The 57,671-nt window shown below is 37.5% G+C and carries 51 protein-coding genes and 2 pseudogenes (1 of these 53 running past the window's edge); 40 read left to right on the forward strand and 13 right to left on the reverse strand.

The genetic code is table 11. The features are described from left to right. The first annotated feature begins 399 nt into the window (after positions 1-399). The 5 genes from N3F66_02880 to N3F66_02900 are packed head-to-tail and all read left to right on the forward strand — an operon-like array spanning position 400 to position 6,338. Positions 400-1,560, forward strand: coding sequence for a 3-hydroxyacyl-CoA dehydrogenase family protein (locus N3F66_02880; GenBank protein ID MCX8123090.1), 1,161 nt, complete (start codon positions 400-402; stop codon positions 1,558-1,560). A gap of 49 nt (positions 1,561-1,609) precedes the next feature. Next, positions 1,610-2,383 (forward strand): enoyl-CoA hydratase-related protein, encoded by a 774-nt coding sequence (locus N3F66_02885; protein ID MCX8123091.1) that lies wholly within the window; start codon positions 1,610-1,612, stop codon positions 2,381-2,383. Positions 2,384-2,398: 15 nt separating this feature from the next. Further along, positions 2,399-3,583 (forward strand): thiolase family protein, encoded by a 1,185-nt coding sequence (locus N3F66_02890; protein MCX8123092.1) that lies wholly within the window; start codon positions 2,399-2,401, stop codon positions 3,581-3,583. Between the two features lie 18 nt (positions 3,584-3,601). Continuing rightward, complete coding sequence (locus tag N3F66_02895) at positions 3,602-5,443, forward strand: acyl-CoA dehydrogenase (GenBank protein ID MCX8123093.1); 1,842 nt, start codon at positions 3,602-3,604, stop codon at positions 5,441-5,443. Positions 5,444-5,447: 4 nt separating this feature from the next. Next, a complete protein-coding gene (locus N3F66_02900) occupies positions 5,448-6,338 on the forward strand; it encodes a patatin family protein (GenBank protein ID MCX8123094.1) in 891 nt (296 codons plus the stop codon). 65 nt (positions 6,339-6,403) lie between these two features. Here the strand turns inward: N3F66_02900 and N3F66_02905 are convergent, their stop codons facing one another. After that, positions 6,404-7,012: a lysophospholipid acyltransferase family protein gene (locus N3F66_02905; protein ID MCX8123095.1), complete on the reverse strand. Its 609-nt coding sequence runs from the start codon at positions 7,010-7,012 to the stop codon at positions 6,404-6,406. Between the two features lie 105 nt (positions 7,013-7,117). On the opposite strand from N3F66_02905, the gene nfi reads away from it, so the two are divergent. From nfi to N3F66_02960, 11 genes are all read left to right on the forward strand, one after another. Continuing rightward, positions 7,118-7,804 (forward strand): deoxyribonuclease V, encoded by a 687-nt coding sequence (nfi, locus tag N3F66_02910; protein ID MCX8123096.1) that lies wholly within the window; start codon positions 7,118-7,120, stop codon positions 7,802-7,804. A gap of 170 nt (positions 7,805-7,974) precedes the next feature. After that, complete coding sequence (locus N3F66_02915) at positions 7,975-8,664, forward strand: DUF1003 domain-containing protein (GenBank protein ID MCX8123097.1); 690 nt, start codon at positions 7,975-7,977, stop codon at positions 8,662-8,664. A 198-nt stretch (positions 8,665-8,862) separates the two neighbouring features. Then, complete coding sequence (locus tag N3F66_02920; protein MCX8123098.1) at positions 8,863-10,431, forward strand: methyl-accepting chemotaxis protein; 1,569 nt, start codon at positions 8,863-8,865, stop codon at positions 10,429-10,431. Positions 10,432-10,607: 176 nt separating this feature from the next. Then, entirely contained in the window at positions 10,608-11,933 is a 1,326-nt protein-coding gene (locus N3F66_02925) for an FAD-dependent oxidoreductase (protein MCX8123099.1), read from the forward strand. Continuing rightward, on the forward strand, positions 11,930-13,030 hold the full coding sequence (gcvT, locus tag N3F66_02930; protein ID MCX8123100.1) for a glycine cleavage system aminomethyltransferase GcvT: 1,101 nt from the start codon (positions 11,930-11,932) through the stop codon (positions 13,028-13,030). The genes N3F66_02925 and gcvT overlap by 4 nt, the downstream gene beginning before the upstream one ends. Before the next feature lie 505 nt (positions 13,031-13,535). After that, positions 13,536-13,928 carry a glycine cleavage system protein GcvH gene (gcvH, locus tag N3F66_02935; protein ID MCX8123101.1) on the forward strand — a complete coding sequence of 131 codons (393 nt, stop codon included), beginning with the start codon at positions 13,536-13,538 and terminating at the stop codon, positions 13,926-13,928. A 2-nt stretch (positions 13,929-13,930) separates the two neighbouring features. Next, positions 13,931-15,250: an aminomethyl-transferring glycine dehydrogenase subunit GcvPA gene (gene gcvPA, locus N3F66_02940; GenBank protein MCX8123102.1), complete on the forward strand. Its 1,320-nt coding sequence runs from the start codon at positions 13,931-13,933 to the stop codon at positions 15,248-15,250. Positions 15,251-15,261: 11 nt separating this feature from the next. Further along, positions 15,262-16,686, forward strand: coding sequence for an aminomethyl-transferring glycine dehydrogenase subunit GcvPB (gene gcvPB, locus N3F66_02945; GenBank protein ID MCX8123103.1), 1,425 nt, complete (start codon positions 15,262-15,264; stop codon positions 16,684-16,686). Beyond that, positions 16,674-17,525, forward strand: a complete 852-nt coding sequence (gene lipA / locus N3F66_02950; GenBank protein MCX8123104.1) for a lipoyl synthase — start codon at positions 16,674-16,676, stop codon at positions 17,523-17,525. The genes gcvPB and lipA overlap by 13 nt, the downstream gene beginning before the upstream one ends. Then, complete coding sequence (locus N3F66_02955) at positions 17,522-17,803, forward strand: hypothetical protein (GenBank protein MCX8123105.1); 282 nt, start codon at positions 17,522-17,524, stop codon at positions 17,801-17,803. The genes lipA and N3F66_02955 overlap by 4 nt, the downstream gene beginning before the upstream one ends. Then, on the forward strand, positions 17,800-18,552 hold the full coding sequence (locus tag N3F66_02960) for a lipoate--protein ligase family protein (protein MCX8123106.1): 753 nt from the start codon (positions 17,800-17,802) through the stop codon (positions 18,550-18,552). The genes N3F66_02955 and N3F66_02960 overlap by 4 nt, the downstream gene beginning before the upstream one ends. Positions 18,553-18,558: 6 nt before the next feature. On the opposite strand, the gene N3F66_02965 is transcribed toward N3F66_02960, so the two are convergent. From N3F66_02965 to N3F66_02975, 3 genes are all read right to left on the reverse strand, one after another. Then, complete coding sequence (locus N3F66_02965) at positions 18,559-19,434, reverse strand: VIT1/CCC1 transporter family protein (protein ID MCX8123107.1); 876 nt, start codon at positions 19,432-19,434, stop codon at positions 18,559-18,561. A gap of 9 nt (positions 19,435-19,443) precedes the next feature. After that, positions 19,444-19,647, reverse strand: coding sequence for a hypothetical protein (locus tag N3F66_02970; GenBank protein ID MCX8123108.1), 204 nt, complete (start codon positions 19,645-19,647; stop codon positions 19,444-19,446). 245 nt (positions 19,648-19,892) lie between these two features. Beyond that, the gene (locus tag N3F66_02975) at positions 19,893-21,350 is read right to left on the reverse strand and encodes a HEAT repeat domain-containing protein (GenBank protein MCX8123109.1); all 1,458 of its coding nucleotides are present in this window, start codon (positions 21,348-21,350) and stop codon (positions 19,893-19,895) included. Positions 21,351-21,752: 402 nt separating this feature from the next. On the opposite strand from N3F66_02975, the gene N3F66_02980 reads away from it, so the two are divergent. Genes N3F66_02980 through N3F66_02990 form a run of 3 tightly spaced genes read left to right on the forward strand, consistent with a single transcriptional unit; the run spans position 21,753 to position 23,713 of the window. Beyond that, positions 21,753-22,499: a GerMN domain-containing protein gene (locus N3F66_02980; GenBank protein MCX8123110.1), complete on the forward strand. Its 747-nt coding sequence runs from the start codon at positions 21,753-21,755 to the stop codon at positions 22,497-22,499. Between the two features lie 19 nt (positions 22,500-22,518). Then, a complete protein-coding gene (gene cyaB / locus N3F66_02985; protein ID MCX8123111.1) occupies positions 22,519-23,034 on the forward strand; it encodes a class IV adenylate cyclase in 516 nt (171 codons plus the stop codon). 4 nt (positions 23,035-23,038) lie between these two features. Then, the gene (locus N3F66_02990) at positions 23,039-23,713 is read left to right on the forward strand and encodes a hypothetical protein (GenBank protein ID MCX8123112.1); all 675 of its coding nucleotides are present in this window, start codon (positions 23,039-23,041) and stop codon (positions 23,711-23,713) included. Positions 23,714-23,790: 77 nt separating this feature from the next. Here the strand turns inward: N3F66_02990 and amt are convergent, their stop codons facing one another. The 4 genes from amt to N3F66_03010 are packed head-to-tail and all read right to left on the reverse strand — an operon-like array spanning position 23,791 to position 28,332. Further along, positions 23,791-25,200 (reverse strand): ammonium transporter, encoded by a 1,410-nt coding sequence (gene amt, locus N3F66_02995; protein ID MCX8123113.1) that lies wholly within the window; start codon positions 25,198-25,200, stop codon positions 23,791-23,793. 9 nt (positions 25,201-25,209) lie between these two features. Next, entirely contained in the window at positions 25,210-26,673 is a 1,464-nt protein-coding gene (glnA, locus tag N3F66_03000; GenBank protein MCX8123114.1) for a type I glutamate--ammonia ligase, read from the reverse strand. An 11-nt stretch (positions 26,674-26,684) separates the two neighbouring features. Continuing rightward, positions 26,685-27,968 (reverse strand): SPFH domain-containing protein, encoded by a 1,284-nt coding sequence (locus tag N3F66_03005; GenBank protein ID MCX8123115.1) that lies wholly within the window; start codon positions 27,966-27,968, stop codon positions 26,685-26,687. Between the two features lie 22 nt (positions 27,969-27,990). Beyond that, complete coding sequence (locus N3F66_03010; protein ID MCX8123116.1) at positions 27,991-28,332, reverse strand: P-II family nitrogen regulator; 342 nt, start codon at positions 28,330-28,332, stop codon at positions 27,991-27,993. Positions 28,333-28,648: 316 nt separating this feature from the next. Between N3F66_03010 and mraZ the strand changes: the two genes are divergently transcribed. The 13 genes from mraZ (at position 28,649) to ftsZ (ending at position 42,638) form a co-directional block, all read left to right on the forward strand. Continuing rightward, positions 28,649-29,086, forward strand: a complete 438-nt coding sequence (gene mraZ / locus N3F66_03015; protein MCX8123117.1) for a division/cell wall cluster transcriptional repressor MraZ — start codon at positions 28,649-28,651, stop codon at positions 29,084-29,086. Between the two features lie 29 nt (positions 29,087-29,115). After that, positions 29,116-30,060, forward strand: a complete 945-nt coding sequence (gene rsmH, locus N3F66_03020) for a 16S rRNA (cytosine(1402)-N(4))-methyltransferase RsmH (GenBank protein ID MCX8123118.1) — start codon at positions 29,116-29,118, stop codon at positions 30,058-30,060. 6 nt (positions 30,061-30,066) lie between these two features. Next, positions 30,067-30,363: a hypothetical protein gene (locus N3F66_03025; protein ID MCX8123119.1), complete on the forward strand. Its 297-nt coding sequence runs from the start codon at positions 30,067-30,069 to the stop codon at positions 30,361-30,363. Then, positions 30,363-31,889 (forward strand): UDP-N-acetylmuramoyl-L-alanyl-D-glutamate--2,6-diaminopimelate ligase, encoded by a 1,527-nt coding sequence (locus N3F66_03030; protein ID MCX8123120.1) that lies wholly within the window; start codon positions 30,363-30,365, stop codon positions 31,887-31,889. Before N3F66_03025 ends, N3F66_03030 begins: the two co-directional genes overlap by 1 nt. Further along, positions 31,886-33,262, forward strand: coding sequence for a UDP-N-acetylmuramoyl-tripeptide--D-alanyl-D-alanine ligase (gene murF / locus N3F66_03035; GenBank protein ID MCX8123121.1), 1,377 nt, complete (start codon positions 31,886-31,888; stop codon positions 33,260-33,262). The genes N3F66_03030 and murF overlap by 4 nt, the downstream gene beginning before the upstream one ends. 7 nt (positions 33,263-33,269) lie before the next feature. Further along, on the forward strand, positions 33,270-34,355 hold the full coding sequence (gene mraY / locus N3F66_03040) for a phospho-N-acetylmuramoyl-pentapeptide-transferase (GenBank protein ID MCX8123122.1): 1,086 nt from the start codon (positions 33,270-33,272) through the stop codon (positions 34,353-34,355). Positions 34,356-34,428: 73 nt separating this feature from the next. Then, positions 34,429-35,808: a UDP-N-acetylmuramoyl-L-alanine--D-glutamate ligase gene (murD, locus tag N3F66_03045; protein ID MCX8123123.1), complete on the forward strand. Its 1,380-nt coding sequence runs from the start codon at positions 34,429-34,431 to the stop codon at positions 35,806-35,808. Next, positions 35,799-36,956 (forward strand): putative lipid II flippase FtsW, encoded by a 1,158-nt coding sequence (gene ftsW, locus N3F66_03050; protein MCX8123124.1) that lies wholly within the window; start codon positions 35,799-35,801, stop codon positions 36,954-36,956. The genes murD and ftsW overlap by 10 nt, the downstream gene beginning before the upstream one ends. Beyond that, positions 36,953-38,065: an undecaprenyldiphospho-muramoylpentapeptide beta-N-acetylglucosaminyltransferase gene (gene murG / locus N3F66_03055; GenBank protein MCX8123125.1), complete on the forward strand. Its 1,113-nt coding sequence runs from the start codon at positions 36,953-36,955 to the stop codon at positions 38,063-38,065. Before ftsW ends, murG begins: the two co-directional genes overlap by 4 nt. A gap of 11 nt (positions 38,066-38,076) precedes the next feature. Beyond that, on the forward strand, positions 38,077-39,459 hold the full coding sequence (gene murC / locus N3F66_03060) for a UDP-N-acetylmuramate--L-alanine ligase (GenBank protein ID MCX8123126.1): 1,383 nt from the start codon (positions 38,077-38,079) through the stop codon (positions 39,457-39,459). Beyond that, positions 39,456-40,145 carry a hypothetical protein gene (locus N3F66_03065; protein ID MCX8123127.1) on the forward strand — a complete coding sequence of 230 codons (690 nt, stop codon included), beginning with the start codon at positions 39,456-39,458 and terminating at the stop codon, positions 40,143-40,145. The genes murC and N3F66_03065 overlap by 4 nt, the downstream gene beginning before the upstream one ends. 4 nt (positions 40,146-40,149) lie before the next feature. Continuing rightward, the gene (ftsA, locus tag N3F66_03070; protein ID MCX8123128.1) at positions 40,150-41,391 is read left to right on the forward strand and encodes a cell division protein FtsA; all 1,242 of its coding nucleotides are present in this window, start codon (positions 40,150-40,152) and stop codon (positions 41,389-41,391) included. A 74-nt stretch (positions 41,392-41,465) separates the two neighbouring features. Next, on the forward strand, positions 41,466-42,638 hold the full coding sequence (ftsZ, locus tag N3F66_03075) for a cell division protein FtsZ (GenBank protein ID MCX8123129.1): 1,173 nt from the start codon (positions 41,466-41,468) through the stop codon (positions 42,636-42,638). 3 nt (positions 42,639-42,641) lie between these two features. On the opposite strand, the gene N3F66_03080 is transcribed toward ftsZ, so the two are convergent. Beyond that, on the reverse strand, positions 42,642-43,574 hold the full coding sequence (locus tag N3F66_03080) for a response regulator (protein ID MCX8123130.1): 933 nt from the start codon (positions 43,572-43,574) through the stop codon (positions 42,642-42,644). Positions 43,575-43,751: 177 nt separating this feature from the next. Here N3F66_03080 and N3F66_03085 point away from each other — a divergent pair, with 177 nt between their 5' ends. Both N3F66_03085 and N3F66_03090 read left to right on the forward strand, forming a co-directional pair. Next, on the forward strand, positions 43,752-44,222 hold the full coding sequence (locus N3F66_03085; GenBank protein ID MCX8123131.1) for a HEAT repeat domain-containing protein: 471 nt from the start codon (positions 43,752-43,754) through the stop codon (positions 44,220-44,222). A 400-nt stretch (positions 44,223-44,622) separates the two neighbouring features. Continuing rightward, a complete protein-coding gene (locus N3F66_03090) occupies positions 44,623-45,408 on the forward strand; it encodes a 3'-5' exonuclease (protein MCX8123132.1) in 786 nt (261 codons plus the stop codon). Between the two features lie 3 nt (positions 45,409-45,411). Here the strand turns inward: N3F66_03090 and N3F66_03095 are convergent, their stop codons facing one another. Next, complete coding sequence (locus N3F66_03095) at positions 45,412-47,379, reverse strand: SpoIIE family protein phosphatase (GenBank protein ID MCX8123133.1); 1,968 nt, start codon at positions 47,377-47,379, stop codon at positions 45,412-45,414. Between the two features lie 131 nt (positions 47,380-47,510). Then, positions 47,511-49,173: pseudogene (ilvD, locus tag N3F66_03100) on the reverse strand (dihydroxy-acid dehydratase). 164 nt (positions 49,174-49,337) lie between these two features. Here ilvD and N3F66_03105 point away from each other — a divergent pair. The 5 genes and pseudogenes from N3F66_03105 to N3F66_03125 all read left to right on the forward strand — a co-directional run bounded on the left by N3F66_03105 (position 49,338) and on the right by N3F66_03125 (position 53,534). Then, entirely contained in the window at positions 49,338-50,348 is a 1,011-nt protein-coding gene (locus N3F66_03105) for a patatin-like phospholipase family protein (protein MCX8123134.1), read from the forward strand. Continuing rightward, positions 50,348-50,929, forward strand: a pseudogene (locus tag N3F66_03110) (uracil-DNA glycosylase). The gene N3F66_03105 and the pseudogene N3F66_03110 overlap by 1 nt, the downstream one beginning before the upstream one ends. A 266-nt stretch (positions 50,930-51,195) precedes the next feature. Beyond that, positions 51,196-52,326, forward strand: coding sequence for a GNAT family N-acetyltransferase (locus N3F66_03115; GenBank protein ID MCX8123135.1), 1,131 nt, complete (start codon positions 51,196-51,198; stop codon positions 52,324-52,326). 54 nt (positions 52,327-52,380) lie between these two features. Beyond that, the gene (locus N3F66_03120) at positions 52,381-52,662 is read left to right on the forward strand and encodes a hypothetical protein (GenBank protein ID MCX8123136.1); all 282 of its coding nucleotides are present in this window, start codon (positions 52,381-52,383) and stop codon (positions 52,660-52,662) included. Positions 52,663-52,880: 218 nt separating this feature from the next. After that, positions 52,881-53,534 carry a hemolysin III family protein gene (locus N3F66_03125; protein MCX8123137.1) on the forward strand — a complete coding sequence of 218 codons (654 nt, stop codon included), beginning with the start codon at positions 52,881-52,883 and terminating at the stop codon, positions 53,532-53,534. A gap of 10 nt (positions 53,535-53,544) precedes the next feature. On the opposite strand, the gene N3F66_03130 is transcribed toward N3F66_03125, so the two are convergent. Then, positions 53,545-53,859, reverse strand: coding sequence for a hypothetical protein (locus N3F66_03130; GenBank protein ID MCX8123138.1), 315 nt, complete (start codon positions 53,857-53,859; stop codon positions 53,545-53,547). A 366-nt stretch (positions 53,860-54,225) separates the two neighbouring features. Next, positions 54,226-56,490, reverse strand: a complete 2,265-nt coding sequence (locus N3F66_03135) for an inorganic phosphate transporter (GenBank protein ID MCX8123139.1) — start codon at positions 56,488-56,490, stop codon at positions 54,226-54,228. A 717-nt stretch (positions 56,491-57,207) separates the two neighbouring features. Between N3F66_03135 and recC the strand changes: the two genes are divergently transcribed. Next, a protein-coding gene (gene recC / locus N3F66_03140) for an exodeoxyribonuclease V subunit gamma (GenBank protein MCX8123140.1) crosses the window boundary here: on the forward strand, positions 57,208-57,671 show its 5' end (the start). Its footprint extends 2,890 nt past the window's final position; only the first 464 of its 3,354 coding nucleotides appear in the window; it begins with the start codon at positions 57,208-57,210; the stop codon falls past the right edge of the window.

Below are 57,671 nucleotides of genomic sequence, written 5' to 3' on the forward strand. Positions count from 1 at the left end.
AAAAATTTAAAAAAAAATTGAGGATTTTTTTAAGAAAGTACCTTTTGAATGGGGTCAGAGCAATATAACAATGGTGTCAGAGTAAAAAACTTATGGTGCAGTGTTTCAAGCTTATGATAATAGTTATAATCGCAGGGTATTATTTTAGGGTCAGAGCAAAAGGAGTTTCAGATATTGGGAAATCTTTCAAGTTTATTACTAGTAACTATCGCTCAATTTTAAATATAAACACTGATAAACATTGAAGCACATATCATAATCAAATTAACATATTTGCATTTTTTTACCTCCACCTTATAGATAGAATATAAAAAAATGAATACAAAAAGCTTGACAAATAATGGCACAAAGGTTAATGGTTATTCATTCATTATATATTTATAGTTCAGAGGAGGCATTATGGGTGTCAGAGCAATTAAAAAAGTCACGGTTATAGGTGCAGGTGCCATGGGCAATGGTATAGCAGAAATTCATATTTTGAATGGATTTACCGTAACCATGGTAGATATTAAAGAAGAAGTATTACAAAAGGCTATCGACAAAATAAAAACAAATATTGCTTTTCTTGTTAATAAAGAAAAAATAACTCAGCAGGCCATGGATGAAGCCTTGTCGCGGCTTTCTATATCTACTGATATTGCAGCATCGGTACATAATGCAGATTGTATTATAGAAGCAGTGCCAGAGGTAATGGATTTGAAGAAAAATATATTTAAAACTGTATCAGATGCAGCACCTAAGGATGCAATTATAGCAAGCAATACTTCATCCCTGAGTATCAGTGAACTGGCTGAAGTGGTGTCAGAGCCCTCACGTTTTGCAGGTTTTCACTTTTTTAACCCTGTGAACCGCATGCGTCTAGTTGAAGTAATTTATGGCCAAAAAACCTCTGATGACACTATTGAAGCATTGATGGAGCTGGGAACAAAATTGGGAAAGGTTGCCATCAAAGTATTGCGTGACCGGCCAGGTTTCATTGTGAACAGAATTAATGCTCCGCTCCAACCTTTATGGAGCGCAATTTTGGATGAAGGGAAAATATCACCTGCAAGCATTGATACTGTAATGAAGAATCATGGCGCAAAAATGGGACCTTTTGAACTTATGGATTTTGTGGGACTGGATGTTATTTATAATGTGATGCAGTATTATAAAACCACTCTTTCACCTGAATGGGAACCCGGCAGGTTCATTAAAGATTGTATAAAGAAAAATGAATTGGGCATGAAAACAGGCAAAGGTATATACGTATGGCAGGGTGGCAAAGCAATTATAGATACATCAACTGTTACAGATTATATATTGCCAATTGATCCATTAGCAATCCAGCTTAATGAGTCGGTACGTGTATTAAAAGAAAAAGTGGCTGCCAGTGCTGAAGATATTGATAAAGGTCAGGAAGCAGGTATGAATCAGCCTGGACCTTTTAAAACAGCTATGAATGTTGATCATACGCTCCTAGCACAGCGATTACAATGGCTTAGTGACACATATAATTTGAGTTATATCAAACCCGAACCTGAAATTCTTGATGGAAGTTTTAGATCATTTTTGAAATGAACGCATGTTGAAACAAGTGTACCCAAACACTTTTATCTGGAGGAAGAATATGGACGTGCACAATTTTATTGTAACTGAGGTGAAGAATTCTATAGCGTATGTGTTTATTAACAGAACAGAAGTTATGAATGCACTCAACAGGGCATTATTAAACCAATTAGGAGATAGGATCGATGCTGTATGTAGTGATAGTGGGGTCAGAGCACTCATTATTGCTGGCAAAGGAGATCACTTTGCAGCAGGTGCGGACATTGTTGAAATGTCAAATCAGACGCCACATGAGGCATTAGCCTTTAGTTTTAACGATGTGTATAATCGGATTGAACAATTGCATATACCAACCTGTGCTGCAATAAGGGGATATGCGCTAGGAGGTGGGTTGGAGCTGGCGCTTGCATGTGATTTCAGAGTATGCCACACGTCTGCCCAGTTAGGACTTCCTGAAATAAAATTAGGCATTATTCCCGGTGCAGGTGGCACCCAGCGTTTGCCTCGCCTCATTGGATTGAGCCGCGCAAAAGAAATGATTTATAGCGGAGAGTTTATCACAGCCCAAAAGGCATATCAATGGGGTTTGTGCGATAGAGTAACTGATAATGATCCTATTGAAGAAGCTACAAACTTTTTACAATCTATTATCAAACGTCCTGTATTAGCATTACAGGCAGCTAAAAAAGCAATTATGTTTGGTGCCGATAGCTCCTTGCAAAAGGGCTTAGAGTTTGAGGCATTATCGTTTGGAGTATTGTTTTCAACTTATGACCAGAAAGAAGGCATGAATGCATTCATCGAAAAACGGAAACCTAACTTTAAAGGATATTAGAAGAGGAGGTTGTTTATGGAAAATAATGATGTTGTGATAGTTTCTGCATGCAGGTTAGCAATTGGCAAGTTTGGTGGAATGTATGCCACTATGAGTGCATTGGATTTAACAATTCCAGTAATGAAAGAACTTGTTGCACGTGCAAAAATAGATCCTGAGATAATTGATGATTGTATCTGGGGATGTAATTATCAAAAAACAAATGGCGAGAATAATCTTGCGCGTGTTGCTTTAGTAAAAGCTGGTCTTCCCATTACAGTGCCTGGTATAACTGTTCATAGAAACTGCACGTCATCTATGTCATCGGTACAATTGGGCTATTATCAGATAAAATCGGGTGAAGCAGATTGTATTGTAGCAGGTGGGACAGATAGCATGAGCAATGCACAGTACACAGTTGATAAGATGCGATATGGCACCCGCATAGGCCATACCGAAATTCGTGATTCAATGTGGGATTCACTTACAAACTTGGGTATAGGTCCTGCTATGGGTATAACTGCTGAAAATTTAGCAGCAAAGTACGCAATATCACGTAAAGAGCAGGATGAATTAGCATTGCTATCGCATAGAAGAGCCATTGCAGCAATTGACAGTGGATATTTTAAGGATGAGATAGTTCCTATTGAAGTTAAAATACAAAAAGATACAATCGTTGCACAGACTGATGAGCATCCTCGGCGTGATGTAACAATAGAAAAGCTATCAGCATTAAAACCAGCATTTAAAGAAGACGGTACTGTCACGGCAGGGAATGCATCAGGTATAAATGATGGTGCAGCTGGAGTGATTCTCATGTCAGCAAAGAAAGCAAAAGAATTGAAAGTGCCAATATTGGGTAGAATTATATCAACTGCAACTGCGGGTGTTGACCCGGATATTATGGGTATTGGGCCAGTACCAGCAAGCAGGAAGGCACTGGCAAAAGCAGGGTTATCATTAAAAGATATACACCTGGTTGAACTTAATGAAGCATTTGCTGCACAGTATTTGGCATGTGAAAAAGAATTAGGCCTTAACAGAGATATCACTAATGTAAATGGCAGCGGCATCTCATTGGGGCATCCAGTTGGCGCTACAGGTGTACGGCTTATTGTAACACTGGTACACGAAATGAAGCGAAGAAAAGTAAAATATGGCCTTGCCACATTATGTGCAGGAGGAGGTATGGGTACTGCTGTAATCATTGAGAACATATAACATAAAAGGGGGATCGGAATGCGCCCAAATCTTTTAGTGGATTCACGTGATGTAAGATTTATATTATTTGAAATGTTTGATATTTTACAACTTTCAAAGTTTGATATATATAAAGATTTTGATAGGGATACGTATGAGTCAGTTCTGGATTTAGCTGAAACTATTGCGATGGAAGAGATATATCCCGCAAATACTATTGCAGATAAAGAAGGAATAAAATTTGATCCGGATACTCACACTGTTGTGGTGCCACAAGTTTTTAAAAAAGCGATGCATGCATTTAATGAAGCGGGATTTACAGGTATAGCACAACCAATATCAAGTGGTGGAATGGGGATGCCCGAACTTATGTACCGCATGGCACTGGAGTATTTTTTGGCAGCAAGTATTTCATTTACTATTTATATAACGTTGTCAAATGGTGCCACTAATCTTGTTCGCATTTTTGGCAATGAAGAACAAAAGCGCCTGTATTTGGGAAATATGGTAAGCGGTAAATGGGGCGGCACAATGTGTTTGACTGAACCGCAGGCGGGCTCAGATGTTGGAGCTATAAAAACAAAAGCATATCGACAAAGTGATGGTACCTATTCAATTAAGGGACAAAAGATATTCATATCTTCGGGGGAGAATGACCTGTACGAGAATATTATTCATATGGTATTGGCACGAATTGACGGTGACCCTGATGGTACCAAAGGTTTGTCCTTATTCCTTGTTCCTAAAATACTGGTCAATTCTGATGGAACTTTAGGAAAGCGAAACGATGTCATATGCACAGGTGTTGAACATAAAATGGGTATTAAAGCTTCCGCAACCTGTACATTGAGTTTTGGGGATAATGATTGCTGTGTTGGATACCTGTTGGGGAATGAACGCGATGGCATCAAGAATATGTTTCACATGATGAACGAAGCTCGCCTTGACGTGGGGCTGGAAGGATTGGGTGTTTCAAGTGCAGCGTATATGCATGCTGTGCAGTATGCAAAGTTGCGAGTACAAGGCAAGACTATTTCTAAAAGTGAGCCAACAATCATAGGGCATCCAGATGTAAAGAGAATGCTTTTGTGGATGAAATCACATGTGGAAGCTATGCGAATGCTTGTTGCTCTTACTGCATTTAACATCGATATTTCAAGAACTCGGAATGACGAAATTGGAAAGAAAGCTCATGCTCTTGTTGAGTTTTTAATTCCTATCTGCAAGGCAGGGAATACTGATTTATCGTGGTTAATTACTGCAGAGGCTGTTCAGGTATTTGGAGGGTATGGATATTGTGGTGATTATCCTGTAGAACAATATGCGCGTGATGCAAAGATATTGTCAATATATGAAGGCACCAATGGCATTCAGTCAATTGATCTTGCAATGCGTAAAATTGTATCTGATGAAAAAAGGGAGCGTTATAATGCTTATAAGGAATATGCATACCAAGTTTTAAAAAATGCGGGGGCGATAGTACCTGATGCAATAATCAAAGAAATTGAAAAAGCAATCAAAGAAATGGATTCACTTATTGGTATCATTGAAGGCAAAGATGCTTCGGCGGTATTAAGTATAGCAACTCCTTTGCAGCAGGCATTCAGAATACTGACACATGGAATTTTACATGTACATTCAATGACCATTGCTATAAAGAAATTATCTTCGATTGTCAGAGAATATACATTGGGAGATGTTCCTGATGGTATAGACGATAACAATGAAGTAGCATTTTATTATGGTAAAGTTCTTTCTGCACAATTTTTTCTAAATATGGAATTTCCAAAATATTATAGCCTGCTTGATAGCATCCGCAATGAGAATGGCATTGTCATGAAAGCAAAGGCAGCAATTTTTACCGGAGTTCAGGAAGCATAATACAATGAAGTTGCATGAATCAGTATATATCCATAATGCCGATGTAACGCCGCGCGGAAAAAGAGCTCTCATCGTTGAAGGTGGAGGCATGCGCGGCGTTTTTTCTGCCGGTGTCCTTTTCGCTATGGGGTTAGGAGGAGTTACACAATTTGATCTGTACATAGGGGTATCGGCTGGTGCATGTAATTTGGCATCATTTCTTGGTCGGCAGTATGAACGCAATTTTTACATAATGGAAAAGTGGTCGGCTTCAAAGCGGTTTATCAATCCATTGCGGTTATTGTATGGCAATGTAATGGATTTAGACTGGCTATGGGATACTACTATCAGTAACTATCGCCTAAACTTAAAAGAAATATTTAAGGATACAACAAAAGAGTTCCTTATTGTGGTTACCTCAATGAATACAGGGAAGGCACTGTACATTAAGCCATGTGAAGATAATCTTGAATTTGTTTTGAAAGCTTCAAGTGCCTTACCAATTTTATATAGAAATACATTGTACATTGATGGGCACCGTGTAGCTGATGGTGGTGTAGGTGATTCAATTCCTGTTTTAGAAGCATACAAAAGAGGTGCTCGTGATATTGTCGTCATTCGTTCGCAGGGCAAGGGGTACAGAAAAAATAATATAAAGTTTAAGCCTATTTTAAAAATACTATTTTTACGCTATCCAGAATTTACTCATGCTTTGATGCAAAGGCATACGATGTATAATGCTGCGATTGAATTTATTGAAAAGCCACCGGGTGATGTACGGATTATAGAAGTGTGCCCGCCTGCTACATTCAAAACTAAGCGCACAACAACTCATACACAAAAACTTTTAAAAGATTATTATACAGGCATACAGGCTGGTTATGCACTATGCAGGTATTATAAACAATTTTTATAGAATGGAGGATTTATATGGAACGCATTTGGGAAAAATATTATGATTTCTGGTATCATCCCGTTAATTTATTGATCTTGTGGTAACGAAGCAAGTTCAGGATACCGTGCATTCACTTTGCTGTAGAAATCCTTTATAATCTGAAAATCAGCTTTCATATTACCAGTAGGATATACCACAGCCCCCACACCTCCTGATTTTGATTTGTAATCTAAAAATGCCAGAATTATAGGAACATTGGCTCCTACTGCAATATGATAGAAACCAGTTTTCCATTTTTCAACTTTTTTACGTGTTCCTTCTGGAGCTAATGCAATAGCAAATTTTTCATATTTTTTATATAAATCTATAGTTGCCTGTACGGTATTACTTGATACAGAACGATCAATAGGTATTCCACCTAAGAAACGGACAAGTGGTGCAAACGGGAAACGGAATAGCTGACTTTTAGCCATAAAATATATATCAACTTTGAATGCGAAAGCAAGTAAAATGCCATAAAATACATCCCAGTTTGATGTGTGAAAAGCTAAAATAGCCAGATATTGTGGCACATCAGGCAATGTCCCTACTTTTTTCCATCCTACCAGCATTCTTATTAGAAATGCAAGTATACGAAGTATATGTTTAATTATAGGAGTATTGAACATTGTGTACTGGATTCTTTTTTTTGTCATGGTAACTATCGCCCTTATTTAAAAAATTTTTTGGCGATTACACTATAGTATTGATAATAATACAATCATATTTTATGATGTAATGCAAAAAAAGTAGGATACAATATGAATTCATTCAACTGGAACTGCAGTGTACAGGAAGCCATTGAATTACAGAAACATCTTTCGCATAGTGTAATTGTAAAAGGAAAACCGGATAAAATAGAGTACATTGCTGGCATTGATGTTGCTCTGACCCCTTTGGGTGTTGGTTATTGTATTATTGCTGTTTTCAGCTTTCCTGAATTGAAGTTTTGTGAAGAAGTTTTTAGTTCTGGCCCAATTACATTTCCGTATGTTCCAGGGCTTTTATCATTCAGAGAAGGACCTCTGATAGTACAGGCGTATAAAAAGTTAAACATTAAACCAGATATCCTTATTTTTGATGGTCAGGGTATTGCTCATCCCAGACGTTTTGGTATTGCTTCGCATATTGGGGTGTTGCTTGATATCCCAGCAATAGGCTGTGCAAAATCACGGTTATGTGGTACATACAGTGAGCCTGGTATCAGTAAGGGAGACAGATCCTATCTTTATGACAATGGTGAGTGTATAGGTGTGGTATTGCGAACACGTACACGAGTAAAGCCTGTTTTTGTATCACCAGGAAATAAAGTTGGTATAGATGAAGCTGCAGACATTATACTGAAATGTACCGATAACTATCGTATACCAGTACCTACACGCTATGCACATTGTAGAGTGGGAGAGTATAAAAGAAATGCAGTTGATACCAATGAAAAAAATAGTTGATTTTTAAAAAATAATAACATGTTGTATGGATTACTTTAAATTATATATCATAAAGGTTTATAAATTATATACTATGCTATGTTTAATAATTTTTGAAAGTATAAAAGATTGCTATGAATGATAATTGAGGCAAGAATAATACACATTAATTTGTATTGATGGTGAATGTAATGAACCAAATACAATGTAATATTTGTAAAAAGATGTTCTGGGAAGAGAATATGATAGTTGGACATGGTATTAACCATGAAATAGAAGATTTAATCAGAAAGGATTATCCTGAATGGAATGATTTTTGCTGGATATGTAAAAATGATCTTAATGCTTTTAAAATAAAATATATTATGAATCTTATTGAAAGCGAAAAAGGAAGTATAGAAAATCTTGAAAGAGAGGTTATTCAAAGTATACAAGAAAATGATTTATTAACATTTAATACAAATTTGCCCAAAGAAAAGTTGAAGATTAGGGAAAGAATAGCAGATAAAGTTGCATCATTTGGTGGAAGCTGGAAGTTTATAATAATATTTATTTCTATTTTAGTAATGTGGATAGTTATTAACGGTTTCTATATTATTAATAAGCCATTTGATCCCTATCCATTTATATTATTAAATTTAATTTTATCATGTTTAGCTGCTTTGCAAGCACCAATTATAATGATGAGTCAGAATCGTCAGGAAATGAAAGATCGTATCCGTTCAGAGAATGATTATAAAATAAATTTAAAATCTGAAATTGAAATTAGAACCTTACATGAAAAAGTTGACCATTTATTGCTTGATCAATGGTCGAAAATGATGAAAATACAGCAAGTCCAACTGGAGATATTAGAAGAAATAAGTAATAAGTTTAAATGAGTAAACATTATCCTTTGCTTTATTCTATTACTGTAGTGGTAATTTGATTTAATATTGGTGAAATAATTGGTTAGCAGAATGAAAGGTTTATAGGGAATATCTTTTTTTGAAAGATTGTATAGTACTTTCCTAATATTCAATAAGAATATGATCAATTATTTAGCCTTGCCATGTAACAAATAATAATGGTGGTATTATATGAATGTATCTTTGACTAATGATTTTTCTTCTTATATCAATCAACTTATTTATTCGTGGCTCAAAACCTTGATCCTTCTTGGATCTGTTCTTGTTCCAGGGTTTTTGATCCTAGATTATGTTATAACTCCACATGAATTATTCCCGCGTTTTGTTGTATATAGAGCGGTATCCACAACACTGTTGATATTCCAGTATTTCATTTTGCGCATGTCAAAACCTGGCAGGTTTAATATAATACATGGCTATGCAGCAACGTTGAATACAGGTTTTGTTATTTCCCTGATGACTGTTGACTTGGGTGGTTTTGCTTCCAGTTATTATGCAGGGCTTAACCTGGTTATCATTGGTGTTAATCTGTTAATTCCATGGCCATTTATTCATTCTTTGATTAATGGACTTGTTGTGGTGAGCATGTATGTAGGGCTTAATATTATCGCAATAGATTCTATTGATTATATAAGTATGATAAATAATCTTTTCTTTATGATATCAACAGTAGTCATCACTGCTAGTTTTAGCTATTTACGCTTTAAACAGCTAAAAAGTGAATTTGATTTACGTGCACAGCTCACAAATGCTCAGGTTGATGAAATACAGGCTCTTGTGAATGTTGCTACAATTATCTCACGGGGTGACCTTACAGTTACTATTAGTACATCTTCGGGTGGTGCTGCTGGAGCGCTTGAGCAGGCATTCAGCGTCATGGTGGCAAACTTAAGGCAGGCAATACAGCAATTTAAAGAGCTTTCGCAAAATCTTACACTCTACAGTGATACAATTAAAGATAGCACCACCGCAATTCAAAAAGGTGTAGATGTACAGTTGCAGGTTACAAGCAATGCATCACATATAATTCAGAATATGACTCAGTGGTTTTCAAAAAATGCGCGCGAATCTGAAGATATACAAAAGCTGGCAAATAATGCAATACACGCTGCTACTGAAAGCAGCGCGTTGATGGATAAAGCAATTAAAAGCATGAACAGGATTGCACAGGTTGCAAAAATATCTTCACAGGAAGTTGAATCATTAAGCCAGTCCAGTAAAAGAATTCATGAAATAGCAGAAGCAATTGAGGAGATAGCTGACCAGACTAACCTTTTGGCACTCAATGCAGCTATAGAAGCAGCGCGGGCTGGAGAGCATGGACGAGGGTTTGCGGTTGTTTCTGACGAGGTAAGTAAATTAGCTGACCGTACAAGCAGAGCAACTAAAGAAATATCCACTATGACGGAGAGGATAATCAGAGATATTGCAAATACTGCAAGTGCCATGTTTGAAGTAAATAAAGAAGTTGAGACATCTTCTGCACTTATTACCAGTATGAACAGCCAGATGAATGAATTGGTGAACCTTGCGCACAAGTTTAATTCCTTAATTGCACATATTTCACAATCTTCAAAAGACCAGTCAGTGCTGATTGCTGATGCTGGAAAAACACTCCACAGTATAAATGCTGTTTCCGATGAGCTATCGCAACTTGTAAAAGATATTAATGGTATTGTAAACGGAATGTATGAGTTGATAGAGAAACTTGAAACTATGGTGAAGGAATTTAAAGTGTAATGTGAAATATTTTTTATTGACGAATATAAATATCAATTCTACAATTCAAAAAAATCACTTTTTTAATTGTTTGTAATATTTCCTTATTGCACAATCATATAGATTACTGTTTGTATATTTACAATAAGTTATAGCAATAGTCATTTCCAAAAATATTCTTTAACTGGTGCCATTCAATGGAACAAGAAACAATAGTAATAGCAGGATTGGGTTCGGCAGGGTATGCTGCGCTTGTTACGATAAAGCGTATTAATCCTAAAGCTCGTGTTGTTGTTATTGACCCTAAAGACAATGATATTGTTCATCCCTGTGGTTTGCCGTATGCGCTTGAGGGCATTGTAATTGATGAGCATCTCAAGCAGGATATTTTTTTGCACAGGATGAATGTTGAAAAGCGTAAGGGTATTGTGAAAAGTATTGATATTTCAAAAAAAGAAATTACTGTAGAGCAAGAAAATAGTAGTCATGTAGTTGCATACCAAAAAGCTATTTTGTGCACCGGTTACAGACCATTACTCCCGCCCATTATCAATGTTGAACAGTATATACACAATGGAGTATATACATTGAGCAGTCTATCCGATTTGCAAATGATAAAAAAGGAAATACATGAAAAAAAGCGGGCGATAGTTATTGGGGCAGGGGCTATAGGCCTTGAGGTTGCATATGCATTAAGAGTCTGTGGCATGGCTGTAACTGTAATTGAAGCAAAAGAAATTTTGTCACAAGCTGTTGATAGTGATATGGCTGAGATAGTAGAGCATTACTGTAGCAACCAAAGTATTCCCATTATAATGCATGCTCCAGTAACAGCATTGGAAAAGCATACGGAAGAATATATTGCAATAACTCCTGAAAAAGAATATACTGCCGACATTATCATTGTAGCTACCGGGTTTGCACCAAACTGTGATTGGGCTGTAAACTCTTCCCTTGCAACCAATAAAGATGGCGTAATAGTGAATGAACATCTGCAAGTACAACCGGATCTTTATGCTGCGGGAGATTGTATTAACAACTGGTCGGTTATAGATAAAAAGCCTTACCCGGTTAAATTGGCAACATCAGCATATAAGCAGGGAATTGTTGCTGCTGAAAATGTTATGGGAATAAATTCTGTATATCGTGGTACTGCAGGCACATTTGTAACAAAAATAGGTGATCTGGAGATTGCTGCAACAGGGTTTTCAACAAATGTTGCCAAGGAACGTGGCTTTTCTGTGATTGCAGGTAAAATTAGTGCTACAGTTAAACCAGAGTATTTTCCTATCAATGAACGTTTGACTTTTAAAGTACTGTGTGATACAAATGGAAAACTTATAGGTGCTCAGGCCATAGGCCATGGTGCATCTGCGCGTATCAACATAGTAAGCCTTGCTATAGAATATGGATTAACTATTGACGAACTTATGCGTTTTGAAATGGCGTATTGCCCTGCGGTTAGCGAAGTGAATGATATTTTGTTTAAAGCCTGTGAGTTTGCAAAACGGAGACTGAAATGAATGCTCAAAAAACCTTTCTGTATGAGGATCATATAAAATTAGGCGGTAAGATGGTTGAGTTTGCTGGATGGGAATTGCCGGTGATGTATTCCTCAATTATTGAGGAGCATATGGCAGTGCGTCAGTCTGCGGGTTTATTTGATGTTTCACATATGGGTGAGATAGTTGTTAAAGGGAGAGGTGCACGGGCTGCTTTGCAAAGGCTTATCCCAACCGATATGGGAAGGCTTGAAAAAGGCAAGTCAATGTATACGTGCTTCCTGAATGAGCAGGGTGGTGTAATTGATGACCTCTTTATTTTTATGCTATCGGATAATGAATACTACCTGGTGGTAAATGCTGCCACAACCCAGAAGGATGTACAGTGGCTATTACAGAATTGCAAAACCAATGTTTCCATACAGGATGTTTCAGCCGCTACGGCTAAGATTGATCTGCAAGGTCCACAATCATATAATATTTTAAAAAAAATTATCAAAGATGACCGCTTAGAAGGGCTTGCACGATTTTATTTCTTTACTGGTACATATAAAGGTGAGCCAGTACTTATTTCACAAACGGGATACACTGGTGAGTTTGGCTATGAGCTTTTCTGCATCAATAATGTGGCTTCACGGTTGTGGAATGATTTACTTGATGCAGGCAAGGAATATGGAATTAAACCTGTTGGCCTTGGTGCACGTGATACACTGCGCCTTGAAGCATCGTATTCGTTGTATGGGTATGAGCTAAGTGAAACTATATCACCAGTAGAAGGGGGTATTGGATTTGTGGTGAGTGCACAGGCTGAGTATATTGCTAAAGATATCGTTGAAAAACAAAAAACCAGTGGTGCACCACGGCAAATAATATGCCTTGAAATGCTGGATAAGGCAATTCCTAGAAGTGAATATAGAGTTTTGCATAATAATGAAGATATTGGATATATTACCAGTGGTGGTTTTTCACCACTTTTTAAAAAAGGCATAGCTATGGCTCTTGTAAAAAGTGGCTTAGTATCAGTTGGGGATGAGGTGGCGATAGTTATCAGGGATAAAACAAGCCCTGCAAAGGTAGTACAAAGACCATTTTACAAGTATACAGGCAAAAAGTTGTAAGGTTAGTATAATCAAAATGAATTGTCAATAGAGTGTTAATTATCACAAGGGGAGGTTTTGCAATTGCAATATTGAGGATGGCAACATCCTCTGTCATTATGAGAAGCGATATATTCCTTATATCGTATTGAAGAGTGCGGTACTCTCTTTTGTCGTATCAAGAAGCGTGGTACTCCCTCCTGTCATTTCGAGGAGCGAAGCGACGAGAAATCTTCACTTCACACAAGAGGAAAGATTTCTCATCCCGATAAATCGGGATTTGAAATGACAGAGTAGCAGAGAAGTGATTGGAAATGACAAGGTAGGAGACAAGGGATTGTAAATGACAAGGTAGGAGACAAGGGATTGTAAATGACATAGTAGCGAGTAAGGGACTACAAATGACAGAGTAAAAAGTAAAGAATTTGTAGTAACAGAGTAGCCAATAGTGATTTGAAATGGCAGGGTGATGATAATGTATTAGAACCAAAACTTGAAATAAATACTTTTTTATAGGAGCATTACAATGAGCACTATTCCTGAAAATCTAAAATACACTAAAACACATGAATGGGTTGAATTACAGGAAAATTATACCTGCAAGTGTGGTATAACCGATCATGCACAGGAAATGTTAACAGATATTGTTTTTGTTGAATTGCCGGAAGTGGGCATTGAAGTGAAAGCGGGTGAGCAGGTTGCTGTGGTTGAGTCTGTAAAAGCAGTTAGCGATGTGTATGCGCCTGTGAGCGGAAGAATTGTTGAAGTGAATAAAACGCTGGAAGATTCCCCAGATTTAATAAACACTGACCCATATGGTGAAGGTTGGATTTTTGTAATTGATATGAAAGATAAAAATGAACTTGATGATCTTTTGGACGCAAATGCCTATGCAGATCATGTAGCCTCAGGAGACTGATAATGAATTTTTTGCCTAACAGCAATGACGATATTAATGCTATGTGTAGTGATATTGGCGTGAAGAATATCGATGAACTTTTTGCAGATATTCCCCGCGCTGTTTTAAACCCTGAAATAAAATTGCCAAAACCTCTTTCAGAACAGGAAGCATTGCACTCTGTTCTTTCTATTAGCAGGAATAATACGCAGGTGCGTTCATTTGTGGGTGCCGGAGTATATCATCATTATGTGCCTGCAGTTGTTGATCACCTTGCATCCAGGTCTGAATTTTATACTGCCTACACACCCTATCAGCCTGAAGTGAGTCAGGGAACACTTGCAGCAATTTTTGAATTTCAGACGTATATGTGCAGACTCACTGGCATGGATATTGCTAATGCCAGCATGTATGATGGTGCAACAGCATTAGCCGAAGCTGTACTTATGGCAGTACGTACCACCAAAAAAAATAAGGTCTTATGCTCTGCAACTGTTCATCCTCATTATCGGGAAGTACTTGCAACGTATGCATGGGGATCAGATATTGTTTTGCAGATAGTTCCGTATAACAACGGTATTACTAATTTACAGGAGCTATCGCACAAGATACAAAATGATGTTGCATGTGTTATTGTACAGAGTCCCAACTTTTTTGGGGTGATAGAAGATGTAAGCAAAGTATCAGAGATAGCGCATGCGCACGCAGCGTTGTGTATCGTGACATTTACTGAAGCAGTAAGCCTTGGTTTGCTTAAAAGCCCTGGCGAATGTGGAGCGGATATTGTGTGTGGCGAAGGACAATCATTGGGCAATTACCCCGCGTGCGGTGGACCACTGTTAGGGGTGCTTGCATGCAAAAAAGAATTTATGCGCACCATTCCCGGAAGGCTTATTGGTAAAACGGTTGATGAACAAGGAAGAGAAGCGTATGTAATGACATTGCAGACACGTGAGCAGCACATACGACGTGAACGAGCTACCTCAAATATTTGCACCAATGAAGGATTGTGTGCATTGCGGGCAACAATTTATTTGAGTGTTGTAGGCAATAAGCTTTTTGATATAGCAAAGCTTAACCATGCTGTTGCAAGCTATTGCCTGGAACAATTAGTGCAATTGGGTTATCAGCGTGTATTTGATGCCCCATTTTTTAATGAATTTGTTATAAAGATTAACAATGCAAAAGATGTGCGGAGCCGCTTGATTGACCATGGATATGCTCTGGGAATCTTACTTGATACATACTATCCGGAGTTATCGGATTGCCTTTTAATTACTACAACTGAATGTATCACTAAAAATGATGTTGATGCACTTGTTACACTTTTACAGACAATATAATGGTGAGCACAATGCAAACAATATTTTCATTACATAAAAAAGGTAAGAATAAATACTCTGTGCCTTCCTTTGATGCTCCAAGCTATGATGCAATACCTGACAACCTGTGCCGTCAACAGCTTAACTTAGCTGATGTCAATGAGGTTGAAGTAGTGCGTCACTACCGAAAGCTTTCAAGCCTTAACTTTGGTGTTGATAACGGTATGTATCCACTGGGCAGCTGTACCATGAAATACAACCCAAAAATAAATGATGTTGTTGCAAGCCTTGAACAATTTGTACATCAGCATCCAGCAACGATTGAGGAGCTATCGCAAGGGTCATTGCATATTATGTATGAATTGCAGGAAATGCTGTGTGCAATTACCGGCATGAGGCAATTTTCACTTATACCTGCTGCTGGGGCGCATGGTGAGCTAGCAAGCGTGATGATAATTAAAAAATATTTTGAAGTAAAAGGGGAAAGGCGTGATGTTATTCTGATCCCAGACTCAGCTCATGGTACCAACCCTGCTTCGGTTGCCATGTGTGGATTCAATGTAAAGGAAATACCGTCAAACAGTGAGGGCGATGTAGATATCAATGCATTGGAAGCTGCCATGGATGACAATGTAGCAGCAATGATGCTGACGTGCCCCAATACATTAGGGCTGTTTGATAAAAATATTTTAACAATAGCTGATCTGCTGCACCGTAGAGGGGCATTATTCTATTGTGATGGTGCAAACCTTAATGCTATTGTTGGGAAAGTTCGTCCTGCGGATTTAGGATTTGACATCATGCATGTAAATCTGCACAAGACATTTTCCACGCCCCATGGAGGAGGAGGCCCGGGCTCGGGTCCAATTGGTGTTGTTGATAAACTTTCACCATTTTTGCCTGTTCCAGCAATAGAAAGAAAAAATAACCGGTATTGCCTTAATTATTCCAAACCGCATTCAATTGGCAGAGTACACAGCTTTTATGGTAATTTTTTAATTATGCTTAGGGCTTATACGTATATTGCAATGTTGGGAGCACAAGGATTAAAACAGGTAGCTGAACACGCTGTTGTAAACGCCAACTACCTGCGTGTTAAATTGCAGCAGCACTTTAACCTGCCCTATAAACGAGTTTGCATGCATGAGTTTGTGATAAACGATGAAGGTATACCAAATGGTATAACAACCAATGAAATTGCAAAGCGCTTGCTTGACTATGGATTTCATGCACCAACAGTGTATTTCCCGCTTATTGTGCATGGTGCTATGATGATAGAGCCAACTGAAACTGAGCACAAGGATACGCTTGATGCATTTGTACATGCAATGGTTGCAATTAAAAATGAAGCGTCAACAAACCCTGAAATACTGAAAAGCGCACCAACTACCACTCCAGTGCGCAAAGTTGATGCAGTATTAGCAGCACGTAAGCCGGTACTCAAATGGGAAGAGTAAGGACAATTCCTGACTGGATAAAATATTCGATTCCTTCTGGTCCACACTATAAAAAGGTACAACAGCATATTGCTCGATGTGGGCTGCACACAGTGTGCCTTGAGGCGCGCTGTCCAAATATTGGCCAGTGCTTTTCACAGGGTCATGCCACATTCCTGATTATGGGTAATATCTGTACGCGCAATTGCAGGTATTGTGCAGTTACAAAAGGGCAGCCGCAGCAACCTGATAAAGATGAGCCCCAAAAAATTGCGCAGGCAGTAGTACATCTTCAACTAAAATATGTAGTTATTACTTCAGTGACGCGTGATGACCTTATTGATGGTGGTGCATACCATTTTGTTAACACCATTGAGGCAATCCGCCGCGCAAGTCCAGGCACAAAAATAGAAGTGTTGATTCCGGATTTTAAGTTTTCACTACAGCTATCGCTTCTAAAAATAATAAATGCAAATCCTGATGTTGTTAATCATAATATAGAAGTTGCAAAAAGCCATTATGCAATGTTGCGTCCACAAGGTGATTATGATACATCGCTAAAAGTATTGGCGATAGTTACCGGTCATGGGCTTGTTGCCAAATCAGGTATTATGATTGGATTTGGTGAAACTATGGATGACATCATTCAGACGCTTACCGATGTATATTCTACTGGATGTAAAGTGATAACGATTGGACAGTACTGCGCTTCGCATAAGGGGGCATACCCGGTGCATAAATTCTATACACCGGAGGAATTCAAAGAAATAGAAACAATTGCCTATACAATTGGTTTTACCAGAGTACTTGCTGCACCACTTGTACGCAGTTCATACAGGGCAGGTGAGCTTTTGCAATGATTCATGTTGCATTGAAAAATCCTAGTGAAAAGTTAGTGCATATTGATGTAATATTTGATAAAAACAAAATAGCATATGTTCATATCTCAGGTGATTTTTTTATTTATCCAGAAGAAGCAATTACTACTATAGAGAAATCACTGATAGGTTTGGCGGTTAATAAAGAACAAATTCAGCATGAGCTTAACACATTAGTGCAGATTGGTAATATTCAGCTGGTTGGTATATCCCCAGCAACTATTGTACAGGGTATTCTGGAGGCTTTTGCTCAACAATGAGGATGTGGCGGCTGATAATTCATGGTGAATGCCAACCAACCTGGAATATGGCGGTTGATGGGGCAATAGTTCGATGTTCGGATACGCCGACTCTGCGGCTCTACCGGTGGGCTAGGCCTGCAATAACTATTGGCTATTTTCAGGATATTGAAAAAGAGGTAAATTGTGCACAGTGTAAAAAAGATGATGTACAGGTTATTCGCAGGGTAACGGGGGGCGGTGCAGTATTTCATCATAAGGAAATTACTTACAGCTTTGTACATCCGTTGCATGGAGTATTTGCAAAAGGGACAATAACAGATTCGTACTATTTGATTGCACAACCGCTGATTATGGCACTTGTTTCATTAGGAATTGATGCACGGTACAGTGCCATTAACGATATTATTGTGGGTAATAAAAAAATTTCTGGAAGCGCACAAACGCGAAAAGAAGGCAAAATATTGCAGCATGGAACACTGCTGGTTGCTACCGATACTGAAAGGATGTTTAACTATTTAACTATCGATCCAAAAAAAGTAAAACATGAAGGAAAGCCTGTAGTGACATTAAAAGATCTGTTACCGGATATGTCAGAAGAAATTATATACCAGCATTTGATACAGGCTATAATAGATTCATTCAGAAAAGTTTTTAACATTGAGTTTGAAGAGTCTGATCTTACCCACCAGGAACAATATATAGCAGTTGAGTTGGAAAAAAACTATTTTGCCAATGAAAATTGGAATTGCCGGCGCTTGTCGCCATAGTAAAAATTATACATCTATGCCAATATATTTCTTAATAACAAATCCAATTGCAAATGATATACACGCAACTCCAAGACTGATAAGTGCCATTTCAATAAAACGTTTTTTGAAATCAAGATCCTTTGCAATGGCAATATAATAGTTGAAGAAAAAGATTATTAGTAGAGCTATCGCCACAGTAAATACAAGAGCAATAAGATAGTGGCTTGCTAAAAAATATGGAATTATTAAAAGCATTACCGTGACGATGTATGCAATCCCTGTATAGACAGCTGACTTTAATGCATCCTTTGCGTCTTCAGCTTTGCTTGAAAGATATTCGGATGCAGCCATTGACAGCGCTGCGGCAATTCCTGTAATTAGACCTGCCAGTGCAATAAGCCTGGTATTGGCTAGTGCAAATGAAAGCCCGGCTAATGTGCCCGTAAGTTCTACAAGCGCATCGTTAAGACCCAAAACAACTGAGCCCACATATTGAAGGTGTTCTTCTTCAAGCAGAATGTATAATTCTTTTTCATGAGCGTGCTCATCTTTTATTAATTTCTTTATTTCGGGAATTATATGTTCAAGTGATTTATACGATGCTTGAGCCTGTTCCTCGCCTCGTTCCATTAATTTTATGCCAAAAGTTAATCCAAAGAGGCGTGATATGATATAATATTTAATTATCTTCCATCTGTCTGGCTTTACGTCAGAATGAGTATACCCTTTCCAGAACTCATAATGTTTTTTTTCGTCTTCAGCCACTTTTTTCAATATGCGGGCATTATGGTGATTCTTAATATTAGAAGCTAAAAGATTGTAAATATGGTATTCGGTTAATTCACTTTTTTGGAACTTAATTATTGTCAGAATGGTTTCAGGGGTTAAGTGCTTTTGCATCGGTGTACCCTAAATTTCTATAATATCATAGACAATATTGAAAGAGATGAGGCATTGAAGGACAGCTTTAAGCGGCATTCCTCTGGTGAATTTGATGAGAAAGTCATTGGATACATCACTGAACTGCCAGCTACTCCCTTCTACCAGGATTTTACCTGAGTATTCCAGTGAATCGGCATCATACAGGATTACTTCTTTAATGTTTGTGCTCATACTAAAAACTCCTCCGGTACTATGCTTTTGATGTGCTAAACACTGGCTATTGCCAGAACAAACATATTACATTGCTCCTCAACCAGTACCATGTCATGAACTTATTTTAAGGATTGATACATGATTTTGGATGAAGATATATTCTTCAGTTTTTAAGTCTAAATTAGAATGATAGTGCATGTTTAAGCCACGAATGATGCTAACTATACTCAGTAAAATTAGATAAATGCAATGTTGTGGACAATTCAAACAAAATCGTCATAATTATCAAGTGTTTTTATATTTCCACGCTGTTTTCTTTCAATTATTTCTTTTAAAGCTGTCCTGGCTTCATCGCTAATAAATGGATTTTCATTTATGATGGCATCACGAACACAGTCTATGGATTTTTCCGTACCAATATGTTTTAAGCCCTGTAGCGATAGCATCTTGCAGTCCTCATCGTCAATCGAAAGTCCTTGTTGTAATAACTTTTCAGTATCATCACCAGGGAAATATGAAGCAAGCTGTAGCAAGCGCTTTTTGACTATAAGCGGAGCATTATCAAAGTTTTGGAGTAATTGCATTGCGGTCATGCAGTCGATAGTTTGTGCAAGTGCATAGATAGCATTTGATTTTATAATAGGGTAATATTCATTCATTATTACATCAGTTAATGGCTTGCTACTCATTTTATTTTTAAATGCACTCAATGCTCGAGCACATGCTTCAACAAATTGTGGGTTGGGATCAGAAAGCCCCTGTATTAGTGGTTCAATGGCACGCTTGTCTTCAATAATGCCCAGTGCCCGTGCAGCAAAAATACGAAGGCTTGTAAGTGGCGAATTCATCATCTGTATAAGTTTTGGTACAGATGACTTTTTGTATCGTATAAAAAGCGGCATCATCTCGTTAATGGGAAAAATGTTTCCATCATTTATTTGATTAAAGAGAGGTTCAATAGTTAGCTCACCAATGTTTATTAACGCATCAATTGTAGTTATTATTATCTGCCTGTTTTCATGATTTACAAATGGCATAAGGTGGTTGATTGCGTCAGGTTCACGTAATTTGCCCAATAATTGAATTATGTATGATAGTTGCTGGATGTCGCGCGTGGTTGTCAGAAGGTTAATTACTCTATCAAGTTTTGGTGAAGCAATTTTTGAAAGGATTTGAATTATATCTTGGCTGTTGCGCGATGATTGCATTAAGTGTTGTAGTAATGGTTCAATTGCAGGTTCGCCAATATGTTCCAATATCCACTGTGCAGTTTCCCTTACAAGGTTGCTGTCATCATACAGACAATGAATAATTTCATTTATGGTATTTGAATCTTCATGGCCAACTTTCACAAGTGACCATGCTGCAGTTTCACGTACTTTTTCGTCTTCATCTTTTAACAGGGATATTAATGGTTTTGTTGCATGAGGGTTTTTGCATATTCCCAAACAAAACGCTGCTGATTCACGTATAACAGGATTTTTGTTCGATAGTTCCTGAATAAGAGCCGGCTCCGCAAATTCTCTCATTTCACATAAAGCCCAGATAACACTGTCGCGTATCTGTTCGTCAGGGTGTGAAAGAAGAGTAATTAATGGAAGGATAGCTTCATGTTTGAATTCTATTATTTCTTCAAATGCCTTATTACGAATGATATCATCCCCTGTTTTTATATTTTCAATTATCTGTTCAATTGTACGAGATGGATTAGGATTGGTCATATAGTTTAATTGCCTTAAGTATGAAAGCTTAGATGATTATAGACAACACCTTGCTTGAAATATACAGTGAAAATACATTATTTTCAAAATTAATAGTTGCAATATTCAAATAACTGTATTTTACTAAATGTAGGTGCATGTTATACTGTAAGTCATTGTAAAAGTAAAGAAATAATACAAACTATCGCTATTGTGCTGTTTTTATTCCATGAATAGGTATTTAACGCTCACAGTATATATATGCATAACAAACTTATAACATACAATTGCCGATATATAAAATAATCTCTATAGAATAATTTAGAATTGACAATCTGTTATACAGTTATTTAGGAATACATACCGAAAGTTAAGTAAAATTTAATACTACGTAATACGTCATGTAGTGTAAAAGGAAATGTAATGGCAACAAAGAAAAAGAGCAAGACTACAAAAACAAAAAAAGGCTCATCAAAGAAAAGTACAACGGTTACTTCATCTTCCAGGGCGCCTTATATATTGATTATAATGGCAATGGCTGCAGGATTGCTCTTTCTACTTTCATTGCAGTCTGATTCTATAAAGAGCTTCATTGCAAAAAAAACAGAAGAGAAAAAACAAAATACTATACTACCTTCATCTAACGAAATGAACAAAGAAAAAAAACAGGTTGAAAATACGTCAGTAGTTGCTGATAGCAAAAATAAAAATACACAGGAACTATCGCCTCAAAAAAAACAATTGGAAAAAGAAAAGCCGTTAATTCAAGCAAAGATTTATTTTTTATTTTATAACGAAAAAGCTGATAAAATTGAATTGCGGCCGGTGACTCGTAATGTGGATTCAAGAATTCCGGTAAAAGCTGCACTTGAAGAATTAATAAAAGGTCCAACAAAAGATGAAGAAAAAAAAGGATACGTGACAGCTATACCTCCCACACTCAAGGTTATTGATGTTTCCATCATTAACAATATAGCATTTATTAATTTCAACAGAGCAATTGAAGAAGGTGCGGCAGGTAACATCATGCTCAACCGCCTTGACCAGATTATATATACTGTCACCCAATTTGATGCTGTTGATGGGATACATATATTAGTTAATGGGCAGCGCAAGCGTTTCCTTGGCCCTGATGGCATATCAATTGCAGGACCTTTGAAACGGCATTAAATTGTATGGTTACTTCACAATGTTAGAAGTAGAAATAAAATCTCGATGTGATGACCTGGATGCAATAAAAAATGCAATTGTTGATCTGGGTGGAGTGTATATTTCTACTGAGCTGGAAGAAGATTGCTATTTTAATCATCCATCACGTGATTTTGGAAAAACAGATGAGGCATTACGCATAAGAAAAGTAAATGATATGATCTTCTGCACTTATAAAGGGCCAAAGTTAGGTGGAAAAACAAAAACCCGTTTTGAAAAGGAAGTGCAGATACATGATGCTGAGGCTATGCAGGAGATATTGCAGAAGTTGGGTTTTGTATTGTATGGGAAAGTTCAGAAAAAGCGTGATGTGTATTTATTAAATGAAGTAACAATCTGTTGCGATGAAGTAAAAGGGCTTGGAACATTTGTTGAACTTGAGATGATAAGCAATAATCGTGAGGAAGCTGAAAAACGACTCTTTGCACTGGCACAGAAATTGGGCCTTTCTGAGTTTATTACTTCTTCATATTTAGAAATGGTAAAAGGAGGATAAGATAATGTACAAGAGAGTAGTTTCTTTGTTATTTGGCATCTTTTTAATTGTCCAGCATACTGTTGTTTTTGGCAATGAGGTCGTAAAGCAAAAGATAATTGCTTTTGAACAGTCTGTTCCCTGGTCAGATGTATATGATTCATTTAAATCAAGGCAAAAATCATGGCATCAGGATGTAATGGCAGCTTCTTCACCGCAGGAATTGGGTACACTTCTTGTTGAGTTTCATGGTTTCATTATTAAAGATAAGTTAGGTGATGAATGGGACAGGGTAAAGCCTCAATGGGTAGCTAAAGCTGGGAATGCAACCACATATGATGTGGTTGCGGACTGTTTACAACAGCTTCAGAATTATTACTTTCAACGGGTGAAGCAGGATGGCAGCGATGTAAAAAAGGATATTATAACCTTTGAGCAATTTGTACCATGGGAAGATGTCAAAGAGGGTTTTAAATCCCGTCAGCAGGGTTGGCATTATGATGTTATGAATGCAAAAACACCACAACAGTTGGGGTTACTGCTACTTGAATTTCATGATTGGATATATCCTCAAAAGTTTTCAGGTGAATGGGCAGTGATAAAGCCTGCATGGATTAAAAAGGCAAAAAATACCTCAACCTGGCAGGATGTGAAAGATCTTTTAAAAGAATTACAGTGGAATTACAGAAAGGGAAAATGACTATTTTGAATATTTGCCTGAAAAATAATCCCACGGTTGTTATAACGTGGGATTATTTTTTTAATTATATGGATACGTTATTTTAACGTATATGATTCAAAGTCGGGATATCCTTCAATGCCATGTTCAGAGATATCCAGCCCAATTAGTTCTTCTTCTCGAGTAACTCTAATGCCCATGGTTGCATTAATTATAACCCAGATAACCCAGCTTACTATAAATACAAAGCTACCTACTGCAACTACACCAACCAGTTGATTAGCAAAAGAACCTATGCCACCACCATAAAATAATCCTATAGGTGGTTGTCCGCTTCCGCCAGCATACGGTGCAGCTGCAAAAAGGCCAACTGCTAAAGTACCCCACACACCATTGACCAGATGTACCGAAAGTGCACCTACAGGGTCATCAATACCCCATCGGTCAAAGGCAAGTACAAAAACTACCACCAATATTCCTGCTATCCCGCCAATGATGATTGAAGCTCCGGGAGTAACCCATGCACACGGAGCAGTAATGGCAACAAGACCTGCTAATGCGCCGTTAAGTATCATTGTAAGATCAGGTTTTCCAAGTGCAAGCCATGCAGTTATGGTAGCAGTGAGTGTGCCAGTTGCTGCTGCAAGGTTAGTGGTTACCGCAATACGCCCGATATCAGAAGCATTTGCAGCCATTGTAGAACCAGGGTTAAAGCCAAACCAACCAAACCACAGCACAAATACACCTAATGTTGCAAGTGGAAGGCTGTGCCCTGGTATAGAATTAACACTGCCATCAGGATTGTATTTACCAATGCGTGGGCCAAGAACCAGTGCACCTGTCAATGCTGCCCATCCGCCAATGGAATGTACAACAGTTGAACCGGCAAAATCCCAAAACCCACGTTGAGCAAGCCATCCACCGCCCCACACCCAGTGTCCTGCAATAGGATAGATGATGCTGGTCAGGATGAACGAAAATATGATGAAGGCCAAGAATTTAATTCTACCGCCAACTGCACCTGATACTATGGTTGCTGCAGTTGCACAGAATACAAGCTGGAAGAAAAATTTAGCATACAGTGGCACTCCTGTCCAACTCAAAGCAGAGTATACTCCCTGGTAACTATCGCCTGTTGCGGGGCTGTTATCTGCGCCACTGAGCATAAACATCCCTTTCCAGCCCATAAATCCGTTGCCATCACCAAACATCAATCCCCAACCAATAAACCAGAAAGCAATTGATGAGATAGCAAATACAACAAAGTTCTTTGCCGATATATTAACAGCATTCTTTGCTTGCTGTAGACCTGCCTCAACCATCGCAAACCCTAAGTTCATGAAGAACACAAGGAATGCAGCAAAAAGTACCCACAGTGTATCTGCAATTACCTGCATAGTAACTGAATTTGCCTGTAGTTGTGTAGTTGTAGTGTCTTCCTGTGCAAATGAAATGGTTGCACACAGCAACACCACGCCAATTATTCCTAATATTTTTACAAGCCTCATAGATTCCTCCTAAATTTCATAGTATAGTGCATACTCCCACGGATGTGGTCTCAGAGCTATCTGGTCAATTTCATGCAACCGTTTGTGAGCAATATAGCTTTCAATCAAATCAACAGTAAATACGTTGCCTTTCATCAAAAAGGAACAGTCACGCTCAAGGCCGTCTATTACCTCTTTCAGGGTTCCAGGAGTATTGCGTATATTCCTTTTTTCATGGGGCGATAGCTCATAGATATCCTCATCAATGGGGTCAGGTGGCTCAATCCTGTTTTCAATGCCGTCCATACCTGCCATGATAATAGCTGCAAATGCCAGATACGGGTTGGCTGAAGGGTCAGGACACCTGAACTCTATGCGTTTTGCTTTCTCACTGGTGCTATACATTGGAATTCGCACAGCTGCTGAGCGATTCCGTGCAGAATAGACCAGGTTGATAGGTGCTTCATATCCGGGAACAAGCCGTCTGTAGGAGTTTGTTGTGGGAGCACAAAACGCTAAAACTGCCTCAATATGAGCAAAGATCCCACCAATGAAGTAGCGTGCATAGTCACTTAAATCTGCATATTTTCCAAAATCATAGAAGATATTTCTGTTCTCTTTCCACAAGCTCACATGAACATGCATTCCTGAACCATTATCCATGAAGATTGGTTTGGGCATAAATGTAACAGTTTTGCCATAACGGTGCGCCACGTTCTTAATGATATACTTATAGTTGACTAGTGTATCGGCCTGGCGTACAAGTTCATCAACCACCAACCCAATCTCAGTCTGCCCTGCAGTTGCAACTTCATGGTGGTGAAGATTTACCTGAATGCCACACGATCGCAGTACCTCCACCATTTTAGAACGCAGGTTATGGAGCTGATCGTGTGGGGAAGTAGGGAAATACCCCTGTTTATAAGGGATTTTGTACCCTAAGTTTTTTTCGCCTTTTGCAGAGTTCCAGCTTGCTTCAGAGGAGTCTACCTCATAGTATGCCTTATTCTGCGATTGTTCATATTTGACATTGTCAAAGATAAAGAATTCAGGCTCAGGCCCAAAGTATGCCATGTCGGCTATACCGGTTGAGCGTATATATTCAATTGCCTTTTCACCCACATATCGGGAATCCTTGGTATATCGCCTTCGTGCAACAGGGTCAATGATATCGCACAAAAACGATAATGTCCTGTGATCAAAGAATGGATCAATGAATGCAGTATTGGGGTCAGGTCGCATGAGCATGTCGCTTTCATGAATTGACTGGAATCCACGTATAGATGAACCATCAAAACCTGTACCCACTGCAAACAACTCTTCATCAGCTTTGTCAGCTGTGATAGTATAATGGTGAAGTCTGCCAAACAGGTCAGTGAACTTAAGATCAAGAAATTCAATGTTGCGCTCTTTTATTATCTTAAGTATATCTGATATGGAGGTGTGTTTTGTATGACCATTAACTTGATAGATGGGGTCAAAAATAGCTTCCATAATTTACCTCCTTAATCTAACTCCTTTTTTACCGGCAGAGACTTCCTTTCATCTAATATCTTAGTTAAATCCACGCCTGTTGCAGTCTTGATTTGCTCTATAAAAGATATAACGCTAGAAGTGACATCACCCACATGCTTTGGTATGCCGCCATCTCCCATAACAACAAGTTTTTCCACTTTAAGGTTGTCCTTGAGTACTGTAGAAACGCTATCAACTATGTTTGGCAAAAGATGCAGCATGAACAGTTCCTTGGTATTGCCGTTTTGCCATTCAGCACGCATCTTGCTCACAGCTTCAGCCATTGCAATACCCTGTTCCTTCAAATACGATGATTGACCCATGGCTTTGAGTTCTTGTGCTTTCTTTTCGGCTTCTGCTGGAATTATCACTTCAGCTGTGTATTTCTTTGCATTAACATCTTTTTTTAATTCTTCTACTTCGGACAGATGCTTAAGCTCAGCCAATTTCTTTGCAAATTCTGCTCGTACTTCCTTTTGGTAAGTTGATTCATTAAGCAGCGCTTTGCGTTCTCTAAAATTGTTTTCATACTCCTCAATTGCTATTTTAGATTGAAATTCAACATCACTTGCTTTTTTCCTGGCATTGTACTCAACAATCTTTGCTTCAGCTTCAGCTTCGGCTTCTTTGATGCGTGCATCACGCTTAACAATTGCATTTCGCTGACGTCCCACAGCGTCAAGATACCCCTGCGAATCTTTAATCTCTTCAATCTTCACTGAATCCAGGGTAAATCCCAATTTCATCAATTCATCTTTTGCCAGTTCAAATACCTTTTTTTCAAGTTCAAGTCGTTGATAGTTGGCTTCTTCTGGTGTAAATGTTGCGATAACACCCCGAAGGACACCTTCAATTGTATTCTTTGCTATGGTTTCAATCTCAGAGGATGGTTTTCCAAGAAGCCGTTCAACGGCATTTTCCAGTCCACCTCCTTCTTTTGAGGCAATCTTGACATGAGCTATCGCCACGATACTTAATGGTATCATTCCGTTGGATAGTGCGCCTTCAATTTCAAGGGTAATAGGAATAATTGAAAGCGACAGCCGTGAAACGCGCTCCAGAAGTGGAACACGCAAGCCATAACCACCGCGTATCACACGGTATCCTACAACTTCGCCGCTTGGGAGTTTACGCTTGCGACCAGAGAATATTAGGATTTCATTTGGTTCGCATATTTTTAGATTGACTTTTATAAAGATAAGAATTGCAGCAATTGCAATAATGGCAACTGAGATCACCAATGCCCAATCAATGTTTGCTAAGTAGTTTTCCATCGTATGCCTCCTTTTTATAGAATTAACCTATAGCCCGTGAACCACGTTCACCGGTGCGTATACGAACACATTCCTCAATAGGAATGACAAAGATTTTCCCATCACCTATGTTGCCGGTTTTAGCTCCACGGGTTATAGCTTTTATTGTTGGTTCAACGTAGTCGTCATTGACAGCAATCTGAAGCTCAATCTTTTTCAAAAGGCGTATCTCATGTTTTACGCCACGGTAGGTTTCGGGGTAGCCTTTCTGCCTACCAGACCCAATTGAGTTGATTACTGTCATTAAGTTAATGCTGGCTTCATTTAATTCCTTTTTAACATCCGCTAGTTTTTCAGGACGGATGATTGCGATAATTAACTTCATAAAACCTCCTTACAATTTTAAAGAGTATGCAGTGGTGAATCTGAAACTGTTACATCTTCACCTTCTGCATTCCAGTACTGGTTCTACGAATTAGGGTAGCAACGGAGTATCTTTGCGGTCAATGTTTGAAGAAAATTAGAAGACAATTCCCCTTTTATTTAACATGCGGTTAATCGTTTTGTAACATAGATGAAACATTTGTGGTAGGTATAATTTTTTATTTTTTACTTGACAATTATGTCACATTGTGTCTATAAGTGGTAGAAAGTGGGGATTAGTGTAGCATTGTAGAGATGAAGGGGAAAGTATAGTCAAAATGTTTATGGGCGAATATCGCCCAACGCTTGACGAAAAATGCCGTGTGGCAATTCCTAGCAAACTGCGTAAAGCGTTTGGCGAAGACAACATTATACACAAATTAATCATAACGCATGGTTTTGATAAATGCGTTATGGCCTTCAGAGAAGTTGACTGGAGGGAATTTGTGGAAACAAAGCTTGTACCCCTTTCACAGGCTGACCCCATGAACAGGATGCGAATCAGGTTTTTGCTAGGTGGTGCAACCGAATGTGAGCTTGATAAACAGGGTAGGATTTTGATTCCCAATTATTTGCTTGAATATGCACAGATTGAAAAGGAAGTGGTAATTTTGGGTTTATATAATCGCATTGAAATCTGGAGTGCAGAAATTTACAAGCAATATAAACCTGATGGCGATGCATTAAACCAGTTTGCACATGACCTTGGATTTTAAGTATGAACTGTACAGTAATGTGACATAATATGGAAGAAACACACTACTATCACACTCCTGTTATGCCACAGGAAGTAATGGATTTTTTGGCTGATATTGATGGCATAGAAAGGTCAGTTGTGGTGGATTGTACAGTGGGAGAGGGTGGTCATTCAGAGTTAATACTGAAACAATGGGACACAATTACGTTATACGGTTTTGAACGCGACAGGGAAGTTATGGCGATAGCTCAAAAGAGGCTTTTACCGTATGGGAGGGCAGTATTGATTAATGACAATTTTAAAAATATCTGGCTTCACTGCAAGGGTATGGAGAATTCTATAGCTGCATTTTTATATGACTTTGGGATTTCTTCTTTTCATTTTGATGGAAGCAACCGGGGTTTTGCATTCAGTAAGCAAGAAAAACTTGATATGCGCTTGGATGATTCTATAACGCTCACTGCCTATGATGTTGTTAATAATTTTAGTGAAAACGAGTTAACAGATATTTTCATCAAATTTGGTCAAGAGCGCTGGGCTCGCCGTATAGCACGCAGGATTATTAATGTGCGCAGTGAAAAAACAATTGAAACAACTGAAGAGCTTGCACACATTGTTGTGCAGGCTATACCCAAACAGTATAGGGTTAAAAACATACATCCGGCAACAAGAGTTTTTCAGGCACTCAGGATATTTATCAATGATGAATTGACAGCAATAAATGATTCCTTGCAGCATGCGCTTGAGTTTTTAAAACCAGGTGGTAGGATCATTGCTATATCTTTTCATTCGCTAGAAGATCGCATTGTAAAGGACAGGTTCAGGCGTTGGGCAAAGGGGTGCACCTGTAACAATGATGGGCTTTTATGTCAGTGTGGTAGTAAACCTCTTGTTACTGTGTTGACAAAAAAGCCACTACAGCCTAAAGAGTCCGAAATTACACAGAACCCACGTTCGCGCAGTGCTAAATTGAGAGTGTGTCAGAAGGTATAGATGTATATGAATACCTCAGAGCAAAAAAGCATAGTACAGTATAGTACAATTGTGATTATTGTCATAGTTTTCATCATTGCATTTATATATCAGAATATTGAGTATATGCAGCTAAAAATGCATTATAATGCAATGATAAAAGAATATCAAGAAGTTATAGAAGAATATGATCGTGAAAAGTATCAGTTACATACAGCGCTATCAATGGATAAGCTTGAACAATTTGCTAAAGAACGTGGATTAGTTCCAATGACCAAGGAAAGCTTGATAATAATAGAAGGCGCGAAAACAGGTAAAAAATAATGGATATCAGAACATATAATTCTTTTGATTTATACACATTGTTAAATGACACTGATGTCACCATTATAAAGGGTGATGAGGATATACGTATCAGTGCCATTGAATATGACTCACGAAAAGTTGAGAAAGAAAGCCTGTTTGTTGCCATTGAAGGTATGGAAACGGATGGTCATAAATTCATTAAGGATGCAGTTGAAAATAAAGCATCATGTATCGTATTACATGAAAATCGCCTTGATGAGTTTAGCTTTTTGCTTGAACAAAAAGAACTTGCTGTAGCAACTGCAAAAGATACCCGTAGAGCCTTATCGCAAATTTCGGCAAAGTTTTACGGAGAACCATCGCTGAAAGCAGTTGTTATTGGCGTTACAGGTACCAACGGCAAAACTACCACTACCTATATGCTGGAGTCAATTCTCTCCAGTGCAGGGTTTACATGTGGCGTCATAGGTACCATTAACTATCGCTGGAAAGACAAAATTATCAATGCTTCGCATACAACACCTGAATCAAAAGATTTACAGGATATCATGGCAACAATGGTTTTAGATGGTGTGGATTGCATAATAATGGAAGTCTCTTCCCATGCGCTATCGCTTTTGCGTGTAGATGATATCCATTTTGATTGCTGTATATTTACCAATCTTACGCGAGACCATCTGGATTATCATATTACGTTGCACGATTACTTTATGGCAAAGGTTCGTTTATTTGATATTTTGAATAAAAGCCTCAAGCAGAAAAAAGCAGCATTTATTAATGCTGATGATAATTATGGCAAACAGATATTACAATGGCGCCAGCGCTATGGCTATCCGCTTTTTTCGTTTGGAGTAAGCAGTAATGCTGATTATCACTGTAGTGAATCCTCAATACAGATATCCATAAAGGGCACTCAGTTTTCTACTGATATGCCATTTGCCAAACAATTCACCATGCGCCTGGCTGGCAGATTCAATGTATATAATGCTCTGGGAGCTATAGGAGTGGCAGATTTTTTAAATGTACCTTTAGGAAAGATAGTGACAGGCCTGTCAGTCCTTTCAAATGTTCCCGGCAGATTTGACACATTGCTGTCGCCTGAAGGTTTTGCAGTGGTTGTGGATTATGCCCATACCAATGACGCACTTGAAAAATTGTTGCTTTCAGTACGTTCGTTAAAACCTGAGCGTATAATAACTGTATTTGGGTGCGGTGGTAACCGGGATAAAACAAAGCGCCCACTGATGGGCAAGGTAAGTGAGGACTATTCGGACTGGGTGATTGTTACCAGTGATAATCCCAGAAAAGAAAACCCTGAGGCAATCATACGTGATATTACCGCAGGGATGAAGTCAAACCGCTATCAGATAATTGTGAACAGGGAGGAGGCAATCAAACAGGCAATATATATGGCATCAAAAGATGATATTGTGGTCATTGCTGGCAAAGGTCATGAAGATTATCAGATCATTGGTACCAAGAAGTATCACTTTGATGATAAAGAAATTGCCCGCAAATACATTCATGAGAGGCTTGCACAGTGATTGTACGGTTTGAAACAACTTCACAGACCATTGCAGAGGCCATACATGCAGTGCATCATGGCAGTGACAAGCCTGTGCAGTATATTACCACCGATTCGCGCCTTGTAGATGACAATAGCCTGTTTGTGCCAATAGTAGGTCACAAATTTGATGGCCATGAGTTTATTGATGATGTGTGTAAAACTGGCAGATGTTCTGCATATCTTACACATAGGGCAGATATAGTAGAAAAGGCCACACAGTATAATGTAAGCGCAATCTATTGCAACGATACATTGCAGGCGTATGCAGCAATAGCTAGGTGGCACCGCAAAAAATTTAATATACCAGTAATAGGTATTACCGGTACCAACGGCAAAACAACCACAAAAGAAATGATTGCCCATGTACTAGCCGCTCATGGTAATTGCCTTAAGACCCAAAAGAATTATAACAATGAAATTGGTGTGCCATTTACAATTTTACATTTAGATACTACGCACATGCATGCAGTCATTGAAATGGGGATGAATCACTCTGGTGAGATATCACGTCTTTCACATATAGCAATGCCCACAATAGCTGTAATTACCAATATTGGCGAGGGGCATCTGGAGTTTTTAGGTTCAACCGAAAATGTGGCTCATGCAAAATCAGAGATTATGGATGGGATGTCACAGGGTAGTATATGCATCCTTAACAATGACACAAAGCACACTGATATTGTAAAGAAGAAAGCGCGTGATAAAAATATTAAAATTGTAACATATGGTCTTACAGGTGATGTGTGCCCATCATCGTACTCATTATTCTGTGACAGAACCACAGTGGAGTATGATGGAATTGAAATTACCGTTCCTGCGTATGGTTTGCACAATGTATATGCGGCGATAGCTACCATTGCTGTTGCCCGGGTAATGGGCATACCACTTGATTCAGTAAAGGAAGCATTGCACAGTTTCAAGCCAGTGACGATGCGAAGTGACATTAAGAAAGGCCGCTGCATCATCATCGATGATTGCTATAATGCAAATCCACTGTCGATGGAGTATGCATTCAAAAGTGCTGCAATGGTATTTTCAGATAAAAGAAAGATTGCAGTGTTATCGGATATGAAAGAACTTGGGAGCCTTTCTAAGGATTTGCATTTTTCTGTTGGGACAAAATTACACGATCATGGCTTTGAGCGTCTATTTGTGTATGGGTCTGATGCACAGTATATTGCCCAAGGTGCAATTGCCGGTGGATTGAAAACTTCACAGGTGAGCGTGTTTAATACCAAAGAGGAACTGATTGCTTTTTTACTTACCTTTGTGAAGGAAGATGATGTGGTGCTTGTCAAAGGTTCCCGTTCAATGAAAATGGAAGAGGTAGTGAACGCATTAGAACAGTGAGGTGAATATGTTTTATCACTTTATTTTGCCTTTACAGGAATATCTGTCGTTTTTGCGATTGTTTCAATATATTACATTTCGTTCGGCGTATGCTGCATTGACGTCACTTTTGATAGTGTTGCTATTTGGCGGAGTGGTTATACGGTGGCTTACTCAGCTTCGCTTTAAAGAAGAAATCCGTACGCTGGGTCCACAGTCACATCACAAAAAGGCGGGAACTCCCACAATGGGTGGTGTACTAATTCTTGGTGCAGTACTAATTTCAGTGCTATTGTGGGGTAATTTTAATAACCTGTATGTCATTTTGTTAATAGTTATCACAATTCTTTTGGGTGTTCTGGGATTTATAGATGATTATATCAAATCAATACTGAAGAAAAAAGACGGTATTCCTGCGCGAGTTAAATTTTTACTGCAGTGTGTAAGTGCGCTTGTTGTTGCACTGTGTATATATTTTTTCCCATCTAATGCAAAAGAAGCTACCACGCTGTATGTCCCCTTTATTAATAAAGCAGTAGTTGATATGTCGTGGGTGTGGATAATATTTGCCATGCTTGTTATAGTGGGTAGCTCCAATGCTGTTAATCTGACTGATGGTCTTGATGGGCTTGCAATTGGAACTGTGACTATAGTTGTTGGTGTTCTTGCAGTGATGGCATATCTTACCGGACATCAACCCATTGCACAGTATTTGCGTATTCCCTATATTCCTCAGGCAGCTGAATTGACCGTATTTCTGGCTGCACTGGGTGGTGCAGGTCTTGGGTTTTTATGGTTTAACTCAAATCCCGCATCAGTGTTTATGGGTGATACCGGTTCGTTAGCGTTGGGTGGCATTATTGGTACTGTGGCCATAATGATTAAAAAAGAAATATTCCTGGTTATAGTTGGGGGCATTTTTGTTATTGAAGCGCTATCGGTTATGATTCAGGTTGTCTGGTACAAATTAAGAAAAAAGCGTGTATTTAAAATGGCGCCCATTCACCACCATTTTGAGCTATCAGGGTGGCCTGAGCAAAAGGTGGTGGTGCGCATGTGGATCATTGGCATTATACTGGCAATATTGGGTTTGAGTTCACTGAAGATTTTGTAATTGTGTGGCGACAGCTCCTATGAGCTATCGCCCATTTATAAATGGTCTTAATTTTTGTTAAAGGATAGAAACAGTGGAGCAGAAAAAACATATACTTGTAGTTGGATTGGGGTACAGAACAGGACTTGCGTCAGCTAATTTTTTATACAATAAAGGGTTTGCTGTTACAGTGTGTGATATAAAATCACGTGATGAGCTTATGCCCATTATACAAAAATTAAATCCCGGTATAACTGTGATAGCGGGCAATCAGGATAAAGCTATTCTTGATGCAGGATTTGACGAAATTGTTATAAGCCCTGGAGTTCCGCAGAGCATCCCATTAATTCAAGAAGCTAAAGCAAAAGGCATCCCGGTAATATCCGAAATTGAGCTGGCATACCGATATGGTAAATCGTATATCGTTGGCATCACTGGAACTGATGGTAAATCAACCACTACTATGCTCACTGCACACTGTTTGAAAGCAACTGGATTTGATGCACACCCTTGCGGCAACATTGGGATTCCCTACGTGTCAATAGTTGATGAATTAGCACAGGGTTCTGTTGCTGTGATTGAGCTTTCATCGTTCCAGCTTGAAACTATTCATACTTTTAAACCTGATGTTGCAATCTTCACTAACCTAACACCTGATCATCTTGACCGCTATGATTCACTTGAGGATTATTTCAATGCAAAGATGAACATTTCAAAAAATCAGGGGAGCAGCGATTATTTTATTGTAAACAGTGACGATGAATTTGTAATTACCCATCTGCCCCCATTGCAAGCAACTCAATATTCATTTTCGCTTCAAAAAGAGGCTGAGTGCTATTATAGGGATGGTGCAATTTATTGCACGCTGAATGGCAAACATCAATTGATAGCAAAAGCCGAAAAATTTAAAATATTGGGATTGCACAATGTTCAGAATGCAATGGCAGCAATACTGGCAACGCTTTCCATTGCAAAAAAGGCAAATAAAGAAATTAACCTTACTCAGCTTGAACAAGCGCTGTATAGTTTTGAGGGATTACCGCATAGAGTTCAAATGGTAGGAGTTTTTCAGGGCAGGTCATTTATAAATGATTCAAAGGCAACAACTGTGGGTGCCGTTATCATGGCGTTGAAGAGCATTCCGGCAAATGTGATTCTTATACTTGGAGGAAGAGCAAAAGGGGATGATTATTCAAGGCTTAAAAACTTTTTTAAGGGGAAAGTCAAAGCTTTAATACTTATTGGTGAAACCAAAGATGAGTTTGCAAAACTTTTTTATGATATACCGCATATCAAAGCGCATACCATGGAAGATGCAGTAATCAAGGCTATGGGGGTGAGCACACAGGGTGATACAATTCTGCTTTCACCGGCTTGTGCTTCATTTGACATGTATAAAAATTATGAAGAACGGGGGAATGATTTTATTGATATTTTCAGAAGGCTTTCACGGGGGCAATTGCGGTGGATGTAAAGGCAGTCATTGATACACGCAGGAAAGCCGAGCCAGAAATGGGGCTTTTCATAGTAGCGTTTATACTTATTGGTATTGGTATTGCAATGACTTACAGTGCAAGTGCTCTTTTTGCAGAGAGGACTTTTGGTGATTCTTTGTATTTTTTAAAGCGACAGTTACTTTGGAGCTGTATTGGTTTTATAGTAATGATGGTTGTACAGCAGATTGATTACAGGATCTATCAGCGCTACACAAAGATAATGCTTATCTTTACCCTTGTTGCACTGGTGCTGGTGCTTATACCGGGGCTGGGTATTGCTGTTAAAGGCTCATCACGATGGTTGGGATATGGAATGTTAAGATTCCAGCCGTCAGAGCTGGTGAAATTATTCATAGTAATATATTTTGCAAAAGTTTTTTCGTATGAACATCAGAGGGATATCAATGTATTGCAACTTCTGTTGCCACTACTTATTGTTGGTATTTTCTTTTTATTGATTTTGCTTCAGCCAGATTTTGGCACTGCAATGGATGTTGCAATCATTTCGGTGGTGCTGTTGTTTGTTTCAGGGTTTCCACTTGTATATATGATTGGGCTTGCAGTATTAAGTGTGCCCATGTTTTACCTTTTGATTTACCAGGTTGAGTATAGGCGCCAGCGTATAATGGCATTTTTAGACCCATGGTCAGACCGCTTTGGCAAAGGGTATCATATTATACAGTCTTTTATTGCATTTAAATTAGGTGGGTTTTTGGGCACTGGTCTTGGTTCGGGCACTCAGAAGATCAAGCGCCTGCCCGAGCCACATACCGATTTTATTTTTGCAGTGATTGCTGAGGAAACAGGCCTTGTGGGTACATTCAGTGTGGTCATTCTCTATTTGTTGTTTTTTTATTTTGGAGTAAAGATTGCATTGCGAGCACCGGATGAATATGGGAGACTACTTGCTATGGGATTAACGTTGCTTGTTACTGTACAGGCGTTCTTAAATATAAGCGTGGTGATTGGTGTATTACCTACCACTGGCATACCTTTACCGTTTATAAGTTATGGTGGCTCATCATTGCTGGTGACAATGATTGGTACAGGTATCCTGTTGAATATTTCAAAATACCGCGAGGTGGTTCCACAGGAGCTTAAACATAGCGGTGAGGTGTGGGTATGAAAAAGACGGTATTAATCAGTGGTGGAGGAACTGGTGGGCATATCATGCCGGGCATTGCTCTGTATGAGGAATTTGCATCACAGGGATATACTCCTGTATTATTGGTGGGGAATGGAGATATAAAATTTTCCTCATTGAAAAGTATAGAAAATGTGCAAACATATAATGCACCCACGATGTGGAAGAATATATTTAACCTTCCTGCATTTACTCTGCAATTTGTTTCCGCATTGCTCTGGACAATGAGGTTTATAACAAAGAACAATGTTGCTGCAGTTATAGGAATGGGCGGGTATGTTTCAGCACCATCGCTGGTAGCAGCGCTTTTTAAAAAGATCCCGATATATCTGTGTGAGCAAAATGTTGTTCCCGGGATGGTGACCAATATGTTTGCAAAAAAAGCACAGGCAATATTTACAACCTTTGAAGCTACTGCTGAATTTCTTGATATTGAAATTGCACATACAATAATTCATTCTGGCAATCCTATCCGAAAACATGTTGTGCAACAAGTAGAAAAGGAAGTAGCGTTGAAGCGTTTTAATATGATGCACTGCAAAAAAGTTATATTGGTGATAGGCGGAAGCCAGGGTGCCTTAAAACTCAATGAGCTGATGTTTGATATGATAACACAGTATCCTGAAAATTTTGCTGATATAGGTATTATCTGGAGTACAGGCACATACTCATATGAACAATTTAAAGAAAAGCTGCAGAATGTAAAGCATCACGCTTCAATTTTTCTTGCGCCATATATTCTTGATGTTGAAAATTCGTATGCTGCGTGCGATATAGCCATAAGCAGAGCCGGTGCAGGCGTAATGATGGAGCTTGCAGCCTGGGGTATTCCATCAATTTTGATTCCCTATCCCTATGCTGCAAAAGACCATCAGAAGAAAAATGCTATGGAATTTGTAAAAGCAGGAGCGGCAGAGCTTGTGGAAAATGATGAAGCGACAGCTCAAAAAGTTGCTCCTTTGCTGTTTGATTTATTGGATAATGAAACATTGCTTGCAAAGATGGCTGCAAAGGCAAAATCTCTTGCAAGGGTTAATGCTGCCCGGGAGATAGTAAACTATATTATTAAAGATAGCGATTTGAAAAAATAGGAGCAGGGGAAGTGTTTAGAAAATCTAAAAAGCTACATTTTATTGGAATTGGCGGAATAGGAATGTCCGGTATTGCCGAGATATTAATTAATCTGGGATATGAAGTTTCAGGTTCTGATCTGCGGGAATCGGAACAGACCAAACGATTGCAAAAATTAGGAGCAACAATATATATTGGTCATTACCCTTCAAATATTAAGGATTACCACGTTGTTGTTACGTCTAGTGCAATTAATAAAAACAATCCTGAGCTTATAGAAGCAAGGAACCGTAAAATACCTATTATCCATCGCTCAGAAATGCTTGCTGAACTAGTACGTTTGAAACATGGTATTGGTGTAGCCGGTACACATGGCAAAACTACAACATCATCCATGCTTGCGTATGTACTGTATCATGGAGGTCTTAATCCAACCGCTGTTGTGGGTGGAAAGGTCCTTAACTTTGGAAGCAATGCACGAGTAGGTCAGGGAGAATACATAGTGTTTGAAGCAGATGAATCAGATGGTTCGTTCCTTAAGCTGTTGCCAACTATAGGTGTGGTTACCAATATTGATGCCGATCATCTTGATTACTATAAATATTTTGAAGGCATTAAAGAAGCGTTTATCACCTATATGAACAATATACCTTTTTATGGCTATTCGGTGGTATGTATTGATGATCCGGTTGTTTATGAACTTTTGCCACGAATTGAAAGGCCTTTTGTAACTTATGGATTTCATGCAAAAGCAGATTTCAGAGCAAGCGACATTCAGTTGTTAAATGGTTCTACACAATATAGTTGTTATTTTAAAGAGGATAAATTGGGGACTATAGTTCTTAATTTATTGGGCAAGCATAATATTATTAATTCACTGGCTGTTGTGGCAGTTGCCCTGGAATTGGGTTTATCATTTGAAGTGATTGCTGATGCTATCGCCGCATTTAAAGGTGTTGGTAGGCGCCTTGAAAAAATTGGTGAAGCAAATGGCATCCTTGTTGTGGATGACTATGGTCATCACCCAACAGAAATACGAGCAACGCTTCAAGCCATAAAACAGTTGGGTAGGCGAGTTGTTGTTGTTTTTCAGCCGCATCGGTATTCTAGAACTCAGTATCTGTATGATGAGTTTGGGCAAGCTTTTACTATGGCTGATGAATTGTTGTTAACTGAAATTTATCCTGCAGGAGAGGAGCCAATAGATGGAGTAAGCAGCCAGTTAATACAGCAGGCAGTCAAAAAACATGAAGGCAGAGATGTAGCAATCATATCGCATCTAGATGAAGTGCCTGAATATGTATGCAGGGTAGCCAGAAAAGGAGATGTAATTTTAACATTGGGAGCAGGTGATATTTATAAAGCTGCACCAAAAATCCTTTCTTCAATTGAAGGCAAGGGAGCAACTTCATGAGAAAGGCTTTTTACATAGTTGTCACGATTATTGTGCATGGAATGTTTTTTAGTGAAAGCTATGCAGCAGTAGTTGAAGTATCGCGTGTAACTGTGCAGGGATTAAAATACGTGGGAAAACACGAAATTATACAGCATGGCATATATGTTAAAGATGGGAAAATTTTTGTGGATGTAAATTCTTTACATGGTGCATTACAGAATAACATCATGATTGAATCATATTCTGTTAGTCTTGAAAATAATGTGTGTACAATACGTATTAAAGAAAGGGACATCATTGCAGTGCTGTTAGTTGATAAGGGCAATTCACTTTTTGTAATTGAGGTAGATCACAATTTAAAGATACTATCAACAGGTAGAGTTTATGCCTATGACAGGCCGATAATAAAAATAAACCAGGCTGAGATTATTGACAATAAACTATCGCCACGAATTATTAATATTCTTATGATTTTAAAGAAAATAATTAATAGCAATAGCGCTGTTGCAAGCAGGATCTCAGTGATCAATTGCATGAAACCTGAAGTTTCGTATGTACAGTTTCATGGTTTTACATCAAAATGTATATGGGATGAAACGTATAATGGACTTACATTGCTTGATGCTGTGATTGGGCTATATGATAGTAAGAGAGCTTATCCTGAAAATGCCGTTGTGACACAAAAACGAATGGTGGTATGGTGACAATATGAAAGAAGATACCATATTGGATAACATCGTAGTTGGCCTTGATATTGGCACAACAAAAACCTGTGCAGTCATTGGTTTTTTAAATGAAAATAAGCAGGTTGAGGTTGTGGGTGTTGGAGTTGCACCTTCAAAAGGTTTAAAGAATGGCATAATTGTGAATATTGATAATACCGTATCATCAATTGTTAAAGCGATAGAAGATGCAGAACTCATGGCAGGCTGTGAAGTAAGCTCGGTGTTTGTTGGTGTTACTGGGCAGCATATAAAAGGGGAAAACTCAAGAGGTGTTGTGGCTGTTGCAAACAGAAGCAGAACAATAACACCATTGGAAATGAAACGGGTTATTGAGGCAGCACAGGCAATTGTTATTCCAATGGACAGGGAAATAATTCATGTGTTGTCAAAAGAATTTGCAGTTGATGACCAAACTGGAATTAAAGATCCAATTGGTATGAGCGGGGTGAGGCTTGAAGCGGAGGTACATATAATTACCGCTTCAACTACCAGCATACAAAATCTGGTTAAATCAATTAATAAGGCTGGGTTCACTTGCAATGATATTGTATTTTCGCCGCTTGCTTCTGCAGAGGCTACATTAAGCCGTGATGAAAAGGACCTTGGTGTGGCACTTGTGGATATTGGTGGGGGCACAACAGATATTATTATCTTTATTGAGGGAGGAGTAGCATATTCTGCAGTGTTGGGCATTGGTGGCATTCATGTGACCAACGATATATCCATAGGCTTGAGGACGCCAATAGATTCTGCAGAAGTAATTAAAAAGAAATATGGTTGTGCAGTGGTTGATTTGGTTGATGCTTCGGAAACCATTGAGGTACCATCAGTTGGAGGAAGGGCTCCACGGCGGTTGTTTAGGCATGAGCTTGCACAGATTATTGAACCGCGTATGATTGAAATAATGGAGATGATTGATAATGAGCTAGTAAAAAGCGGCAAAAAGGAAATACTGGCGGCAGGGGTGGTGCTGACGGGTGGTGGCAGTATGATTGAAGGAACGGTGGAAGCAGCTGAAAGGGTATTTGGCATGCCAGTACGAATAGGTGTTCCTGAAAATATAGCAGGGTTGAAGGACGTTGTGTCAACCCCTGTATATTCAAATGGTGTTGGCCTTTTAAAATATGGAACTAAGATGAGCCAGGTAAGGCAAACAAGAAAGACCAAAAGTGCATTTACCAGTTTCAAGGATAAGTTAAAGCAGATTTTTAATGATTATTTATAATAATAGGTATTGGAGCGTAAATTTTTATTAATTTTTTTAAAAAATAATGCGACATAATAAAAAAGGAGGAAATAATGTTTAAATTTGAAGAAGAACCACAAATGAACACTATTATCAAGGTTGTTGGTGTTGGAGGTGCAGGCAATAATGCTGTAAACAGGATGATTGCAACAGGCCTTGAAGGTGTGGACTACATCGTTGTGAATACGGATGCCCAGCAGTTGAAAGCCTCTTTAGCTCAAAACAGGATACAGATAGGAGCTAAATTAACAAGAGGGTTAGGAGCAGGTGCTGATCCAGCAATTGGAAGAGAAGCTGCTCTGGAAGATAGGGATAAGCTGGAAAAGGCATTGAAGGGAGCGGATATGGTATTTATCACTGCGGGTATGGGCGGTGGTACAGGGACAGGAGCTGCGCCTATCGTTGCTGAAGTGGCAAAAGCATGTGGGGCACTTGTAGTAGGTGTTGTTACCAAGCCATTCCGCGTTGAAGGTAGAAGGAGAATGCAGCATGCCGAGGAAGGGATTAGAAACCTTAAAGAAAAGGTTGATACGATAATTGTTATCCCCAATGACTTATTGTTAAAAATTATTGATCGCAATACCCCTATAGATCAAGCGTTTAAACTGGCAGATGATATATTGCGTCAGGGCGTGCAGGGAATAGCAGATATTATTATGGTAACAGGTTTGGTAAATGTTGATTTTGCAGATGTCCGCACTGTCATGAAAGAAACTGGCGATGCAATTATGGGAGTTGGTATTGGTGTTGGTGAAAACAGAGCTATTGAAGCAACACAGATGGCAATAAACAGCCCATTGCTAGAGGAATCGGGCATTGATGGAGCAAAGGCAGTGTTGCTTAATATAGCTGGTGGCAATGATTTATCGCTACATGAAGTAAATGAGGTAACAGATATTATTAATAAACAGGTTGATCCAGATGCAAACATCATTTTTGGAGCTACTATCGACCCTGCACTTGATGACAAAATAAGGGTAACAGTGATAGCAACGGGTTTTGACCGCAAGCTTAATATATTACATCGCCCCAACGAATTGGATAGAGCTACTGGAACTCCATTGACTGTGATTGAAGGTAGAAATAATAAGGAAAGAGTAGAAAAGAAAGTTCCTGTGCAGATGAAGTCATTTTCTCTTGATTATGAAAAAAGAAGAGTAAAAGACTATTCACATGAGGATCTGGATATACCAGCATTCCTGCGACGCAGTGCAGATTCGCAGTAAGTATTATTGGATATTCTCAATAATTTTTAATGAACTGGATTTTTTTGTTTGATCTGAATCAAATAGCAATATGATTTCGGTTCTTTTATTACGGTGTATAACAAAATAAAATTCAGAAGCCAATTTGCGCATGAGGTCAATCCCGCGTCCGGTTTCTGATATTTTATCACTGATATCTTCTCCTGTTTGAGCAGCTTTGAGGATTAGCTGTTCCTGTTCAATGGCTTTATGAATGCTTTGAAGTATTTTTTCTTTAGTGAGTGTACCCTGATAATCGGTGATTGCTATTGCGTATGTTGTTGGATTGCAGCAAAAGGTAATATCCACAAATTGACCTTCTTTGAGTTCTATAGGTATACGCATTTCTTTTTCCTGTGTATAGCCATGCGAATGGTAGACTGCATTAATAATCATCTCGTTCAGAATCAGATATAAAATACTTTTGTTTGCAATTGTAAATCCCCATGATTCAATAGTGGCAAGGATAGTATCCACAGCAGGTTGAATTTGTTTTGAAGAATTGATTCTAATTGCTTTGTTGTTTAGAATATTGCTTACATAGTGTTCAAGTCCAAATATATTTTTGCGGGAAATAATTTTGTTAACAAGAGATGTAAATTCATTCATGTTAACCGGTATTTTTAATACATTGCCAATACCCTGTGAAAAGATCTTATCAAAAAAAGTATCTATGTCTTTTTCAGTAATCATTATGGCAGGAATATACGTATAATGTTTTTGCAAATAATTATAAAGGTCAAATGCATTGTCACCAGGAAGCTCAACCTGTGATATCACAAGGTCTACATCATGCATGTTTAGTGTAGTAATTGCATCATACGCTGATTCCGCAACCAATACAGTATAATTGGTCAGCAAATATTTCTGTAATTCATTTTTATAATCGGTGTGGTCAACTATTAATATGGTGTTCATAAAAGCTCATAGATTGTATAAGATTTATTTTTTGTCCTAATAGTTGTCGATAGTTACTGATATAAAAAATTATGCTAAAATAAAGAATAAAATCATTGACATTCTATTCAAATTACACGCATAATACGTAAAAATAAAATATCGTATATTTTATCGTCAAAAATTGTGAGGTGAACAATGAAAAAAATAATGCTATTAACATTATGTGTGATGTTTTCATTTGTCATAGTGTCTGATGGCGGGATGGCCCAGGATAAAGCAAAGAAAAGTGCAAAGGAATATATAGCCGATCTTTCAAGCAGCGATGAAGCTACTGTTGTGGCTGCAGAAGAGTGGATTGCTGATAACAAGGAAAAAACTGCATTGCCAAAATTGCAAGAACTTTTGCGAAGCGACAGCAGAGTAAAAGTAAGATTATACGCAGCCATAGCATTAGGTGAAATAGCAAAAGAAGAGGGAGCAGAGAGCCTTAATAATGCATTACTGAATGATCCAAGTGCTGATGTTCGTTATGCTGCTTTGCTTGGCATAGCTCGTATTGGATCTAAAAGTTCGTATGATGCTGTACAGAAAGCACGGGAAAGTGAGCAAGATCCATTTATCAAGGACCTTATCAAAAAGATGGAAGATAAATTCAAAGGAAAATAACTTTTACATCAAATTTACAATAAAAGCATGTAGGGTAAAAACTACATGCATTTTTTATTTTAATATATGTGTTTTATGACTTCATGAATTTAAAACCCAATAATTTTGTTGTTACTGTCATTAAAGGGGTGATGGAAATCCATTCATCTACCATTTGTCGGGGATTGATGCGTCTTCTCTTTCACAATACTATGGTGAAATTCTTAATGTAGTATGTATTTACAAAAGTCAGGATTCAGTGTAAAATGGTGAAGATAGTTCTAAAATCAATCCTAAAAATAAATTTAAGGACGATGTTCAGGATGTTGTTTTTTAGGTGAGATTGGCAAGACAGTTGTCTTGTTAAATCAAGGAATTTAATAACTTTGAAACAATTATTTTGATTATAAGGAATATAAGAGTGGAATCAAAAGTTAAATATGTGGTTTTTGATATAGAGTCAATACCTGATGCAACCTTAATAAAGCAGGTAAAATATCCTCATCTACAAATAAGCGAACACGATGCTGTTATCAGGTTTCAGGAAGAGATACTGAATATATCGGACGGTTCAACATGGTTTATACCTGTTACATTTCAGTTGCCGGTAGTAGTTTCAATGCTTGAGGTTGATGAAAAGTTTTTCCCCATACGAATGCGAACGCTGGATGAGCCACAGTTCAGGATTGAACAGGTTGTAAGGCAATTCTGGGAAGTTATAGAAGGGGAATATAATGATGCTTCTTTTGTTACTTTTAATGGGAGGGGTTTTGATTTCCCTTTAATGGAACTTATGGCATTCAGGTTTGGTGTAACTGCTAAGCGGCATTTTAAAGATAAGTTTGCTTCACGATTCAGGTTTGGAACCAAACATATTGACCTTCATGATTGGTTATCCAATTATAGTGCAATAAAGATGCAAGGTGGATTAAATTTGCTTGCCAAGGTAATTGGCAAACCTGGCAAGGTAGAAATGACTGGTGATGATGTGTATGATCTTTATAAAGCAGGAAAAATAACCGAAATACACGAATATTGTGTGTCGGATGTGCTTGATACATACTTTGTATTTTTACGTACCCGTGTGATGGTAGGTGAACTGAGCCCTGAAAGGGAAAATACAATTGTACAACAGACCAGAGCATTCCTGGAGCAACATAAATCCACATGCAGAGGATTTGAACAATATTTACTTAACTGGAAGTAGATTTTAGCCTATATCTATTGTGATAATTGTTATATCATCGGTAATGTTTTCTTTGCTTTCTGCCCAAAGTAATGCTTCATCAATAAGCCTATTTAAAAATTCACTGCCTTTTAGATGTTTGATTTTATGGATTGAGTTTATAAGCAATTCTATATCGTAGTAATGCTTAAATTTATTGGTAATATCTATAAGTCCATCAGTATAAAGAATTATCCTATCACCATTATGTATTTTGATTTGAGTGCTGTCAAAGACCATTGATGGGAACACGCCAATTACATTGCCTTTAGTTTTGATTTCTTCAATAGAACCTGTTGCAGCATTGAGATAAATAGGGTAAGGATTTCCTGCCCCACAAAAACGAACTACCATGTTTTCAGTGTCAAGATAGCAGTATAAAGCACTAATTGGTTGATTACCAGTTTTTCCAATAAGTAAATTATTGATATTTGTTAGCACCTTTTCTGGATGTTCAGCATATTTATACTGTAAAGTGAATGCGATATTTACTGTAGATGCTATTATTGATGCAGGTATTCCATGGCCAGTAACATCTGCTATGAATATCCCTGCATGTTTGTTATCAATATTAAAAAAATGGTAAAAATCACCTCCTATAGAATTCACCGGCAAATATAGAACATCAATTGAAGCACCTGAAAGCCTGGGAGATACTGGCGGCAAAATATTTCTTTGAATTTTTCTGGCTACATCCATTTCATTTGATAGAATTATCAGGCGTTGTTGTTGATTTATATATTCCTCAAATGCAATTAAAGTTTGGGTTACAACAAATATAAGGATACCAAAATGGCTTGTATTTACTGTTTTTACTATCTGATGTGAAAAGAATATATCGTTTATGAGGCAACAAAAACCAGCAATAAGACCAAAGTAAAATAGCCGTTTTGTTTTTAAATTTTTACCTGTTTCTTTAAAAAGAATAATAAGAAGATAAAAGCTGATACATACAAGGGCTAATTGAATAAATATCAGGGAAGCTGATACAATATGGAGAGAAGCTACACACACAAATAAAGTAAATAATCCAAAATAACTATCGTTTATCAATATATAATGCCTTTTAATTGTGCCTTTATACAAACTGTCTACAAAATGACAAAAGAGTATAGGCGATAGAGTTATCGTCAAGTATGAAAGCCTGAAATTAAGGCCCCATGGTGGGCTAAAGAAGCATATTAAAAGCATGTCGTTGATAACAAGAATGCGTAAAGCAACTATAAGTGAAAAAAGTCCTAAAAAGATATTTTGTTTTGATTTATTGATAAGATATAATCCTAAATGGTAGATACCAATTATAAACAATGAAGCAAAAACAAAAAGTTGAAGGTAAATAGATTTATTGTGTAAGTTTTTAATTACCTGGGGAGTTCCATAATAAATTGGATGTATAATGCCGCCATTGCGTTGCTGAAAATTAGCCACCTGAATGTAAATATCGGTTTTTGGTGATTTTACTATAAATTGTATGATTGCAGGCAACTGGTTAGGTATCATTTTGTCTTTGCTGGTAGCAACAAATCCGCTATGTGCCGAAAGAATTCCATTGATGTATACAGAGTGAGAAGTAAAAGTGAAGGGCATTTTCAAGAACATAATTTTGCCAACTGTACTTTTAGAATGCAAAATTGTAATATGATACGTTCCGTAACCGTGCGATGGATAAGATTTAAAATGTTTTTGTTTATTCCATGGTCGGGGAACAGTAATATATGCAACCACGGGGTTTTGTAATTTTAATTGGTCATTATTTTCTATTAAATAATGCCAGTAAAACTTCCAAGTCCCTTCTAAATTTATTGGGCGTGAGATAGTGTTTTCAATATTTCTAAGGTCGATTATTCCATTATTTACATAAGCTTTAATAGCAACATCAGTATTGCAGGATGGAATTACAAAACATAATAAACATACAACATAATGATAAAAAATCTTTTTGTAGATTGACATTACATCAAATAATTAATTTTGTAAATTTCGTAAAAAGTACATGAAATAGTAATAAAGTAAAGAAAAATTTTGAATACAGCACGCATTGTTTATACCCGGGCGTAGTGCGATACGCTCCGGGTAAAGGTACATTAACTTTCAAAAACAGCACCACGATCAGCCGAAGAAACCATAAGGCTATAGCGATACATGTATCCGGTGGTAATTTTTGGTTTAGGAGCTTTCCATTTTGCAAGACGTGCTTTAATTTCATTATCATCAAGCTTCAGTGTAAGCTTTTTAGCGGGGATATCTATTTCTATTATATCGCCATCTTTTACTATGGCAAGTGGACCACCTGCAGCAGCTTCTGGCGAAATATGACCAATTGAAGAGCCACGAGTTGCACCTGAAAATCTTCCATCGGTAATAAGTGCAACTTCTTTATCCATTCCCATTCCTGCAATAACTGATGTTGGTGTAAGCATTTCACGCATTCCAGGACCACCACGGGGACCTTCATAACGGATGACAATGACATCGCCTTTTTGTATCTGCCCACCCATGATTGCTTTTACAGCTTCTTCTTCTGAATCAAACACCCTGGCAGGACCACTATGTTTTAACATTGATGGATCTACAGCAGCCTGTTTAACAATACACCCATCAGGAGCCAGATTTCCTGTTAACACTGCCAACCCTCCGTCTTTATGCACAGGCTTGTTGACCGAACGTATTACAGAAGTATCAGCAATTGTTTTATCCTTCACATTTTGTGCAATCGATTTTCCTGTAACTGTCATGCAGGTGCCATGAATAAGTCCGTGTTTAAGCAGTTCGTTCATCAAAGCAGGGATTCCACCAGCATAGTGAAGGTCTACCATGTGATGAGGGCCTGAGGGTGCAATGCTACATAAATGCGGCTGTGCGCTCAGAAATAGGTTGTATATCTTTAAGCCGTATAGGTAAACCTGCATAATGAGCTATCGCCGGTATATGTAACGCAGTATTTGATGACCCACCAATTGCCATATCCACAGCTAGTGCATTTTCAATGGCTTTTTTTGTTACAATTTTGCGCGGGGTTATCTGTTTTTTAACAAGTTCCACTATCTTTTTTCCACTTTCTTTGGCAAGGCGTAGGCGGTCGGACATGACAGCAGGTATGGTACCATTATAGGGAAGTGCCAACCCCAACGCTTCGGTGAGACAGTTCATGGAATTTGCTGTGTAAAGCCCTGCGCATGATCCTGCACCAGGACAGGCTGCGCACTCAATTTCATATAACTCCTCTTTTGTAATAATCCCTTTGGCTGCTTTGCCTACAGCTTCAAATACATTGTCCACGGCAATTGGCTTGCCTTTATATATACCCGGAAGCATGGGACCTCCGGATACAATAATTGTAGGTATATCAAGTTTAACAGCTGCAATAATCATGCCAGGAACTATCTTATCACAGTTTGGTATCATTACTAAACCATCAAATGCATGGGCTTTTGCCATAATTTCTATTGAGTCAGCAATCAGCTCACGTGAACCCAGGGAATATTTCATACCAATGTGATTCATTGCAATTCCATCGCATACTCCTATAGTGGGGAATTCAATTGGAGTGCCACCTGCAGCAATAACGCCTTTTTTAACTGCTTCAGCCACATTTCGCAAATGGATGTGTCCTGGAATTATCTCATTAAATGAATTTACAACGCCAATCAAAGGTTTTGCTAATTCATCGTCGTTTAGCCCTAAAGCTTTGAATAGTGAACGGTGTGGAGCTTTTTCAATTCCTTTTTTAACGCGATCGCTGATCATAAAAAAATCCTCCTTGCTTGCATAGACAATATTGTAAGTAGTATGAGTTATATACGTAAAAAATTGTAAATTAAAATTTTAAAAAATTATAAATAACAAAATCATCTTGACAAAATGTTATTTTTATCATTACATCAGCATATTTTATTATTGCTATAGTTATTATGTTTAACCCGTTAAAAATATTTAAAAATACAAAAGTTGGTATTGCACTTGGAAGTGGTGGTGCAAAAGGAGTTGCACATATTGCAGTTCTTGATTATTGCATTAAAAAAGAAATTCCAATTTCCATGATTGCAGGATCAAGTATAGGTGCTGTGATTGGTTCATTATATGCGTATGGTGCATTGCCTGAATTCACAGCGTTTTTAAAATCAGTAAAGGGTAACGATTTATTTGCATACTTTGATCCGGTGTTTCCCAAAACAGGGCTTATACAAGGCAAGCGGGTAATGGAGTTGTTATCAAAATTTATTCCCAAAAGTGTTGATCTTGAAGATCTTTCAATACCGGTTGCAATTGTTGCAACCGATTTTTACACTGGCAAACCAGTAGTATTTAAAAAAGGTAACGTTCTTGATGCAATACGGGCAAGCATATCAATACCTGGAATATTTGTTCCTGTTAAATACATGGATACTGTGCTCATTGATGGGGGTGTCAGCAATCCATTGCCCATTGATGTGGTTAAACAAATGGGTGCTGGCATTATAATAGCTGTTAATCTGCATCCAACAATTAAAGTTAAAAGGGCGATAGCTCCTACAATTATACAAAACAAAACAGCTCACACAGAAAATTCATCAAATGATATTATTGAACATGTTGATAAAGATTTACTGGATACACAAGCAGTGGTTGCCAAACAAGCAAAAGGGTGGTTACACAGTGTAAAACGGTGGCTTGGCGTATCAACCGAGCAAAGCAATAAAACCCAAAACCAGGATGCAATGCCAAATATTTTTGAGATAGTAGCTGGAACAATTGACATTATGGAATATATGAATACAACCCTTATGATAACGTATAATAAGCCTGATGTGCTTGTTGAGCCAAATCTTGTTGAAGTTGGTACGCTGGATTTTACAAAAGTTGATATTCTTTTACACGAAGGTTTTGCAGCCTGCCAGCGGGTTGAAAAAGATATAACTCGTAAAGTAGTCAGGTGGATGTAATGACGAAAAGCAAGGCACAGTTATTAGAGGATTTACGCCTTAATGATATTGGCAATTGCACCCGTTGTAAGCTCCATACAACACGCACTACAATTGTATTTGGCGAAGGCAATCCAGAAGCTTTGGTCATGTTTATTGGTGAAGGGCCTGGTAAAGACGAAGATGCTCAGGGCAGACCATTTGTGGGCAAAGCGGGACAGCTTTTAACTGCTGTCATTGAAAAGGGTATGAAACTAAAGCGCAGCGATGTGTATATTGCCAATGTAGTGAAATGCAGACCAACAGTAAATTTAGAATTGATGCGCGACAGACCACCGGATGATGAAGAAACAGCCGCTTGCGGTCCGTTTTTAAAAAAGCAAATAGAGATTATAAAACCAAAAGTAATTGTGACATTAGGAAACCCTTCAACAAAATTTTTGGTTAATCCAAAGGAAGGCATAACAAAAGTGCGTGGTGTATGGCATATCTATAATTCAATTCCTGTAATGCCCACCTTTCACCCTTCATATATTTTGCGTAATGGTGGCGACAACAGCCCGCTTAAACGTCTGCTATGGGAAGATATCAAAAAGGTTATTGCATATTGTAATGGCGAAATCACGTTGGAAGATATATTTGGGAAATCTCCCATAACGTTAGATTTGAGTATAAACCACGACACCAGTGAAAAACGTGATGATGAAGTACAGGGGAGTTTGTTTTAAAATGCTGTATGTATTGCAGGCAGCGATTGCTGTTGCTATCGCCCAATACAATTATTATGTATTTGATGATACATGATAGGTATGTTATCAAATAATTGAATATATACTATTTTACAATAATCTTTTGTGGGGGTATGTGTATGGCAACAATTGAGGTGAAGGAAATTGATATTAATGACAAAAAAATGATGAAGCAGTTTATCATGCTTCCATGGAAAACAAAGATTTACGAAAATGATCCAGCATGGGTGCCACCTATTATTGCTGATCAAAAAAAGCTTTTTAATCCAAAAACAGGATATTTTTATGAAATAGGACAGGTTGCATATTTTTTGGCGTATAAAAATGGTACACCTGTTGGTAGAATTACAGCGCACATTAACAGATTATATGAAGAAAAATATAATACAGAGACTGGCTTTTTTGGATTCTATGAGGCCATTGATGATCTGGATGTGGCACGTGCGTTATTTACTGCTGCTGAGGACTGGTTAAGAAAAAAAGGAAAAACCCGTGTTGAGGGACCTCAGAGTTTTTCAATTTATGATTCAGTTGGGTTTGAGGTATTGGGCGAAGATATAATGCCGGTAGTAGGGCTTTTTCACTTTGCTCCATATTATAAAAATCATGCAGAAGCATGTGGCTATACCAAATGTATTGACTGGCACTGCTTTTTAGTTAAAAAGATTGATGATTATAAACCGTATTTAAAAGATGTACGTGAAAATATAATGAAGACACAGGATGTTAAGTATGTGTACTACACACCAAAAGAATTAAAAAAGCGTGCAAAAGAAATTCATGAAATTTTTAATAAAGCATGGGAAGGTAACTGGGGACATCTGCCATTGACACAAAAGCAATTTGATATGCTTGTTGAGGAATTAAAATTGGTTGCAGTGCCTGAGCTTATAGTCTTTGCCGAAAAAGATGGCAGAACTGTTGGATTCATTGTATCACTACCTGATATGAACCCTGCACTAAGGATACTCAATGGACACCTATATCCATGGCGGTTGATAAAAGCATTGAGGTATATCAAGAAAGTAAAAAAGATACGCACAATAATTATGGGTGTATTGCCTGAGTATCGGGGGCAAAAAATTGATGATGTGTTTTATCTTTACACAATAGAAAATGGTATACGGCTTGGTTATGTTGAATCTGATTGCTCATTAATTGTTGAGACTAATTATAAAATGATTGGAGCTCTTAAGCCGCTTAAAGCGCAAATTTATAAAACCTATCGTATTTATGAAAAGAAAATATGATATAAAATACAAAGCTGTTACAACAGTTTGAAAAGATTTTATTAAAAAGCACCCTTGAGCTATGAAGAATTACTTGCGTTGATTGATGGCATGTGGAAATTAGGCGTAAGCTTAGGGGTGCTACAGCCTAAGCACACCTTTAGAAGGCTCCTAAGCTGGTATCTGCATTGCGTGGATATTAAATTGTTTAAGGAAGAAATAACAAGAATTTGTAAGGCGTTATATCATAATAACATACCATACATGGTAGTTGGGGTGCAGACAGTATTTTTGTATGGTAAGCTGTGCCTTACGCGCGATATAGATATAACGCTGGGTGTTGATGTTAAAATGTAGTATGCTTCCGCTGAAAATGTTATAATTTAAAAAATATTTGCTGGAAGAAAAAAAGATATTGAAGGTGGTAGAATTATCATTGCAAGGCAAAAAATTGATGATACATATATAATAAAATGGTTGCAAGATTTTGACAAAGCTTTTGATAAGTAATTTGTTGCTATATAATAAGAAATTAATAATCAAAGATAAGTTGTTTTTCATTCACTGTGGTATTTATGAAACGAAACCTAATTAGCGGACAAACAAAAACTGAAGAAATTGCAAATGTCATTACTCACAGTATTGGCATTGCGCTTGGCATTGCAGGCCTTGCTATTTTAGTTGTGTATGCATCAATAAAGGGTGATCCATGGAAGATAGTTTCATTTGCTATTTATGGAGTTACAATTATAGTTCTCTACAGTGCATCAACAATGTATCACTCAATAAAAAATATTAGCTTTAAAAAGTTTTTTCAGGTGTTGGACCACTCCTCAATTTTTTTACTTATTGCTGGCACTTATACTCCATTTGTACTTGTGACTATGCGTGGTGGGTGGGGATGGTCAATTTTTGGAATTATATGGGGACTGGCAATTGCCGGCATTATAGTTAAAATTATAATGGGTACAGGCGGCGATAAGCTTTCTACTATAGTATATCTTGCTATGGGCTGGCTCATAATCATTGCATTTCATAAAATAATTGCGGTGCTACCCATTATGGGAATAATGTGGCTTGTAATTGGGGGGTTGTGTTATTCAATGGGGACAATATTTTTTTTGCTGGATAATAAGTTGCCCTTTAATCATTCAATATGGCATTTGTTTGTATTAGCCGGAAGTATAACACATTTTTTTGGTATACTTTTTTATGTGCTGCCGTATTAAATGTATTTATTTAACAATATCCTAATAGATGTAGATGCAGAGGAATCTTGTAGTCGGATCCATGATAGTACCTATCCACACCATAATACAAATTTATTTTCTGATAGTATTTTAAACCTTTAAACTGGGAGTGTCCTTTACTTCTGCATCCTATTTCAAGTAAAATTTTTTTGCCTTCATGTAACTCTTTGAATAACTTTCGATAGTTTTTTATAAAATGCACCTCATCTATAAAAAAAGATGAAATATCATATTCCTTATGCAATGTAATAATAATTTTCTTTATATCGATGCTATGATCTAATGTATCAACAGATATGTACATGCTTGCAGGTATTTGGTTTCGTAACTGCCACAGTAGTACAGTTTTACCAACTCACTGTATGGCCTACTATCCCGGTAAAAGGTTTTCCAGTTCATTCACGTTTATAGTATATAAAAGAATGCTCTTTTTGTTAAGTGATTTTACAAAATGTATATCATTTTGTTTAATGATTTGATAGAAAGCTATTAATATCAAGTATATAAATCATACGGTAACTTGCAAATTGTATTTAAATAATGAAAAAAAATATGGTATTGTTATAAATACATCTTAAGGCAATATAATCAAGGTTTTTAATGTAATGGCGTTTACATTGGTTTATGGTAGGATAATGGCTAAACGCATGTATTAGTACAACTGTTATAATTATAATGTTTTTTCTTCTGGTATAGCTGCAACGTCTATATCAAGTGATTCATTGAATATTTGTAAAATATTTTTTGTGCAATTTGCTATTTTTGAAGCATTAACCAAATAGGCATAAAACAAAATACTTAGCCGCGTTTTAGAAGTTTCATCCTGTACACGTCGTATTTGCTTTTTATCAAATTCTGATATCAAATGAGCCAATCTGTTACATTTTTTTTCAACAAGCGATAAGTCGGCAATTTTATCTTTTTTAAGAGATTGCGCAGTGAAATTCAATAAGTCCTTCAGGTGTTCAATTATCTGTTCCAATTCGGTTATCTGTACTTTAAGAAGCCCTTTATGATGGTTTTCAACATGAAGATACGAGCGGACTGCAATATCGCGCTGGCTTTCTGCAATATCCTGTAAATTGCTTATAATCTGTGCATACCGTTGAGTTGCTGAAATATCCATCTTATGCAAAAGACGTAATGTTTTAAAAATATTAGCAACTATAATATTGACCCATTCCTGTATATTTTTGGAATCATTGCGAGCAATTCGTAGCTCAACACGGTCATACAGTTTTAAGCCGTTAAAGCTCCTTACAACGGATTTTGAAATTTCTTCAAGAAGTTTCCCTGTCTGTTCAAATGTTATTTTAATAGCCGGGATGGGATCTTTAATTTTACGTAAATTATATACTTCAATTTTGCTTTCTACTTGTGTTTTTTCTTCATGTTTAATGTGATTTTTCCATAACAAATAGGCCGATAGGGCTACCAATAAAATGATTCCTATCCCTGACAGTTTATAGATTATCATTGCATACACAAATGAAATTGTGAATGCCATAAACGCAGTAAAAAACCATCCACCAATAACTGTCATTACCCCCGAAACTCTATATACAGCACTTTCCCTATCCCATGCACCATCGGCAAGTGAGGTTCCCATTGCAACCATGAAGGTAACATACGTTGTTGATAGGGGGAGTTTTAGTGAAGTTGCAAATGCAATCAGTGCACTTGATACAACTAAATTTACTGATGCCCTGATAAGATCAAATGATACAGGCCTACCATCTTCTGATTGCCCATTAAACAATGCAATATCTTTACGCTTGTTAATTATTTCAATAATTCTTTTTGGTATGAATATTTTTACTGTATCAATAAAGTTTACAGTCATTCGTACTATAACTCGTGCAAGGAAAAATGGCTCAAACCGCTCAAGTCCCTCGTCCTGTCTTCCTAAATTCACTTCGGTCTTTGTTACTGTTCGTGCTTTTTTTGATACCCATAAGGTTATTGCCATAATTATGCCGGCTAAAAGTAGAATAAAAGTGTTGGTTTTAACTGGCTCATTGAGTGCTTCCATAGTAACGGTGAGGGGATTGGCAAAAAGTTTAGCATGGGAAAATGCACTGAATCCAGCAAGCGGAACGCCAATAAAATTTACTAAATCATTTGCTGCAAATGCCATTGCCAGTGCAAATGTACCTGCTAAAACAATTGATTTAAGTATATTAATATTAAACAAACTTGCAGTTATCTGTAATACTACTGCACTGCATATAAATGTACCCAGTATAATAGTGTAACTGTGAGTTTGTATCCATTGTATCTGTTGAGCTGTTAAAAACGATGCGCCCTTTGCACCTTTTATAAGTATAAAGTATACTATCATTGAGAGGGCAAATCCACCCCAAATGGCTCCATACCGTTTTAAGCGCGACATGAAGTCAAATGTGAATATCATGCGGGATATAAATTGAAATATTACACCTGCAGTAAATGCAATAATAACTGATAAAAGAATACCTGATATAATACCCAAGACTTTGTCGGTATTAATATAATCTCCTAGTAGAGCATAATTTTTTGTTGTATTGAAAATTTTTATAAGCGATAGCGCAACGGAAGCACCCAGTAATTCAAATATTATTGAAACCGTTGTTGAAGTAGGGATCCCAAATGTATTGAATAAATCCAATAAGATAACATCAGCAAGCATTACAGCTAAGAATATGATTATGAGCTCATACAGTACAAAATTTGAAGGATTAAATATACCTTTACGCGCTATTTCCATCATTCCGCTTGAAAATGTCACACCTGCTAAAATACCAAGGCTAGCAACAATTAAAATAGTTTTAATGCTGGCAACTTTTGAGCCTATAGCTGAATTTAAGAAGTTTACCGCATCATTGGCAACACCAACAATAAGGTCTAATATTGCTAAAACAAGCAAAATAAACAACGATAAATATATTATTTCCATTGTTACCTGCCTTTAATGATTGTTTGGTAGTACACGTGAAACAATTATTGCATATTGAAAAATAGTGTGATGACTTGTATAAGCTGGCAGAAATTATAAATGAGGGATATTTTAGTCAATATCTTTTATAAAATAAATTTTTAAAATTCTTCAACTAAAAATTGTAAAAAAAACTAGCTTCCACGAGAAATGGAATCAATAAAGAATGGAATCTATATTATAAAATAAAAATTTTAGTAAGCGGGACATTATATGTCACTGTGCGCAGTATAAATTGCATTTAAAATTCTATTGTGAAATTGTTATTATGAGCAATGAAGTAAACAAGTAGCTTATCACAGTTGAAATGTAGGTAAATATACATAGTGATTGCTGTAATGGTGTGGCGATAGTTACTGTAAAAGTAAATAGTAGATATTCAATACCAATATTACGATATTGTTTCTTTAAAATATTGCAGTAATGATATTATCTAAGTCCAGGTGATTACTATGCATTGCTAAGAGTAAAAAATGATTGAAAAATTATAATTTAATAAAATATAGTAATGATGTAACAGGTGTTCTTAAATTTAATTAAATAGTGAAATAAAAACACTGTGAAATTTAGAAAAGATAACATATTTTTTTATATACAATTATAATAAAAGATGATGGCGTTGAAATGCGCTGGTGAAGGATGAATTTAATGATCTATAAATTATATAGCTAAACTAATATGAATACTGAATTTTATCTTTACACAAGTAACAACCTTGAATTTCTAGTTGATGAGTTAGGTAAACTACTTTTTAAAAAAAGGAAAAACGATATTCTTTCTCCTCACACTATTATTGTGCAGAGTTTAGGAATGCAGCGTTGGATATCGTTGCAGTTAGCTCAACGATATGGTGTTTTTACAAACTGCCTGTTCCCTTTTCCGCAACAATTTGCATTAGATGTTTTTAAGGCTGTGATTCCTGACTATGAGCTATCGCCCTTGTATGAAAATAAAATACTTATATGGCAGCTGGTAAAATTATTACCGCAATGCATTAATGAAATGGGATTTGAACAGGTAAAAAACTATTTAGTTGTTGATGGTACAATAAGCCAGATAAGGTTATACCAGCTTGCACACAGACTTGCAAATCTGTATGATGAGTATTTGGTATATTTTTATGAGTATATCCTGGAATGGGA

The sequence above is a fragment of the Spirochaetota bacterium genome (assembly GCA_026414805.1).
Taxonomy (GTDB): Bacteria; Spirochaetota; UBA4802; order UBA4802; family UB4802; genus UBA4802.

Excerpts from the sequence above, each read along its gene's own strand:
- N3F66_03135 (MCX8123139.1), bottom strand. The coding sequence starts at position 56,490 with ATGGAAATAATATATTTATCGTTGTTTATTTTGCTTGTTTTAGCAATA.
- N3F66_03105 (MCX8123134.1), top strand. The coding sequence starts at position 49,338 with ATGTTTAACCCGTTAAAAATATTTAAAAATACAAAAGTTGGTATTGCA.
- N3F66_02900 (MCX8123094.1), top strand. The coding sequence starts at position 5,448 with ATGAAGTTGCATGAATCAGTATATATCCATAATGCCGATGTAACGCCG.
- cyaB (MCX8123111.1), top strand. The coding sequence starts at position 22,519 with ATGTTAGAAGTAGAAATAAAATCTCGATGTGATGACCTGGATGCAATA.
- nfi (MCX8123096.1), top strand. The coding sequence starts at position 7,118 with ATGAATTCATTCAACTGGAACTGCAGTGTACAGGAAGCCATTGAATTA.
- N3F66_02915 (MCX8123097.1), top strand. The coding sequence starts at position 7,975 with ATGAACCAAATACAATGTAATATTTGTAAAAAGATGTTCTGGGAAGAG.
- N3F66_03080 (MCX8123130.1), bottom strand. The coding sequence starts at position 43,574 with ATGAACACCATATTAATAGTTGACCACACCGATTATAAAAATGAATTA.
- N3F66_03010 (MCX8123116.1), bottom strand. The coding sequence starts at position 28,332 with ATGAAGTTAATTATCGCAATCATCCGTCCTGAAAAACTAGCGGATGTT.
- N3F66_02905 (MCX8123095.1), bottom strand. The coding sequence starts at position 7,012 with ATGACAAAAAAAAGAATCCAGTACACAATGTTCAATACTCCTATAATT.
- mraZ (MCX8123117.1), top strand. The coding sequence starts at position 28,649 with ATGTTTATGGGCGAATATCGCCCAACGCTTGACGAAAAATGCCGTGTG.
- N3F66_03085 (MCX8123131.1), top strand. The coding sequence starts at position 43,752 with ATGAAAAAAATAATGCTATTAACATTATGTGTGATGTTTTCATTTGTC.
- N3F66_03065 (MCX8123127.1), top strand. The coding sequence starts at position 39,456 with ATGAGAAAGGCTTTTTACATAGTTGTCACGATTATTGTGCATGGAATG.
- murG (MCX8123125.1), top strand. The coding sequence starts at position 36,953 with ATGAAAAAGACGGTATTAATCAGTGGTGGAGGAACTGGTGGGCATATC.
- N3F66_03095 (MCX8123133.1), bottom strand. The coding sequence starts at position 47,379 with ATGTCAATCTACAAAAAGATTTTTTATCATTATGTTGTATGTTTATTA.
- N3F66_03030 (MCX8123120.1), top strand. The coding sequence starts at position 30,363 with ATGGATATCAGAACATATAATTCTTTTGATTTATACACATTGTTAAAT.
- N3F66_02990 (MCX8123112.1), top strand. The coding sequence starts at position 23,039 with ATGTACAAGAGAGTAGTTTCTTTGTTATTTGGCATCTTTTTAATTGTC.
- N3F66_02975 (MCX8123109.1), bottom strand. The coding sequence starts at position 21,350 with ATGACCAATCCTAATCCATCTCGTACAATTGAACAGATAATTGAAAAT.
- gcvPB (MCX8123103.1), top strand. The coding sequence starts at position 15,262 with ATGCAAACAATATTTTCATTACATAAAAAAGGTAAGAATAAATACTCT.
- mraY (MCX8123122.1), top strand. The coding sequence starts at position 33,270 with ATGTTTTATCACTTTATTTTGCCTTTACAGGAATATCTGTCGTTTTTG.
- ftsZ (MCX8123129.1), top strand. The coding sequence starts at position 41,466 with ATGTTTAAATTTGAAGAAGAACCACAAATGAACACTATTATCAAGGTT.
- N3F66_02890 (MCX8123092.1), top strand. The coding sequence starts at position 2,399 with ATGGAAAATAATGATGTTGTGATAGTTTCTGCATGCAGGTTAGCAATT.
- gcvPA (MCX8123102.1), top strand. The coding sequence starts at position 13,931 with ATGAATTTTTTGCCTAACAGCAATGACGATATTAATGCTATGTGTAGT.
- N3F66_02885 (MCX8123091.1), top strand. The coding sequence starts at position 1,610 with ATGGACGTGCACAATTTTATTGTAACTGAGGTGAAGAATTCTATAGCG.
- N3F66_02925 (MCX8123099.1), top strand. The coding sequence starts at position 10,608 with ATGGAACAAGAAACAATAGTAATAGCAGGATTGGGTTCGGCAGGGTAT.
- N3F66_02880 (MCX8123090.1), top strand. The coding sequence starts at position 400 with ATGGGTGTCAGAGCAATTAAAAAAGTCACGGTTATAGGTGCAGGTGCC.
- ftsA (MCX8123128.1), top strand. The coding sequence starts at position 40,150 with ATGAAAGAAGATACCATATTGGATAACATCGTAGTTGGCCTTGATATT.
- N3F66_02895 (MCX8123093.1), top strand. The coding sequence starts at position 3,602 with ATGCGCCCAAATCTTTTAGTGGATTCACGTGATGTAAGATTTATATTA.
- N3F66_02960 (MCX8123106.1), top strand. The coding sequence starts at position 17,800 with ATGAGGATGTGGCGGCTGATAATTCATGGTGAATGCCAACCAACCTGG.
- N3F66_02980 (MCX8123110.1), top strand. The coding sequence starts at position 21,753 with ATGGCAACAAAGAAAAAGAGCAAGACTACAAAAACAAAAAAAGGCTCA.
- N3F66_02955 (MCX8123105.1), top strand. The coding sequence starts at position 17,522 with ATGATTCATGTTGCATTGAAAAATCCTAGTGAAAAGTTAGTGCATATT.
- rsmH (MCX8123118.1), top strand. The coding sequence starts at position 29,116 with ATGGAAGAAACACACTACTATCACACTCCTGTTATGCCACAGGAAGTA.
- glnA (MCX8123114.1), bottom strand. The coding sequence starts at position 26,673 with ATGGAAGCTATTTTTGACCCCATCTATCAAGTTAATGGTCATACAAAA.
- N3F66_02970 (MCX8123108.1), bottom strand. The coding sequence starts at position 19,647 with ATGAGCACAAACATTAAAGAAGTAATCCTGTATGATGCCGATTCACTG.
- N3F66_03125 (MCX8123137.1), top strand. The coding sequence starts at position 52,881 with ATGAAACGAAACCTAATTAGCGGACAAACAAAAACTGAAGAAATTGCA.
- N3F66_03025 (MCX8123119.1), top strand. The coding sequence starts at position 30,067 with ATGAATACCTCAGAGCAAAAAAGCATAGTACAGTATAGTACAATTGTG.
- N3F66_02920 (MCX8123098.1), top strand. The coding sequence starts at position 8,863 with ATGAATGTATCTTTGACTAATGATTTTTCTTCTTATATCAATCAACTT.
- N3F66_03005 (MCX8123115.1), bottom strand. The coding sequence starts at position 27,968 with ATGGAAAACTACTTAGCAAACATTGATTGGGCATTGGTGATCTCAGTT.
- N3F66_03115 (MCX8123135.1), top strand. The coding sequence starts at position 51,196 with ATGGCAACAATTGAGGTGAAGGAAATTGATATTAATGACAAAAAAATG.
- gcvH (MCX8123101.1), top strand. The coding sequence starts at position 13,536 with ATGAGCACTATTCCTGAAAATCTAAAATACACTAAAACACATGAATGG.
- gcvT (MCX8123100.1), top strand. The coding sequence starts at position 11,930 with ATGAATGCTCAAAAAACCTTTCTGTATGAGGATCATATAAAATTAGGC.
- amt (MCX8123113.1), bottom strand. The coding sequence starts at position 25,200 with ATGAGGCTTGTAAAAATATTAGGAATAATTGGCGTGGTGTTGCTGTGT.
- N3F66_02965 (MCX8123107.1), bottom strand. The coding sequence starts at position 19,434 with ATGCAAAAGCACTTAACCCCTGAAACCATTCTGACAATAATTAAGTTC.
- lipA (MCX8123104.1), top strand. The coding sequence starts at position 16,674 with ATGGGAAGAGTAAGGACAATTCCTGACTGGATAAAATATTCGATTCCT.
- N3F66_03130 (MCX8123138.1), bottom strand. The coding sequence starts at position 53,859 with ATGTACATATCTGTTGATACATTAGATCATAGCATCGATATAAAGAAA.